The 57,671-nt window shown below is 40.1% G+C and carries 57 protein-coding genes (1 of these 57 running past the window's edge); 15 read left to right on the top strand and 42 right to left on the bottom strand.

Translation table 11 applies throughout. The features are described 5' to 3' along the window. The 5 genes from ACXJIN_RS05260 to ACXJIN_RS05240 form a co-directional block, all read left to right on the top strand. A protein-coding gene (locus ACXJIN_RS05260; protein WP_456400090.1) for a sigma-54-dependent transcriptional regulator crosses the window boundary here: on the top strand, positions 1–1,296 show its 3' portion. It extends 66 nt beyond the left edge of the window; 1,296 of the gene's 1,362 nt are visible here — the last part of the coding sequence; its start codon lies off the left edge, out of view; it ends in the stop codon at positions 1,294–1,296. 156 nt (positions 1,297–1,452) lie between these two features. Continuing rightward, positions 1,453–3,288 carry a molecular chaperone DnaK gene (dnaK, locus tag ACXJIN_RS05255; RefSeq protein WP_456400088.1) on the top strand — a complete coding sequence of 612 codons (1,836 nt, stop codon included), beginning with the start codon at positions 1,453–1,455 and terminating at the stop codon, positions 3,286–3,288. Between the two features lie 40 nt (positions 3,289–3,328). After that, on the top strand, positions 3,329–3,796 hold the full coding sequence (locus ACXJIN_RS05250; protein WP_456400086.1) for an Hsp20/alpha crystallin family protein: 468 nt from the start codon (positions 3,329–3,331) through the stop codon (positions 3,794–3,796). 61 nt (positions 3,797–3,857) lie between these two features. Further along, entirely contained in the window at positions 3,858–6,275 is a 2,418-nt protein-coding gene (locus tag ACXJIN_RS05245; RefSeq protein WP_456400239.1) for an ATP-dependent Clp protease ATP-binding subunit, read from the top strand. Continuing rightward, complete coding sequence (locus tag ACXJIN_RS05240; protein ID WP_456400084.1) at positions 6,272–6,592, top strand: DUF1844 domain-containing protein; 321 nt, start codon at positions 6,272–6,274, stop codon at positions 6,590–6,592. Before ACXJIN_RS05245 ends, ACXJIN_RS05240 begins: the two co-directional genes overlap by 4 nt. Before the next feature lie 45 nt (positions 6,593–6,637). Here the strand turns inward: ACXJIN_RS05240 and ACXJIN_RS05235 are convergent, their stop codons facing one another. From ACXJIN_RS05235 to ACXJIN_RS05080, 32 genes are all read right to left on the bottom strand, one after another. Further along, complete coding sequence (locus ACXJIN_RS05235) at positions 6,638–7,603, bottom strand: ABC transporter ATP-binding protein (RefSeq protein WP_456400082.1); 966 nt, start codon at positions 7,601–7,603, stop codon at positions 6,638–6,640. Between the two features lie 4 nt (positions 7,604–7,607). After that, positions 7,608–8,591 carry an ABC transporter ATP-binding protein gene (locus tag ACXJIN_RS05230; protein WP_456400080.1) on the bottom strand — a complete coding sequence of 328 codons (984 nt, stop codon included), beginning with the start codon at positions 8,589–8,591 and terminating at the stop codon, positions 7,608–7,610. A 6-nt stretch (positions 8,592–8,597) separates the two neighbouring features. Then, positions 8,598–9,458, bottom strand: a complete 861-nt coding sequence (locus ACXJIN_RS05225; protein ID WP_456400078.1) for an ABC transporter permease — start codon at positions 9,456–9,458, stop codon at positions 8,598–8,600. 9 nt (positions 9,459–9,467) lie between these two features. Further along, complete coding sequence (locus ACXJIN_RS05220) at positions 9,468–10,385, bottom strand: ABC transporter permease (RefSeq protein WP_456400076.1); 918 nt, start codon at positions 10,383–10,385, stop codon at positions 9,468–9,470. Between the two features lie 92 nt (positions 10,386–10,477). After that, complete coding sequence (locus tag ACXJIN_RS05215; protein ID WP_456400074.1) at positions 10,478–12,028, bottom strand: glutathione ABC transporter substrate-binding protein; 1,551 nt, start codon at positions 12,026–12,028, stop codon at positions 10,478–10,480. Positions 12,029–12,419: 391 nt separating this feature from the next. Further along, positions 12,420–13,145, bottom strand: coding sequence for an amino acid ABC transporter ATP-binding protein (locus ACXJIN_RS05210; protein ID WP_456400072.1), 726 nt, complete (start codon positions 13,143–13,145; stop codon positions 12,420–12,422). Further along, positions 13,142–13,879, bottom strand: coding sequence for an amino acid ABC transporter permease (locus tag ACXJIN_RS05205; protein ID WP_456400070.1), 738 nt, complete (start codon positions 13,877–13,879; stop codon positions 13,142–13,144). Before ACXJIN_RS05205 ends, ACXJIN_RS05210 begins: the two co-directional genes overlap by 4 nt. Positions 13,880–13,890: 11 nt before the next feature. After that, positions 13,891–14,673: a transporter substrate-binding domain-containing protein gene (locus tag ACXJIN_RS05200; RefSeq protein ID WP_456400068.1), complete on the bottom strand. Its 783-nt coding sequence runs from the start codon at positions 14,671–14,673 to the stop codon at positions 13,891–13,893. A 367-nt stretch (positions 14,674–15,040) separates the two neighbouring features. Next, entirely contained in the window at positions 15,041–16,078 is a 1,038-nt protein-coding gene (locus ACXJIN_RS05195; RefSeq protein ID WP_456400066.1) for a UDP-N-acetylglucosamine--N-acetylmuramyl-(pentapeptide) pyrophosphoryl-undecaprenol N-acetylglucosamine transferase, read from the bottom strand. Then, a complete protein-coding gene (locus ACXJIN_RS05190) occupies positions 16,056–17,147 on the bottom strand; it encodes an FtsW/RodA/SpoVE family cell cycle protein (protein WP_456400064.1) in 1,092 nt (363 codons plus the stop codon). The genes ACXJIN_RS05195 and ACXJIN_RS05190 overlap by 23 nt, the downstream gene beginning before the upstream one ends. Then, the gene (murD, locus tag ACXJIN_RS05185) at positions 17,128–18,411 is read right to left on the bottom strand and encodes a UDP-N-acetylmuramoyl-L-alanine--D-glutamate ligase (RefSeq protein WP_456400062.1); all 1,284 of its coding nucleotides are present in this window, start codon (positions 18,409–18,411) and stop codon (positions 17,128–17,130) included. Before murD ends, ACXJIN_RS05190 begins: the two co-directional genes overlap by 20 nt. Next, positions 18,396–19,340 carry a phospho-N-acetylmuramoyl-pentapeptide-transferase gene (gene mraY / locus ACXJIN_RS05180; protein ID WP_456400060.1) on the bottom strand — a complete coding sequence of 315 codons (945 nt, stop codon included), beginning with the start codon at positions 19,338–19,340 and terminating at the stop codon, positions 18,396–18,398. Before mraY ends, murD begins: the two co-directional genes overlap by 16 nt. After that, positions 19,337–20,560 (bottom strand): Mur ligase family protein, encoded by a 1,224-nt coding sequence (locus ACXJIN_RS05175; protein WP_456400058.1) that lies wholly within the window; start codon positions 20,558–20,560, stop codon positions 19,337–19,339. The genes mraY and ACXJIN_RS05175 overlap by 4 nt, the downstream gene beginning before the upstream one ends. Then, positions 20,547–21,989: a UDP-N-acetylmuramoyl-L-alanyl-D-glutamate--2,6-diaminopimelate ligase gene (locus ACXJIN_RS05170; RefSeq protein ID WP_456400056.1), complete on the bottom strand. Its 1,443-nt coding sequence runs from the start codon at positions 21,987–21,989 to the stop codon at positions 20,547–20,549. Before ACXJIN_RS05170 ends, ACXJIN_RS05175 begins: the two co-directional genes overlap by 14 nt. A gap of 20 nt (positions 21,990–22,009) precedes the next feature. Continuing rightward, positions 22,010–23,296, bottom strand: coding sequence for a phosphopyruvate hydratase (gene eno, locus ACXJIN_RS05165; protein ID WP_456400054.1), 1,287 nt, complete (start codon positions 23,294–23,296; stop codon positions 22,010–22,012). 86 nt (positions 23,297–23,382) lie between these two features. Next, the gene (locus tag ACXJIN_RS05160) at positions 23,383–23,877 is read right to left on the bottom strand and encodes an OsmC family protein (protein WP_456400052.1); all 495 of its coding nucleotides are present in this window, start codon (positions 23,875–23,877) and stop codon (positions 23,383–23,385) included. 60 nt (positions 23,878–23,937) lie between these two features. Continuing rightward, positions 23,938–24,222: an RnfABCDGE type electron transport complex subunit B gene (locus tag ACXJIN_RS05155; RefSeq protein WP_456400050.1), complete on the bottom strand. Its 285-nt coding sequence runs from the start codon at positions 24,220–24,222 to the stop codon at positions 23,938–23,940. Between the two features lie 5 nt (positions 24,223–24,227). Then, positions 24,228–24,818, bottom strand: coding sequence for an electron transport complex protein RnfA (locus tag ACXJIN_RS05150; RefSeq protein ID WP_456400048.1), 591 nt, complete (start codon positions 24,816–24,818; stop codon positions 24,228–24,230). Positions 24,819–24,823: 5 nt separating this feature from the next. Next, positions 24,824–25,453: an electron transport complex subunit RsxE gene (gene rsxE / locus ACXJIN_RS05145; protein ID WP_456400046.1), complete on the bottom strand. Its 630-nt coding sequence runs from the start codon at positions 25,451–25,453 to the stop codon at positions 24,824–24,826. Then, a complete protein-coding gene (locus ACXJIN_RS05140) occupies positions 25,453–26,169 on the bottom strand; it encodes an RnfABCDGE type electron transport complex subunit G (protein WP_456400044.1) in 717 nt (238 codons plus the stop codon). Before ACXJIN_RS05140 ends, rsxE begins: the two co-directional genes overlap by 1 nt. Further along, the gene (locus ACXJIN_RS05135; RefSeq protein WP_456400042.1) at positions 26,162–27,151 is read right to left on the bottom strand and encodes an RnfABCDGE type electron transport complex subunit D; all 990 of its coding nucleotides are present in this window, start codon (positions 27,149–27,151) and stop codon (positions 26,162–26,164) included. Before ACXJIN_RS05135 ends, ACXJIN_RS05140 begins: the two co-directional genes overlap by 8 nt. Positions 27,152–27,153: 2 nt before the next feature. Next, positions 27,154–28,458, bottom strand: coding sequence for an electron transport complex subunit RsxC (gene rsxC, locus ACXJIN_RS05130; protein ID WP_456400040.1), 1,305 nt, complete (start codon positions 28,456–28,458; stop codon positions 27,154–27,156). A 15-nt stretch (positions 28,459–28,473) separates the two neighbouring features. Continuing rightward, the gene (locus ACXJIN_RS05125) at positions 28,474–29,850 is read right to left on the bottom strand and encodes a glucose-6-phosphate isomerase (protein WP_456400038.1); all 1,377 of its coding nucleotides are present in this window, start codon (positions 29,848–29,850) and stop codon (positions 28,474–28,476) included. Positions 29,851–29,864: 14 nt separating this feature from the next. Further along, the gene (locus tag ACXJIN_RS05120) at positions 29,865–30,377 is read right to left on the bottom strand and encodes an adenine phosphoribosyltransferase (RefSeq protein WP_456400036.1); all 513 of its coding nucleotides are present in this window, start codon (positions 30,375–30,377) and stop codon (positions 29,865–29,867) included. 79 nt (positions 30,378–30,456) lie between these two features. Further along, a complete protein-coding gene (locus ACXJIN_RS05115) occupies positions 30,457–31,314 on the bottom strand; it encodes an ATP-binding cassette domain-containing protein (protein ID WP_456400034.1) in 858 nt (285 codons plus the stop codon). Further along, complete coding sequence (locus ACXJIN_RS05110; RefSeq protein WP_456400032.1) at positions 31,298–32,101, bottom strand: ATP-binding cassette domain-containing protein; 804 nt, start codon at positions 32,099–32,101, stop codon at positions 31,298–31,300. The genes ACXJIN_RS05115 and ACXJIN_RS05110 overlap by 17 nt, the downstream gene beginning before the upstream one ends. After that, on the bottom strand, positions 32,098–32,706 hold the full coding sequence (locus ACXJIN_RS05105; RefSeq protein WP_456400030.1) for a class I SAM-dependent methyltransferase: 609 nt from the start codon (positions 32,704–32,706) through the stop codon (positions 32,098–32,100). Before ACXJIN_RS05105 ends, ACXJIN_RS05110 begins: the two co-directional genes overlap by 4 nt. After that, positions 32,699–33,361 carry an endonuclease III domain-containing protein gene (locus tag ACXJIN_RS05100; RefSeq protein ID WP_456400028.1) on the bottom strand — a complete coding sequence of 221 codons (663 nt, stop codon included), beginning with the start codon at positions 33,359–33,361 and terminating at the stop codon, positions 32,699–32,701. Before ACXJIN_RS05100 ends, ACXJIN_RS05105 begins: the two co-directional genes overlap by 8 nt. Before the next feature lie 3 nt (positions 33,362–33,364). Then, positions 33,365–34,564, bottom strand: coding sequence for a hypothetical protein (locus ACXJIN_RS05095; protein ID WP_456400026.1), 1,200 nt, complete (start codon positions 34,562–34,564; stop codon positions 33,365–33,367). After that, positions 34,561–35,055 (bottom strand): hypothetical protein, encoded by a 495-nt coding sequence (locus ACXJIN_RS05090; protein WP_456400024.1) that lies wholly within the window; start codon positions 35,053–35,055, stop codon positions 34,561–34,563. Before ACXJIN_RS05090 ends, ACXJIN_RS05095 begins: the two co-directional genes overlap by 4 nt. 37 nt (positions 35,056–35,092) lie before the next feature. Next, a complete protein-coding gene (locus ACXJIN_RS05085) occupies positions 35,093–36,502 on the bottom strand; it encodes a hypothetical protein (RefSeq protein WP_456400022.1) in 1,410 nt (469 codons plus the stop codon). Continuing rightward, positions 36,444–39,926: an Ig-like domain-containing domain gene (locus ACXJIN_RS05080; protein ID WP_456400020.1), complete on the bottom strand. Its 3,483-nt coding sequence runs from the start codon at positions 39,924–39,926 to the stop codon at positions 36,444–36,446. Before ACXJIN_RS05080 ends, ACXJIN_RS05085 begins: the two co-directional genes overlap by 59 nt. Before the next feature lie 243 nt (positions 39,927–40,169). Here ACXJIN_RS05080 and ACXJIN_RS05075 point away from each other — a divergent pair, with 243 nt between their 5' ends. Continuing rightward, the gene (locus ACXJIN_RS05075) at positions 40,170–40,652 is read left to right on the top strand and encodes a hypothetical protein (RefSeq protein ID WP_456400018.1); all 483 of its coding nucleotides are present in this window, start codon (positions 40,170–40,172) and stop codon (positions 40,650–40,652) included. Between the two features lie 441 nt (positions 40,653–41,093). Here ACXJIN_RS05075 and ACXJIN_RS05070 read toward each other — a convergent pair whose 3' ends face one another. From ACXJIN_RS05070 to ACXJIN_RS05060, 3 genes are read right to left on the bottom strand one after another with little or no spacing between them, the layout of a single operon-like run. Then, positions 41,094–41,975 carry a DMT family transporter gene (locus ACXJIN_RS05070; protein ID WP_456400016.1) on the bottom strand — a complete coding sequence of 294 codons (882 nt, stop codon included), beginning with the start codon at positions 41,973–41,975 and terminating at the stop codon, positions 41,094–41,096. A 15-nt stretch (positions 41,976–41,990) separates the two neighbouring features. Continuing rightward, positions 41,991–42,896: an AEC family transporter gene (locus tag ACXJIN_RS05065; RefSeq protein ID WP_456400014.1), complete on the bottom strand. Its 906-nt coding sequence runs from the start codon at positions 42,894–42,896 to the stop codon at positions 41,991–41,993. Continuing rightward, positions 42,893–43,543: a cyclase family protein gene (locus ACXJIN_RS05060; protein ID WP_456400012.1), complete on the bottom strand. Its 651-nt coding sequence runs from the start codon at positions 43,541–43,543 to the stop codon at positions 42,893–42,895. The genes ACXJIN_RS05065 and ACXJIN_RS05060 overlap by 4 nt, the downstream gene beginning before the upstream one ends. A 219-nt stretch (positions 43,544–43,762) precedes the next feature. On the opposite strand from ACXJIN_RS05060, the gene hcp reads away from it, so the two are divergent. Continuing rightward, positions 43,763–45,436, top strand: coding sequence for a hydroxylamine reductase (hcp, locus tag ACXJIN_RS05055; RefSeq protein ID WP_456400010.1), 1,674 nt, complete (start codon positions 43,763–43,765; stop codon positions 45,434–45,436). Positions 45,437–45,475: 39 nt separating this feature from the next. Here the strand turns inward: hcp and ACXJIN_RS05050 are convergent, their stop codons facing one another. Beyond that, a complete protein-coding gene (locus ACXJIN_RS05050; RefSeq protein WP_456400008.1) occupies positions 45,476–46,177 on the bottom strand; it encodes a Crp/Fnr family transcriptional regulator in 702 nt (233 codons plus the stop codon). 264 nt (positions 46,178–46,441) lie between these two features. Here ACXJIN_RS05050 and ACXJIN_RS05045 point away from each other — a divergent pair, with 264 nt between their 5' ends. Beyond that, positions 46,442–46,891 carry a COG2426 family protein gene (locus tag ACXJIN_RS05045; RefSeq protein ID WP_456400006.1) on the top strand — a complete coding sequence of 150 codons (450 nt, stop codon included), beginning with the start codon at positions 46,442–46,444 and terminating at the stop codon, positions 46,889–46,891. Between the two features lie 54 nt (positions 46,892–46,945). On the opposite strand, the gene ACXJIN_RS05040 is transcribed toward ACXJIN_RS05045, so the two are convergent. From ACXJIN_RS05040 to ACXJIN_RS05015, 6 genes are read right to left on the bottom strand one after another with little or no spacing between them, the layout of a single operon-like run. After that, positions 46,946–47,458, bottom strand: a complete 513-nt coding sequence (locus tag ACXJIN_RS05040; protein WP_456400004.1) for a rubrerythrin family protein — start codon at positions 47,456–47,458, stop codon at positions 46,946–46,948. Further along, positions 47,455–47,979 (bottom strand): ferritin, encoded by a 525-nt coding sequence (locus tag ACXJIN_RS05035; RefSeq protein ID WP_456400002.1) that lies wholly within the window; start codon positions 47,977–47,979, stop codon positions 47,455–47,457. The genes ACXJIN_RS05040 and ACXJIN_RS05035 overlap by 4 nt, the downstream gene beginning before the upstream one ends. 5 nt (positions 47,980–47,984) lie before the next feature. Beyond that, on the bottom strand, positions 47,985–48,368 hold the full coding sequence (locus ACXJIN_RS05030; RefSeq protein ID WP_456400000.1) for a desulfoferrodoxin: 384 nt from the start codon (positions 48,366–48,368) through the stop codon (positions 47,985–47,987). 22 nt (positions 48,369–48,390) lie between these two features. After that, positions 48,391–49,050 carry a peroxiredoxin gene (locus ACXJIN_RS05025; protein WP_456399998.1) on the bottom strand — a complete coding sequence of 220 codons (660 nt, stop codon included), beginning with the start codon at positions 49,048–49,050 and terminating at the stop codon, positions 48,391–48,393. A gap of 23 nt (positions 49,051–49,073) precedes the next feature. Further along, on the bottom strand, positions 49,074–50,261 hold the full coding sequence (locus ACXJIN_RS05020) for an FprA family A-type flavoprotein (RefSeq protein ID WP_456400238.1): 1,188 nt from the start codon (positions 50,259–50,261) through the stop codon (positions 49,074–49,076). After that, positions 50,251–50,697 (bottom strand): Fur family transcriptional regulator, encoded by a 447-nt coding sequence (locus ACXJIN_RS05015; protein WP_456399996.1) that lies wholly within the window; start codon positions 50,695–50,697, stop codon positions 50,251–50,253. The genes ACXJIN_RS05020 and ACXJIN_RS05015 overlap by 11 nt, the downstream gene beginning before the upstream one ends. Positions 50,698–50,969: 272 nt before the next feature. Between ACXJIN_RS05015 and ACXJIN_RS05010 the strand changes: the two genes are divergently transcribed. From ACXJIN_RS05010 to ACXJIN_RS04980, 7 genes are all read left to right on the top strand, one after another. After that, positions 50,970–51,650 carry a class II glutamine amidotransferase gene (locus ACXJIN_RS05010; RefSeq protein ID WP_456399994.1) on the top strand — a complete coding sequence of 227 codons (681 nt, stop codon included), beginning with the start codon at positions 50,970–50,972 and terminating at the stop codon, positions 51,648–51,650. 3 nt (positions 51,651–51,653) lie between these two features. Continuing rightward, positions 51,654–51,893, top strand: a complete 240-nt coding sequence (locus tag ACXJIN_RS05005) for a putative signal transducing protein (protein WP_456399992.1) — start codon at positions 51,654–51,656, stop codon at positions 51,891–51,893. 5 nt (positions 51,894–51,898) lie between these two features. Then, entirely contained in the window at positions 51,899–53,002 is a 1,104-nt protein-coding gene (gcvT, locus tag ACXJIN_RS05000) for a glycine cleavage system aminomethyltransferase GcvT (protein ID WP_456399990.1), read from the top strand. Positions 53,003–53,028: 26 nt separating this feature from the next. Continuing rightward, the gene (gcvH, locus tag ACXJIN_RS04995) at positions 53,029–53,394 is read left to right on the top strand and encodes a glycine cleavage system protein GcvH (RefSeq protein WP_456399988.1); all 366 of its coding nucleotides are present in this window, start codon (positions 53,029–53,031) and stop codon (positions 53,392–53,394) included. Between the two features lie 69 nt (positions 53,395–53,463). Beyond that, on the top strand, positions 53,464–54,828 hold the full coding sequence (gene gcvPA / locus ACXJIN_RS04990) for an aminomethyl-transferring glycine dehydrogenase subunit GcvPA (protein WP_456399986.1): 1,365 nt from the start codon (positions 53,464–53,466) through the stop codon (positions 54,826–54,828). Between the two features lies 1 nt (position 54,829). Beyond that, entirely contained in the window at positions 54,830–56,263 is a 1,434-nt protein-coding gene (gcvPB, locus tag ACXJIN_RS04985) for an aminomethyl-transferring glycine dehydrogenase subunit GcvPB (RefSeq protein ID WP_456399984.1), read from the top strand. Further along, a partial coding sequence (locus ACXJIN_RS04980) for a MutS-related protein (RefSeq protein WP_456399982.1) occupies positions 56,260–57,671 on the top strand: 1,412 nt, incomplete at its 3' end. The genes gcvPB and ACXJIN_RS04980, both read left to right, overlap by 4 nt.

The following is a 57,671-nucleotide window of genomic DNA, read 5'->3' as shown; positions in this document are numbered from 1 at the left end:
AAAAAGTACAACGTACTGATTGCAAAGAATGGGATAGACGCTCTGGCACAAATGGAACATGGCGAAGTTGATTTGATCATCACAGATGTAAAAATGCCAAGGATGGACGGCATGACACTTCTAAAAAAAGTGAAGGAAAGATTTGATGTGCCGGTTATTTTGGTAACCGCATTTGGTAGCATAGAAAATGCCGTTGACGCGATAAAAATGGGAGCCTACGACTACATATCAAAGCCGGTGAATTTGAAAGACCTGGAAGTAAAGATCGAAAGGGCTTTGGAGTACTTCAGCATAAAGCGAGAAAATCTTGAACTTAAGACGCGTATTAAGAGCTTTTCAACAGCAGGCATAGTCACTGCAAATGAAAAGATGATGAAAATACTGAATAAAATACCGGAATACGCGCAAAAAGATTTGCCTGTCCTTATTCTTGGTGAAAGTGGTACCGGAAAGGAGCTGATCGCAAAAGAAATACATGCGCAAAGTCATAGGTACCTTGAACCATTCATCGCCGTCAACGTTTCAGCAATACCGGAAGATCTTTTCGAAAGTGAGTTCTTTGGATACGAAAAAGGAGCTTTTACAGGCGCAAACGGACAAAAAATTGGAAAATTCGAAGCGGCTAACCATGGAACACTTTTCTTAGATGAGATAGGAGATATGAGGCTCGATCATCAGGCAAAACTTTTAAGAGTGCTTCAAGACTCCAAAATAACAAGGTTGGGTAGTGTAAAAGAAATTCCTTTGGATTTCAGGCTCATATGTGCTACAAATAAACCTCTAAGCGAGATGATCAAAGATGGAACTTTCCGACAGGACCTATATTACAGAATAAACGTAATAAGAATTGAGATTCCACCTCTTAGAGAACGTCCCGAAGATGTGGAAGCTATAGCCAAGTATTATTTGAAGATGTATTCTGAAAAATTTTCTGAGAGGGAAAAAGTTTTATCTTCAAAAGCGTTGAACGTTTTGAAAAGTTATAGCTGGCCTGGAAATGTAAGGGAATTGGAAAACGTTATATTAAGGGCAATGATAAATTCTTCAGAAGATGAGATAAAGGTGCGTGATTTACCCGACGAAGTTATTGGAGAACAGGAATATATGGATTACCAGACATTCCTCGTAAAAAAGAAGGTCGAAAAAGAAAAGTTATACAGAGAACTCCAGAGAAAATTCGTAAAACAGTTACTCAGAAGAAGTAAAGGAAATGTGAGTAGAGCGGCAGAGTTGGCAAATATGGATAGAAGACTCCTTCAAAATATGATAAAAGAAACCAAAAATTGGCAATCTTAAATGTAGATTGCTTAACAATAATTATAAGAAAATATTTATATAAAAAATTATGAGTATTTATAGTGAATTACGAATTCATATGAATTGAAAAATGGGTATTGACATTGCCTCCTTTCATGTATATAATTGAGATGAAAAAAGATGGAGGTGACACGAATGGCAGAAAAGGAGTATGTGGTTGGAATAGATCTTGGAACAACCAATTCCGAAGTGGCAGTCGTAAAAGATGGAAAACCAGAAGTTATTCAAAACGCTGAAGGAAATAGGCTGACGCCGTCTATGGTGGCATTCACAAAAAGTGGTGAAATCTTGGTTGGAGAACCTGCAAAAAGACAGGCGATACTCAACGCAGAAAGAACCGTAAGATCGATAAAAAGACACATGGGTTCTGATTACAAAGTGAAAATAGACAACAAAGAGTACACTCCACAAGAGATAAGCGCTTTTGTATTGAGGAAACTTCGAAAAGACGCAGAAGCGGCTCTTGGAGGAAAAGTGAGAAGGGCGGTTATAACGGTTCCAGCTTACTTTGAAGATTCTCAACGTCAAGCGACAAAGGATGCTGGAAGGATAGCCGGTCTTGAAGTTATGAGAATAATAAATGAACCTACAGCGGCAGCTCTGGCTTACGGTGTTGACAAAAACAAGGAAGAAAACGTCATAGTTTGTGACCTTGGTGGCGGAACTTTTGATGTATCGTTGTTGGAAATAGGTGGAGGAATCATAGAAGTTAAAGCGACGAGTGGAAACAACCATCTTGGTGGGGATGACTTCGATCAAAGAATAATGGACTGGCTCATAGATACGTTCAAAAAAGACACAGGAATAGATCTTTCAAATGATAAGCAAGCTTTGCAGAGGTTAAAAGACGCGTCTGAAAGGGCAAAAATAGAGTTAACAACGAAGATGGAAACTCAAATAAGCTTACCCTATATAACTGCGGACGCAAATGGTCCAAAACACTTAGAAGCAACGTTGACGAGAGCAAAACTCGAAAGCCTCATTCAAGACATAGTTGAAAAGATGCGCGAGCCAATAGAAACCGTTTTAAATGATACAAAAATCTCACCAGACGATATTGCCGAAGTTTTGCTCGTCGGTGGTTCAACAAGAATGCCAATAATTCAAAGATTCTTAAAGGATATATTCCACAAAGAACCATCAAAAGCGGTTAACCCGGATGAAGCCGTTGCGATAGGGGCAGCCATAGAGGCATCTATACTCGCTGGAGAGACAAAGAGAGATGTCGTGCTCGTAGACGTAACTCCACTTTCATTGGGTGTTGAGGTAAAAGGCGGTCTATTCCATAAATTGATACCACGTAACACTACAATACCAACGAAGAAAAGTGAAATATTCACAACGGCTGAAGATGGGCAAACTGAAGTGGAAATAAACGTTTTGCAGGGAGAAAGAGAGCTGGCGGCAGATAACAAATCACTTGGAAAATTCACCCTAACAGGGATAGCGCCTGCTCCAAGAGGAGTGCCTCAAATAGAAGTGACATTTGATATAGATTCAGATGGAATAGTTCACGTTTCGGCGAAAGACAAAGCAACTGGGAAGAGTCAATCGATAGTCATAAGTGGGACTTCGAATCTCTCAGAAGATGAGATAAAGAGAATGGTAGAAGAGGCTAAGCGCTACGAAGAAGAAGACAAAAAACGCAAGCAACAGGTGGAGCTTAAAAACAACGCTGATGGTCTAGCCTATCAAGTTGAAAAACTCTTGAAAGAACAAGGAGACAAGATAGATCCATCTCTGAGAAGCGAAGTGGAGTCAATGGTCAAAGATCTAAAAGACGCGATAGAACACGATGACTATGCGAGAATGAAAGTACTCGTTGATGATCTAAATAAGAAGTCTCAAGAGATAGGTCAAAAGCTTTACCAGCAAGCTGCGTCCAACAACACAACAAGTTCGAGTTCCACAACATCAAACGACGATACGACAGACGACGGCACGGTGAACGCGGAATATCAAGGAAAATAATTTTTGAATGAAATAGATAAATTATCAGGGGGTGATTTGTATGGCGATTGAAAAGAGAAAAGAAAGAAATGAAAATGTGATGGACATTTACACTCCTTTCAAAGAAATGCAGAGAATGATTGACAGACTTTTTGAGGAATTTCCATATGAATGGCCAACTTTTTCAAGAAGCATGGATGAATTGATAGCTCCAATGGATATATTCGAAAGCGATAAGGGATACGAAATAGAGGCGGAAATTCCCGGCATGAACAAAGATGATATAGAAATCAGTGTAAATGACAATATTCTCACCATAAAAGGAGAAAAAACAGACGAGCGCAAGGAAGAAAAGAAAGGAGCAAGGATTCTCGAAAGAAGCTACGGCACTTTCGAAAGATCCTTTACGCTGCCTGACAACGCAGATCCTGAGAAGATCGAAGCAAAATACGAAAATGGAGTTTTGAAACTCGTTATACCAAAACGCCCTGAATCAAAATCTAAAAAGGTGAAGATAGAAGTTAAATGAAAGGATATAAAAGTGGTTTGAAAGGGGCTTTAAGCCCCTTTCATTTTGGAGGTGAATGATGATGTTTAACTTTGATGAATACACGGAAAAGGCATCTCAAATAATGATGGCAACACAGGATATATTGACAAGATACGGCCAGGACCAATTGAGATCTGAACATATATTGTTAGCCATTTTGGAAGATGAAGAAAACGTGGCAATAGATGTTTTGAAAGACTTAAAAGTAGACGTACCAAAATTGAAAGAAAAAACCGAAGAAGTTGTGCGTGAATACGGTGGATACAGCTCTAGTGGCGGTGCCATAAAACAAATGTACATAACACCAGATGCAAGGCACGTTTTGGAAGCGGCAAAAGCGGAAGCTTCTAGAATGGGGGACGAGAAGATAGGAACTGAGCATCTTCTTTTAGGTGCCGTAAAAACGCCGGATTCAATGGTTGCAAGGTTGCTTCAAAGATTTGGAATAGATGACGAAAAAGTTTACAATTCCGTGCTTAAAATAAGAAAAAGTGGCGCTTCAAAAGAAGGAGAAAATCTCGATGCCCTCGCGAAATTCACAACCGATCTGGTTGCGGAAGCCAGAGCCGGAAAGTTAGATCCCGTCATAGGAAGGGATAAAGAAATAGAAAGAACAATTGAAATACTTGGAAGAAAGAGAAAGAATAACCCAGTTTTAATAGGAGATCCGGGTGTGGGAAAGACGGCAATCGTTGAAGGTCTGGCCCAATTGATAGCCGATGGAAAAGTCCCAAATTACATGAGAGATAAGAAAATTCTATCTTTAGACATGGGAAGACTTTTAGCTGGAACTAAATTCAGAGGAGAATTTGAGGAAAGGTTAAAGGCTCTAATAGACGCTGTAAAAGCTTCAAATGGTGAAATAATATTGTTCATAGATGAACTTCACACAGTTGTAGGAGCTGGAAGCGTTGAAGGAAGTTTAGACGCTTCAAACATGATGAAACCCGCCTTGGCGCGAGGAGAGCTTAGGTGTATAGGAGCAACTACAGTTGAGGAATACAGAAAATACATAGAAAAAGATAAAGCCCTGGCAAGAAGATTCCAAACCGTTTACGTGAAAGAGCCATCTGAAGAGGAAAGTATAAACATCTTAAGGGGATTGAAAGAAAGATATGAAAAACACCACAATGTAAAAATAGAAGACGAAGCTTTAGTTGCGGCGGTAAAACTCTCTTCACATTACATCACGGATAGATTCTTGCCGGATAAGGCAATTGATTTAATAGACGAGGCTGCATCCAGAGTGAAATTTGAAAATTCTTTCGTTCCGGCAGAACTTGTAGAGCTTGAAAAAGAAATAAAAAATCTGGAGGAAGAGATAAACACCGCAGCTATGGACGGAGATTACGAAAGGGCTGCAATGAAAAAAGCCGAACTTGAACGAAAGAAAACCGAACTCAACGACGTAAAGAAAAAATGGGAAGAAAGAGAAAAGAACACACCCAAGGTCGTAAATGAAGACGTCATAGCCAAAGTGGTCGAAAGGTGGACACGCATTCCTGTTAGCAAGCTTTTGGAAGATGAAAGAAAGAAACTCATGGATCTTGAAAAACTAATTCATCAAAGAATAGTCGATCAAGAAGAAGCCGTTAACGTCATAGCCGCAACTATACGTCGGGCAAGAGCCGGATTAAAAGATCCAAATAGACCATTGGGATCGTTCATATTCGTTGGACCAACGGGAGTTGGAAAAACAGAATTGGCAAAAGCTCTGGCAGAAGTGCTTTTTGATAGTGAAAACGCGATGATAAGGATAGACATGTCGGAATATTCTGAAAAGCACAGTGTTTCCAGACTTATAGGAGCTCCCCCCGGCTACGTGGGATACGAAGAAGGAGGACAGTTAACTGAAGCCGTAAGAAGAAGACCTTACAGTGTGATACTTTTGGACGAAATAGAAAAAGCCCATCCGGAGATTTTCAACACCCTTCTTCAAGTCCTCGAGGATGGAAGACTAACAGATGGAAAGGGAAACACAGTCGATTTCAAAAACACAATAATAATCATGACTTCAAACGTTGGAAGCGATTACATATTGGACAAAGTTGAATCTGGAAGCAAAGCGTATGTGGATGAAATACTCATGAATCAGATAAGAAAGCATTTCAAACCAGAATTTCTTAACAGAATAGACTCAATCATAGCCTTTAAGCCTTTGAAAAAAGAGCATATGGAATTGATCGTTGACAAATTCATAAAGAAAGTAGAAGGAATGTTAGCTGAGAAAAATGTAAAAATCAAGATAACGCCTCAAGCGAGAAGTTTATTGGCCCAAAGGGGATACGATCCATCTTTGGGAGCTCGACCCTTGAGAAGATTGATAGAAAATGAAGTTGAAAACAAAATAGCCGATATGATAATTCAAGGTACCTTAAAAGATGGAGAGGAAGTTTTGGTAGACGTCAGGGATGGTAAAATAAACGTCGTGAAGATCCCGACGGAGGTGAAAGCATGAGCGAAGAAAATTCGCAACAACAAAAAGAAGATAAAGAAGCCAGCGAAAAAAATGAAGAAAAAAAGGTGTTAAATGCCAAGGAAACCGCGCTTTTTGCCTTTTCACTTTTGGAACAAAAAGCTTGGATTTCATTGGGATTGGTAAAAGATGCAGACGATGAATTTCACAAATCAAAAGATGACGCAAGATTTTTGATCGACTTGCTCGCAAGGATGATAGAATATTTGGATAAAAATGTAGACGAAAAGATTGTAGATGAATTGAAGAACCAACTTTCGACCCTTCAATTGAATTTCGTAAACCAATTTAAGAATTGAAAAAAGCCCCGAAAGGGGCTTTTTTAATTAAGACGGATTTTTCTTTTAATCTTCACCGTACAAAAAACATGCTACTTTGTGTCCTGGAGATACTTCTTTAAGTTGTGGTTTAAGTGTTTCACACTTTTTCTTCGCCAATGGGCAACGACTGTAAAAAGGGCATCCCTTTGGTGGATTTAAAAGAGAAGGAAGTTCTCCCACATCTTGTGGTATTCTTATCTTTTTTTTCGGATTAGGCACGGGAATAGATTGAAAAAGTAAGCGCGTGTAAGGGTGCAAAGGGTGTTTAAAAATTTCGTCTGTTGTAGAGATTTCTACAATGTTTCCCAAGTACATAACGGCAATTTGATCGCTTATAAATTTCACAACGGACAAATCATGAGATATAAAAAGATAGGTTAAAGAAAGTGAATTCTTCAAACTCCTTAAAAGATTCATTATCTGTGCTTGAACCGACACGTCCAAAGCGGAAGTCGGTTCATCAAGCACTATGAAATTGGGATGTGTGATTATCGCGCGTGCTACAGCAATCCTTTGGCGTTGACCTCCCGAAAACTCATGAGGATATCTTGTCATATGTTCTGGTTTTAATCCAACGCTTGCAAGTGTTTTCATGATCAATTCTTTTTCTTCATTTTTGTCTTTTGTGATCTTGAATATGCGCAATGGCCTTTTAAGCGTATCGTATATCGTCATTCTTGGATTTAACGAAGAATAAGGATCTTGAAAGATGATTTGAACGTTCCTTCTAAACGGCTTAAATTCATTTTCCTTCATGTGAGTTACATCTTTTCCTTCTATAACTATTTTTCCATCTGAAGGTTCTGTAAGTTTAACTATCATCCTCCCAGTTGTGGTTTTTCCACATCCAGATTCTCCAACCAGCCCAAGCGTTTTACCTTTGTTTATTTCAAAGGACACATTGTCAACCGCCGTTATTTCCGCTTTTTTTCCAGTTGCTCCTTTAAGGACTTTGAATTTTTTTGTAAGATTCTTAACTTCTACAAACATAATTTCAACCCCCATACGGATTAAAACAAGCCAATCTGTGCCCGGGATCATCTTTTATCTCTTCAAGCGTTGGTATTTCAGCATCACACTTACCTTTTATTGCTCTCTCACATCTTGGATGAAAACGGCATCCCTGCGGTGGATATATGAGATTTGGTACAACACCGGGTATAACGTTTAGCTTTTCCGCTTCTCCTTCCAGGGGTGGTATTGCTTTGAGTAAGCCTTTTGTGTAAGGATGCATTCCTCTTTCAAAAATCTGTTCTGCGCTCCCATATTCCACTATGTTGCCAGCGTACATTACGGCTATACTGTCACAATTTTGAGCAACCACTCCCAAATCATGTGTGATAAGTAAAACACTCATGTTATATTCTTCTTGCATTCTCTTCAAAAGTTTTAAAATTTGGGCTTGTACGGTAACGTCTAACGCCGTTGTTGGCTCATCGGCTATTAAAAGCGAGGGCTCGCATGAAAGAGCCATGGCTATCATAACCCGTTGCCTCATACCTCCTGAAAGCTCATGAGGATATTTCTTCAATACAAGCTTCGGATCAGGCATCTTAACTTTTTCAAGTGCTTCTATGCTTTTCAATCTGGCATCTTTTTTGGAAAATCCATGCGCTTTGAGAATATCAATCATCTGTTCTTCAATGGTAAAAACCGGATTTAAGGACGTCATAGGTTCTTGAAAGATCATGGCAATTTCATTTCCCCTTATTTTTCTCATTTCATCTTTTTTCAACTTTAAAAGATCTTTTCCTTTAAAGATGATTTCTCCTCCTAAAATTCTTCCTGGAGGCTGAGGAATTAATCCCATCACGGCATAAGCGGACACGGACTTTCCGGAACCGGTTTCTCCAACTACTCCAAGTGTTTCATTTTTTCTAAGATCGTAGCTCACATTTTCTATAGCTTTAACTTCTCCTTCTTCCGTATCAAAATGCACCTTCAGATTTTTGACGGAAAGTATGATTTCATCGCTCAATACGCATCACCTATCTTTCAATTTTGGATTCAAAGCGTCGTTTAAACCGTCTCCGAAATAGTTGAATCCCATCGTAACCAAGAAAACAGCAAGCCCTGGAAATATGCCAAGATACGGTGCAACCTGGATGTAAGTCATGGCTAAGCTCAAATCAGATCCCCACTCTGGCGTAGGAGGTTGAACGCCAAGACCTAAGAATCCCAAACCAGCTATGCTCAAAATTGCTGTGGCCATTCTTAATGTGGCTTGAATTATTATTGGTGCAATAGAATTTGGTAAAATGTACCTCATCAGAATGGACCATTTTCCTTCTCCTATCGAACGAGCCGCTTCGACGTATTCATTTGCCTTTACTGAAACGACTGTTCCCCTTGAAACGCGGGCAAATTGAGGAATGGAATAAACGGCTATCGCTATGGCAATGTTAACCATACCGGGCCCTAAAATGGCAATTATCGCTATCGCCAAAAGGATGGTTGGAAATGCCAAAAAGACATCGAACGTTCTCATTATTATCTCGTCCAATGCGCCTCCAAAGTAGCCGGCGATCGCTCCCAAGATCGTTCCTATGATAACGGACACCAAGACCGCAACGAATGATATTCCCAATGAAATTCTGGCACCGTATATAACCCTGCTTAACACATCCCTGCCGTATATATCCGTTCCAAAAGGGTGGGCCCACGTTGGCCCTTGCAAACTCACCGTGTAATCTTGAGCGGTTGGACTGTAAGGAGAAATCCATGGGGCAAATATTGCTATACCCACAAAGGCCAAAACGATGTAAGTTCCAAATAAAGCCATCTTATTCTTTCTTATTCTTCTCATAATGGTGAAAAACGATTCTGCCCTTCTTGTCTTTTCCATATTTTCACCTTACCTTCGTCTTATCCTGGGATCTAAAAACGCGTAAGTGATATCCACAAGCAAATTAACCAAAACGAACGTAAGGGCTATCAACATAATGCCAACCTGAACGACAGGATAGTCTCTGGCAAATATTGAATCGACGATAAACCTTCCCAAACCAGGCCATCCAAAAACACTTTCTGTTAAAACCGCTCCCCCAAGCATATATCCAAATTGCAGCCCAATAACGGTTACGACTGGAATGAGAGCGTTTTTAAGGGTGTACTTGTAAATGATTTTTCTTTGAGGAATGCCAAATGCGTCGGCAGTTCTTATAAAATCTTGATTCATAACTTGAAGCATGCTCGCTCTTGTCATTCTGGCAATGATCGCAGATGTTGCCATTCCCAATGTTATAGAGGGAAGTATTATGTGTTGAATTCCACCCTTTCCTGCGGCTGGTAACCAGCCTAATATGAGTGCGAATACTATTATTAACAATATACCAAGCCAAAAAACTGGCATAGAGATGCCAAAAAGCGAAAATCCCATTACCAGATTGTCAAGCCATGAATTGTGTTTAACAGCTGCTACAATGCCAAAGCCTAACCCTAAAAAAGCCGATATTACAATACTTACCAATGACAACTCAAGGGTGTTGAGAAATCTTGGATATATTTCTTTTAATACAGGGCGTTGGGTTTTTATGGATTTCAGACTTCCATCCATTACCCCTTTCATAAAAAGCACGTATTGAACGGGTAAAGACTTGTCTAAACCAAATTCAACCCTTATACTCTGTATTTCCTGATAAGTTGCGTCTTGTCCAGCCATAATACGAGCTGGATCGCCAGGGATGAGATGCATCATCAAAAAAGAGAGTATTGAAACACCTATGAATATAGGTATGAGTAAAAGCAATCTCCTGAGGATAAAATTGCTCAACAAATCACCTCCAACTTTTAAGGGAATTTTAAAGCGTGGGATGTAGAATTTTTCTACATCCCACAAAATGAAAATAACTTTACGTTACACGCTTATTTGGCAATCCAAGCGTTATTCGCCAAAACTATTTCCACGGGCAGTATTTGCACGCCGTGAACATCTTTTCTTGTGGCCACCGCCTGCTGGAGGTTATAAAGAAAGACCCAAGGAGCATCCTGAACTATTAGTTTCTGGGCTTTTGCGTAGTCTTCTTTCCTCTTTTCTGGATTACTTTCTTTCATTCCGGCAAGTATAAGCTTATCAACATCAGGATTGGAATAGTAAGTGTTATTATCACCGTAAGGTGGCCACTCTTTTGAGTAGAAAAGTGGTCTCAACACCCAATCTGCGTCTCCCGTAGAAGGAGCCCATCCAAGGAGAAATACCTGATATTTGGCGTCGGAAGGTTTAGGATTGGAAAAGAGATAACTTATATAACTTCCCCATTCCATTGCTCTAACAGATACATCAACGTTAACCTTTTTTAGCATCGCTTGAATTGCCACTGCCGTTTCATAATCGTTTAAATACCTACCACGTGGCGTGACGAGTTCGAATTTCAAAGGATGGTTTGCATCGTAGCCAGCTTCCTTAAGCAATTCCTTGGCTTTTTCAGGATTGTAAGGATAGCCACCCGTAGAAGAATATCCCCATGTCAAAGGAGAAAGAGGGGAATCAGAAGGAGTTGCCAAGCCCTGCATTATGACAGAACACAATTCTTTCTTGTTTATAGCATAGTTAAGAGCTTGCCTTATCCTCACATCGTCAAATGGTTTCTTTTTCAAGTTGAAACCCAGGTATATGACTCTCAAGCTTGGTTTTACCATTATGTTTACCCTTTTATCATTCTTGAGTTTTTTGACCATTATCGGAGGAACCCTTACTGTAAGCTCTGCTCCACCCGTTTCCACCTGGATAAGCCTTGTCATATCATTCGGTATGACTTTAAAGTTTATGCCATCAAGGTATGGTCTTCCGTTCCAATAATCTGGATTTGCCTTTAGCTTTATTATTTCTCCCTCTTTCCACTCTACCAGTTCAAATGGTCCGGTTCCAACTGGATGCCTTCCCAATTCCCCAGGATTGTCCCCGTATTTCTTTATCATAGCTGGATCAACAATTAAACCGGCGCCATGTGCCAAAGTGTGGAGAAATCCACCAAATGGGAAGTTTAAGTGAAAAGCTACCGTGTATTCATCGATGACATCAACACTTTTTATGTAAGGTTTGTAAAGGGAAGTTCTTCTCAACTTGTGTGTTAAAACATAATCGAAAAACGTCTTCACAGCTTGCGCATTAAAGGGAGTACCATCTTGAAATTTAACTCCCTTTCTTAGGTGGAAAGTGTAAACTGTACCATCCTTAGAAATATCCCAGCTCTCTGCAAGATCGGGAACGATCTTCATATCGGTTGTGAATTTGACCAAACCATCAAAAATGTGACGCGCCACTGTATACGACGGATTGTCCGTCGCATTAGCCGGAAAAAGTGTTTTGGCATCCGCACCGGTTAAGTAGTTAAAAATTCCACCGTAAACTCCAGCTGCCATACTCATAGAGAACACCGCAACGACCAAAACCAAAACCAATACATTTTTTCTCACAAAACTACCCCCTTTTTTCGAATTTGTCTCATTTCAAAGAGACGACGATTTAATTTTATTTTAACCATATTACTTTTAAAAAGTAATATATATTTACAAAATTTATAAATTTGAGTAGAATTATACCATCTTTATTGCATAAATTCAACCCTTCGAATTGACTCATGTTGTGCATAATACAAAGGGCGATTTTTTCGAAGGCTTTTGCCAGAATGGATTCACTCTTCTTTCAGCTGAAGAGCTCAAATATTTTGATAAGTACTTCTAGGGTGTGATTTAATCATTCTTCGGAATGCTTTGTAACATTGACGGGCGAATTGATTTGTATTGTGTATCCTACGATCTATTCAAGATGGCTTTTAAGCATGGCGAAGTTAAAAAGATAAAACTGCTAAAGCCTAGCCAAGAACTTAACAGCCTTTTCACTCTTAGGCCGCTTGAAGAATTCCTTCGGTTCAGTATTTTCCAATATAATTCCATCTGACATGAATACCACTCTATCGGCGGCATCACGGGCAAAACCAACTTCATGTGTTACCACTATCATCGTGGTTCCCATATTGGCAAGTTCTTTCATGACCTTTAAAACCTCAGAGGTCATTTCAGGATCAAGTGCTGATGTGGGCTCGTCAAAAAGTATCAAATCCGGCTGCATCGCTATCGCACGTGCAATGGCCACTCTTTGTTTTTGGCCTCCAGAAAGTTGCCCCGGATAACTGTTTATTTTATCTTTCAATCCAACGCGCGAAAGCACTTCCACGGCTTTTTTTCGCGCCTCACTTTTTTCCATCTTTTTCACCTTCACAAGGGGATACACAACGTTCTTTAACGCAGTCATGTGTGGAAAAAGATTGTAACTTTGCGAGACGAAAGCCATGCGTGATCTGGCTTTTCTTAAGATGGCGACATCGTTTTTCATTCTTATATCACCGAAGACTATCTCTCCACCGTCGGGAATCTCTAAAAAATTAAGCGTTCGTAAAAAGGTGGATTTCCCGGTTCCGGATGGTCCCATAAGAACCACAACTTCACCTTTTTCCACTTCCATTGATATTCCCCTCAACACCTCAATCTCCCCAAAACTTTTTCTTACACCTTTCGCCGAAATGACACTCATGGTATGGCGAGCCTCCTTTCCAATTTGGAACTTATCAAACTTAACGTGTAAGTAAGCGTGAAATATATGACAGCGATTGTAATGTAACTTTCGAAAGACGCCAATGCCATTGTGGCTACTTGCGTTCCACGCTGTGTTAATTCATTTATCGCTATAACCGATGCTAACGAACTATCTTTGACAAGGCTTATGAATTGTCCAGTCAGAGAAGGCAGGGCATTTCTGAATGCCTGGGGAAGGATAATGTCAAAAAATCTTTCCCTAGCTGAGAGACCCAACGCTTCAGCTGTTTCAAACTGTTCTTTGGGAATAGATTGTATTCCAGCTCTGATTATTTCTATCATGTACGCTCCTTCAAAGGTTGAAAGAGCTATGACCGCCGCCCAAAATCTGGGAAAATCGAACACCGTTCCCACTCCGTAGTAAACCAGTAAGATGACAACAAGCAATGGAATGTTTCGAAAAAACGTCACGTATACGCTTGCCAAATCGCGCAACGTTTCACTTTTTGAAACTTTCATTATTCCGCCTATAATTCCTATTACAAATGAAAATACCATACTCATCAAAGATATCTTCAAAGTCATGAGAAGTCCGAGATAGTACATTTTTAAATAATCCATTGGCACTACATTCCAATGGAATGGGTATTGTAAAGATAAGAGGTAATAGAATATTCCTCCGATCGCGACGATAAACGCCGCGATCGATATTTTTTTCAAGATCCTTCCCATACAATCTCACCTCATGAATTGGGTTTGTAGCTCGTGAACCATTTGTCGTACAGCTTTTTCCATTCTCCACTTGCCTTTTCGTAAGTAATGAAAGTGTTCACCCAATTAAGTAAATTGAATTCTCCCTGTTTCATGGCTATACCATAATTTTCCGTGGTGAGGGTTTCATTTATACTTGAAAGTTGAGCATATTTTTTCGACATGTAGCTAACGTAAGTGGAATCGGCAACGGCTATATCCGCTTTTCTTAAAGCCACCTGCAAAGCGGCTTCATCCATAGAAGCGAATTCCAAGATGCGGGCATTTTTGAAGAAAGCCTTTGCAGCATCATCACCTGTGGTTCCTATCTGAACGGCAACTGTGAGATTTTTCTGGTTAAATAATTCTTTCAAAGTTGGCATTTTTTTGTAGACGGTGGAATTGTAAAGAACTTCTTGTCCAACTGTGAAGTACGGTATGGAGAAATTTACCATAATTGCACGCTTGGGTGTGATAGTCATAGCGGAGATTATCATATCGAATTTCCCAGAAACTAACGAGGGCAATATGCCAGACCAACGCGTAGGAACTATCTGCAATTTCACGCCAAGCGCTTTGGCCATAAGTCTTGCAAAGTCAACATCGAAACCTATCCAGCTTCCACTGCTGTTCGTTCCTTCAAACGGCATGTAGCCAGCCGCATCCATTCCCACACGCAAATATCCTGATGATACGATTCTCTGCAAAGCATCCGCGCTTACCGTTAAGGCCAACAACGCTACAACTAACATGGTCACGATAAAAACTTTTTTCATACTTATCTCCTCCTTCAAATTTGAAATATGGTATAGAAAAAGGGCCACATCTCAATTCGATATGGCCCGGTGGATTAGCTTCTTTATTTAAAGCACACGTTCAAGCTTTCGCTCCTCCACCGGGCGAATACTTAACGTAATGCTTCTTATTAAATTTTTCGGAACTTAAAATACATTTTTTATAAATCATTCTTTTCCCTCTTCGAAATGTAATGAGTTGTGGATAGACTATCATAAAAAGATTCAAAAAGTCAAGTTAAAATTTTGTTTCAATGTTATTTTTTGAAATTTCTTTCCATCTGGAGATTCACAAATGTGAGGCTGGGATGCGCAGGTCGTGCAGAAAAACACGGCACGAGGAGAATCTTTAACTTATCGTTTCAACTATTTTCTTTGCTATGAATGAAGAAGGTGAAAGTTTGGGAGAAAATTCTGCCAACCTTTTTCTGTATTTTTCGTTAATTCCTGGCTCTAAAAGTAGCTTCAATAACTTCTCCATTTCATCAACATCACTTTTGTCTTCATCTACAATGAGAGCAGCCGAATTTTCCGCCAGATAGCGTGCGTTCTTCATTTGATGGGAATTCAAAGCCCCTTTCCATGGCACAAGAATGGCAGGCGTTTTAGAAGCCATTATTTCAGCCAGAGTGCTGGCACCAGCACGAGACACGATCACATTCACATTTCTCATGAAATAGGCCATGTTTTCTATGAAGCTGTAGTGCACGACATTTTTAGATTTTACAACGGATTTCCCCGTGTGAATGAAGGTAACGTCTTTAAACCGTTTTGAAAGTCCTTTTGTGATTTTATCCAAAAAATCAGACCCTTCACTGCCTCCAAAAATGAGCACAGTTTTTTCGCCAAACTCATCCTTAAATTTTTCATCTTTTGGAAGAAAGAATTCTTCTCTTACGGGTGTACCACTAACGATTGCATTTTTTAAAAATTTCTTTGATTGTTCAAAAGCACAAAAGGATATTTTCGCATATGAAGTGATCTTTCTATTGGCTATGCCAACATCTAAATTAGATTCGTGAAGAAAAATGGGTATTTTTAAGATATGGGCGGCGTATGCAACTATTCCTCCAACGTATCCACCAGTTGTGAATACAAAATCTGGGTGAATTTTCTTTAAAGTGAATAACGCCTTAACAAGGGCTTTTGAATTGTGATAAGCGTAATAGAGTTTATTTCTATCGCTGCCACTGCTTTTAAGCATGATGTAGTTGTAAGGAAATCTTTCGTTGTATATCTTCTTTTCGGCTCCCCTTCCACTTCCAATGAAGATGGCTCGAAGACTGCAGTGCTTTTCTAGCTCCTTTGCAACCGCCAAAGCTGGATATATGTGCCCGCCAGTTACGCCAGCCACAAAAACTCCATTAATCTCTTTTGGAATAGGCAATGTTAACGATCACCCCCATTCCACCTAATAGAGAAACCAGTGAGCTTCCTCCATAACTCACAAATGGAAGCGTAACACCAGTTACAGGAAATATTCCTAAAGAAACGCCTGCATTCAAAAGAATTTGAAAGGCTATTAACAGACCAAATCCTGTTATGTAGGTCTTTGCAAAGACATCATCTTCTATCTTTAAGGCAACGTGTATCAATTCCCGTATGAGCAAATAATACAAAAGCAATAGAACGGATATTCCAAGCAAACCGAATTCTTCCCCAAAAGTGGCAAAGATGAAATCGCTGAATTGAACGGGCATGTAAAATTTGTATATGCCACCAGCAGGTCCCGTTCCCGCTATTCCACCGTGGCTTATTGCCGAAAGCGCCATTGAAGCCTGATAATTGGTCTTTCCTGTGGATAAAAGCGTTAAAAACGATGAAAGCCTCGCTCTTTGGTAAGAATGCAAAAGACCTCCGGCATACGCTCCCCAAACTAAGAGACCTCCAAGTGCAAAAATTGATAAAATGTGGTAAAGCCTTGCGCCTGCGACGTAGAGTATTGAAAGTGTTAAAAGCAGGAGAAGGGATGTTGTGCTGAGATCAGGCTCTAAAAAAACAAGTACGTATATTGGGCTTAATTTGAGGAGTGGTTCCAGAATTCCACCAACAAACGTTCGAATGTGTTCCTTATCATTCCTATAAACGTACGAAGAAAGGTATATTATGAGAAAGATCTTGGCGAATTCTGAGCTTTGAAAAGAAAAAGGCCCCAGAGATATCCATCTGTGTGATCCCATAACACCGTGCGAAAAGAAAACGGCTATCAACGCTATCAACGTTAAAATATAATAAATTCCCGTGTAAGCTTCGTGTTTTTTGTAGTTAAAAAAAGAGGTGAAAATCATGAACAATATGCCAAGAAAAAGGGCCGATACCTGCCTCTTGAAATAAAAATCAGGTGGCGGAAATGGATATCTGTAGGCAGCTATGTAACTCGCACTGTAAAGTACTATTAAACCTATAACTATTACAGTTGACAGATAAATGAGAAGTTTAGCTACGTCTTTTTGCATGTAAAACTACCCTTTTAAACGTCTCTCCGCGCTCTTTGTAATTTTTGAACATATCAAAGGAAGTTGCGGCGGGGCTAAAAAGCACCACGTCTCCACTTTTTGCAACTTTTCTGGCTATTTCAACGGCTTCTTCGAGATCGTTGGCTGTTGTGTACGGAAAACCCTTCAATTTGTCTTCTATAGCTGGTATCATCTCCCCCATAAGCACAGCGAACTTTGCCCTTTCTTTTATCTCATTCGCTAAATTGGAATAATCTCTTTCCTTTGGTCTTCCGCTTATTATCACCACACAAGAATTAAAATTTCTGAGAGCCGTTATGGTAGAAGCTGACGTTGTCGATTTTGAATCGTTAACAAAGGTTACTCCGTCAATTGTGGTTACCACTTCCTGACGATGAGCAAGAGGGGAAAAAGTATTTATGCCATCCGCTATAACTTCGGGTGATACCTGTACCAGTGTTGCTATTATCGCGGCAAAAGCGGCGTTATAAAGATTATGAGACCCCTTAAGCTTAGATTCAGAAATGCTGAACTCATTTCCTTCTATCCAAAAACTCATACTTTCTTCATCCACAAAAACATCGCCGAAATCTTTTGAAATAGTGATTCCATCACTTTCTGGGATGAATTCACTATCCGCGTTGTAAATGAAAATATCAGAATTTGAAAGTTTCATTTTTGCGCTTACGTACTCCACCATGTCTTTGTGCCAATCCAAATGGTTAGGCGATACATTTAATACAGCGCCTATATCCGCATGAAAATCCTCTACGCCCATCAATTGAAAACTGCTCATTTCAAAAAGTGCCAAAGGCGAACCATCGTATTTTATAGAAGGAGTTCCTATGTTTCCGCCTGTAAAATGCGGAAGATTCGCGCTGTTAAGTATATGATCGAGTAACGAAACCGTTGTGGTCTTTCCATTTGAACCTGTTATCGCAATTACTTTAGGATCAAGCGTGCTCAAAGAATAACGCCAGGAAAATTCCATTTCTCCAAGAACAACCGCACCATTTTTCCGCGCTAAATTCAAAATATCGCTGTCAGGTCGTACCGAAGGGCTGTAAACAACCACATCAGCTCCAGCCGCTCGATGGGTGTTTCCTCCTTCTTCATATTCGACACCAAGACGTGAAAATTCATTTTTGTCTTCTTCAGAAAAACTGCCTTTTTCAGATACGAAAACTTCTCCAAGTTCTTTTTTAATGATGAAGTCTAAAATTCCCTTTAGGCTTATACCGTATCCTATCAATGAAAAACGCATAGCATCCCCACACTTCCGCCCATTATCATGACATTCAAAGCCAAAAAAGAAAGGGTGATTTTTATCTCACTTTTTCCTTTCATCTCGTAATGATGGTGTATTGGAGCCATTCTGAATACCTTTCTGTGGAACGATCTTATGCTCACTATCTGAATGGTATCACATACCAATTCTATAACAAATATTGGAAAAAACAATATCATCCAAAACTCATATCCATACAGTATTCCCAGAGTTGCTATGTATCCTCCAAGTGCGAGAGAACCAACGTCTCCCATGAAGATCTTGGCTGGTTTAAAATTAAAAAACAAAAAGGCCAAAACGGCGCCCATACTTGTCAGCGTTGTGGTCAATGGTAAACCATTGTAAATGGAAAAGATGGTCACTCCCACAGTACCTGTGAAATAAATTCCCCCTGCCAGCCCATCGAGACCGTCAGTTATGTTGGAAGCATTTGACATACCAGTTAAAAAAAGTATGGCAAATGCCGGATAAATCCATCCCATTTTCCAGTTTCCAAAAAACGGTATTACGGTGTAATCATGGGGAAAAATGCGTTGGGAAAAGAAGTATATAATCACGCTCGCCCCTATTTGTAAAAGGAGCTTTTGGTGTGTTTTCAAGCCTTCAGAGCTTTTCTTGAGGATTTTCATGACGCTGTCTACATACCCTATCACAAAAAACAGAAAGGTCGACAAAACAAGAAAGCTGTTTTTGTTACCGTGATCGAAGGCGATTGATACGATCAAAAAAACGCTGACAAAAACAAGGCCAGCCATTGTTGGAGTACCTTCCTTGTTCGTGTGCAAATCAGGCCCTTCTTTTCTCACGTGTTGCCCTATTTTTTTGCTACCTTGCCACTTTATGAAATACCAAATCAGTACAAAAGTTATCAAAAAAGATAAAGATGCTTCATAAACAAAATTCATAATGATCTCCTTATCTCTTCAACTACCTTTTCAAGCTGATACATTCTTGAACCCTTTACCACAATTACATCGCCATCTTTTAAAACTTTTAACAATTCATCAACACGATATTTTTGGCCAAAAGGATAAAAATCCCTTCCAAGTGTGAAAATGGCCTTCGGTGAGAAAGAATTCTTCAATTCCATGAGGCGCTCTTTCAATTCATTTTCTTCTTTTATCTCTTCCATAGGCGCGAGGATCCAGATAATGTTGTTTTTTTTCCAATTAAATGCGCTTTTTACCAAATTGCTTAAAGATTCAAAATTCGAATTATAAGTGTCATCAATTACCATATTTTTTCCAACACGAATCACATTCATTCTTCCATTGAGAAAGTTAAAATTCTCAAGAGATCTTAAGTCCCACTCCAAATTCAATTCATCCATCAAAGTAAGGGCGAATTCAAGATCCGATATCTGTCCTTCTCCCCAAATTCCATTTAAAGTGTAAAAATTCCCATTGACATTCACGATTGTTTTTGAACCTTGATATTTGAAAGAAGACACGTATTTTCTTTTCTTTACTCCATTCCCCTTTAAAGCGCTCTCTACACGTTTATCCATTCCATCGTAAATAACGAATTTTTTAGTGTAATCCGCTATGGAAAGCTTTTCAAAAAGAGGATCCATGTACTTCGAATGCGAACTCCCAATACAGGTTATTATTGAAATATCAGGTTTGAAAGCTCTAGCCAACTTTTTAATGTCTCCAGGAAATCTTGCTCCCATTTCTAAAACTACGTATTTCGGTTTTACGGAAGAATTCAAAATAGACAGCGAAATGCCAACATCTGTGTTCAAGTTCCCGGCGCTTTTGCAGACAGGATTTTTTCTTCCAAGTAAATGAGCGATTATTTCTTTTGTCGTTGTCTTGCCACAAGAACCTGTTACCGCTATTCTGAAAGATCCTTTCACTTTATCAAATGCCAATTCCATCATGGCTGTTCTTGGATCTTCGACTTTAACGTAGGGTAAGAATGTAATATCGCGCTGCGTAATGGCAAATCCGCCTTTGGTATAGACTTCATTTAAAAAAGCGTGTCCATCCATTTTAGATCCTTTTAAAGCGAAGAAAAGAGAGCCCTTAGAACACTCTTTAGAGTTAGAGCAGAAATTCGAAATTTTCGCGTCTTTTCCAATAAGAAGGCCTCTAACCTTTTCAGCCACATCAGAGAGTTTCAATTTTTCCCAGCTCCCTTAACACTTCAAACGCAACATTTTTGTCGTTGAACGGAATCTCATAGCCGTTAAATACTTGGGTTTTTTCGTGACCCTTTCCAGCTATCACGATTCGATCGCCTGATTTCCATTCTATAAACGCTTGTCTTATAGCTTCTTTTCTGTCTGGGATTATATGTAGTTTTTTAGGCCCAATGCCAGCTGCGACTTCTTTTATTATGGTAATAGGATCTTCACTTTTGGGGTTGTCGTTAGTCAGAAAGATAACATCAGCGTATTTTTGAGCTACCCTTCCCATCAACGGTCTCTTTCCTCTATCGGCTTCCCCGCCAGCTCCAAAAACGAGTATCACTCGACCACTGGCAAGCTTTTTAACGGTTTTAAGGGCAGCTTCAAGGGCTGCCGGCGTGTGGGCAAAATCAATGTAAAAATCGAACTCTCTTCCATGATATCTTTCCATTCTTCCTTCAACACCATTGAACTTCTTCACGGCACTTTTTATGGTATCCCAATCAATGCCAAAGGAATGAGCGGCCAAGATGGAAGCCACCATATTATATGCCATGAATCCACCGATTATTGGAGAAGAAAAATCGTATTCCTCTCCCCCTAAAAAAATTGAGAACCTTATGCCACTATCGTTTTCTTCTTTTACTTTAACACGCACGTCCCCATCTTTTCCAAAGACGACGACATCAAAACCTTTTTTTCTGGCATACTCCGCATATTGCTTTCCCCATTTCCCGGAATCTCCATTCACAAAGACAATCGCGTTTGGTTTTAAAAGATTGACAAGGTGAAGCTTAGCGGCAAAATAATTTTCAAAGCTTACATGGGTATCGAAATGATCTCTGGTTAAATTCAGAAAAGCGATTCTGTCAAAGCGCAAACCATCCAGCCTCTTCATTTCCAAGCCTTGAGATGAAGCTTCTATTGAAGCGTACGTAGCTCCTTCTTCAACAGCTTTTTTCAAAAGTTTAGCTGTGTAAAGGGGGGACTGTGTAGTATGGAAGGAAAATTCAGAAATGGATGGTATTGCATTGGCAACCGTTGAAGTCATCGCGCACTTTTGTCCGCTCTCTTCCACTATCCTCTTGAAAAGCGTGATAGCTGTAGTTTTTCCTTTAGTTCCTGTCACGGAAAAAAGTCTCAACTTTTCATGCGGTTTCCCGTAAAACTCGTAAGAAATTAAGGAAAGTGCCAGTCTTCCATCTTTAACAACGACATACGGTTTTGCAGTAGAAATTGCTCTTTCACAAACGTAAGCGGCGGCTGGCGTTGAAGAAGCCAAATTGTGAGAATCAAAACGGCTTCCTTTTATGCAAACAAAAAGAGAAGAGGAAGTACTTTCTCTCGAATCGTGAACTATTTCTTTTATTTCTGGGTTATAGGGCAAAGAACGGTCTGTTACCAGACCGTTCTTTGAAAGCATTTTAACTATCCGTGAAAAATTCACTTTCCTATAGAGTAGAAGGAATCGACGCCTCTGTAGATCGCTACGTCACCAAGTTTTTCTTCTATTCTAAGAAGTTGATTGTATTTGGCTATCCTTTCACTTCTGGAAAGTGAGCCAGTCTTTATCAAACCGGTATTCATGGCAACTGCGAGATCTGCTATGAACGTGTCTTCAGTTTCTCCAGATCTGTGGGAAACAACGCACGTGAATCCGTGAGTTTTTGCGTACTCGATGGTATCAAGTGTTTCCGTAACGCTTCCAATTTGGTTGAGTTTTATAAGAATGGAATTGGAAGCTTTGAGTTCTATACCCTTTTTAAGTCTGTTGATGTTCGTGACGTAGTTGTCGTCGCCAATTATTTGTATTTTGTTTCCGAGTTCTTTTGTAATTTTCACAAATCCATCCCAGTCTTCTTCGTAGAACGGATCTTCTATGGATATGATAGGATACTTATCAACGATCTTCTTGTAGAAGTCCAGAAGTTCGTCCGTGGTTATGTATTTGCCACCGAAGTGATATTTGCCTTTTTCCTCATCGTAAAAAGAATCCGGTGCACTGTCGATTGCAACGTAAATGTCTTTTCCTGGTTTGTAACCAGCTTTTTCTATTGCCTCTATTATTACTTCTATACCCTCTTCGTTAGAAGAAAGACGGGGGGCGAATCCACCTTCATCTCCTACTGATGTGACCATTCCCTTATCCTTTAAAATTCCCTTTAAAGCGTGAAAGGTTTCAGCGGCGTATCTCAGAGCTTCCTTAAACGTTGGAGCTCCCGCGGGAACTATCATGAATTCCTGGATATCGAGACCACTATCGGCGTGTTTCCCACCATTTATAACGTTCATCATCGGCGTAGGAATAACCCTTGCATTTGGTCCTCCAAGATATTCGTATAGCTCCATGTAAGTGGAATTTGCAGCGGCCCGTGCGACTGCCATTGAAACGCCCAAAATTGCATTCGCTCCTAAGTTACTTTTGTTTGGGGTTCCATCAAGATCTATCATTACCTTGTCAATATAAGCTTGATCAAAGGCGTTGAGACCTATAACCTTAGGTGCAATTATCTCATTTACGTTGGAAACGGCTTTCTGTACGCCTTTTCCTCCGTACCTTTCTCCTCCATCCCTTAATTCCAAAGCCTCATTTTTCCCGGTGGAAGCACCAGATGGAACTATGGCTCTCCCAAACGATCCGTCATCCAAAACTACTTCAACTTCCACTGTCGGATTTCCACGCGAATCTAAAACTTCTCTTGCTTTCACATCAATTATATCGACACGCATTTGTATTACCTCCCTTTCTCAAAGCATATTATCAAAATGTGTCCAAATTTTATGAAGTTCATCACAAGCGTTACCAAATCGACCTTTTAATCTACCGTTTTTATATCCACTTCTAAAATTTCTTCAACATTACCTTTTATCGCCTTACTTACCAAACAATACTTATGCGTTACGTCAACAAGCTTTTCAGTCTTTTCTTTTTCCCCATGCAAAACACTCAGTTTTATGTTTAATTTAACCTTATCAATCTTGAATCCTTTATCATTATCCATTCCAAGTATGGGCTTTGCCGTAACTTTGAGTTCTTTTATATGCACGCCTATTTTTTCGTTTATGGCCACCATTGTAGTTATTATGCAAACAGATAAAGCCGCCGCGAAAAGCTGCTCTGGCCAGGTTACCTTCGGTGGGGGATTTACAGGCGTAACGCTCAAAGGATTGTCCGCCTCTAATTCCAAATCGTGAAATTTTGTCTTCGTCTTGCCGTCACCAATCCAAACCGACTCAGCGGCCAGCAAATCAGCTAAAGTCTCAAAATTTATATTTTCCAAGTTTTTTTTCTCAGATTTATCTTTTTCCATATATTATCTCATCTCCACAGCTTTATAATATAGCAAATTCACATCTTTTTTTATATTATATCACGATTCCTCTTCCATGATCTTTTTTATTTTCTCGGCTACGCCACTCTTTTTGCCGGGCACACACTTATCGTAAGAAGCCCCTTTTTCGACTATTGCGTGAGCGTATGCGGAACATCCGGGATAGCCACACATTCCACAATTCGCGCCTGGCAAAACTTTTATGATCTTTTCAACACGAGGATCTTCTTTTACTTCAAATTTCTTCGCCAAATACGCTAAACCGAAGCCTGTTATGAATCCCATGACTCCCAACAACAAAATCGAATACACAAATATTGTCATTTCCATCACACCTTTATCATACCGGTAAATGCCATGAAGCTCATGGAAAGAATGAAAGCCATTATGAACGCAGCCGGCATTCCCTCAAATGCGGCCGGTAATTCTTCAACGTCCAACTTAACCCTCAAAGAAGAGAAAAGAATCAACGCCATTGAATATCCAAGTGAAGAACCAACAGAGTTGAATATAGTTTCCATGAGGGTGTAATTATTTTGCACATTTATCAAGGATAAGCCTAGAATGGCACAATTTGTGGTGATAAGTGGAAGGTATATCCCAAGTGCGCTGTAGAGAGCCGGATTTGTCTTCTTTATGAATATCTCTATTATTTGTACCAGCGCGGCTATTACGAGTATAAAAACCAATATCTGAAGAAATTCAATGTGCCACGAAATCAAAAGCAAATTCAAAAACCAGGTTACAATGCCTGCCACTACCATGACAAAAATGACACCCATGGACATTCCAACGGCGGTATCCATGCTTTTGGAAACTCCAAAGAAGGGGCACAGTCCCAAAAAGCGCGAGAGTAAAAAATTGTTTACAAGCATTGCGGCAAAAAGGATCGCAAACCATTTCGCAACTTCGGCTCCCATTCAAATCACCCCTTAATATTTTTCAGATTTCTCTTTCTAACATTTGCGATGTGTTTGAACAAAGCCAAATAGAGTCCTATTACCAGAAAAGCACCTGGTGGAAGCATCATTACGAACATGCCATAAGTTTTTGGCCATAGTCTTATTCCAAACAGTGTGCCAACGGAAAGCACTTCTCTTGTCATTCCAAGTAACAAAATGGCACCGACAAAGCCAAGTCCCATTCCCAATCCATCCAAGAAAGACTTCCATATACCATTCTTCGATGCGAAAGCCTCTGCACGTCCCATTATTATACAGTTAACGACTATAAGTGGAATGTAAAGGCCTAAATTGGTCCACAACTGGTACGTGTATCCGTGCATCAACAAATTTACGATCGTAACAAACGAAGCTATCACCGAAATGTAAGCCGGTATTCTCACTTCGTTTGGGATTAACTTTCTCAAAGCGGATATGAATATGTTGGAAAGAATGAGAACTCCCATTGTGGCCAGACCCATTCCCAACGCATTTTCGGCATTTGTAGAGGTTGCCAACGTTGGACAGAGGCCAAGCACCTGAGAAAAAGTGGGGTTTTGTTTTATGAAACCAGCCGTAAAGGCGGAGAGAGAGGAGGATTCATTCGTTTTCATCATCTTGCCTCCTTTTCAAGAAAAGTGTACATCGTATTTAGAGTACTCACAACAGCTCGCGGTGTTATAGTTGCGCCAGTCATGATATCACTTGTTACCACAATACCCTTTGATTTGTAATAGTTCAATTTCTCTTTGTATCCTTTTGGCAAAGGGTAAAGATTCGCATCTTTGTTAACTTTTATTCCATTTTCAAAACCACTGTTGGGGATAGAATAAAATCTTTTCCTTACTTTTGGTTCATTTATCCTTGCCCCAAGGCCTGGAGTTTCATTCGAGTAATCTATAACCCTTATGGCATTCTCGTAAAAACCGTTACCTCTTTTTTCAAACGCCGCCACGGTTACAACTTTTCCTCCAAAGCCTATACCATAACCCACCAAAACGTAAACGGGCTCCCCATTTTTAGCTTTAAAAACGTACGCCGGTGATAATACGTAACCTTTTGCCTTTTCATCTGAAAACAAAATTCCTGAAGGATTGGACTTCCATACCTTCGCTTTCAATTGAGCCATGGTCTTTGGAATTTCATTTTCGTTTATCAAAAGTTTCCCAGTATTTGGATCTGTTAAAACCGCTTTTATAGCCGTTAATTTTGCCTCCAAATCGGATTTGGCTATGGGTTGCTTTGTTACTATGTATACCGATGCCAATATCACGGCTATTGCCACCATTATAACCGTCAAAATTAAAGCTGTTTTGAAATATTTACCCATTTTTCTTCACCTCCCCAAAAACTTTGGGGCGGCTTATTTGATCTATGAAAGGCACCAATGCATTCATGAGAAGTATGGCAAAGTTTACGCCCTCTGGATAAGCACCTATATACCTTATCAAAACGGTTATAACGCCACATCCCACTCCAAATATCCACTTTCCCTTAGATGTTATTGGGCTTGTTACGGGATCTGTAGCCATAAACAACGCTCCCAACATGACGCCACCTATCAAAATAGCTGTGGTTGGATCCGGATAAGCTCCTGGATTTACGAACCAATAAATTGCGGATAAACCAAAAGTAGTTCCAATGTAAGCAACCGGTATTTCAAAAGAAACTATGCCTTTCCACCACAAGTACAAAAAGCCGGCTATCAGAGCAAGGGCACTCATTTCACCAGCAGAACCGGGAAGATTTCCGAAAAAGGCGTTTTGCATAAGATGAGGAAAAACAGAACTAGCCTTTGCCATTCCGTGCAATTTTATAACTCCTAAGGGAGTTGCCGTTGTTTGGATATTAAAAGCCGATTGTGTGAAGTGAAACCAATTCACTTTTGGCCACGTGGTCATGGCGGCGGGAAAAGAGATGTACATGAATATTCTTCCAACAAGCGCAGGATTAAAAGGATTGTTTCCTATTCCACCGTAAATCTCCTTTCCTATCACTATCGCTATGAAAACGCCTATTGCCATCATCCACCATGAAATGCCTGCCGGGACATTCATCGCGAGTAAAAGCCCCGTTACCGCGGCAGATCCATCTGGGACGAAATTTTTCTTCTTTCGCATATATCTCATCACGATGAATTCCAAAGCTTCTGCCAATACCATTGAACCAACTTCAATCAAAAGCATGTACCATCCCCACATCAAGACGGCTAAAATACCAGCGGGAGCCAAAGCTATGAGGACGTCCATCATTATCTTGCGCGTTGTAATCTTATCATGAATGTGAGGCGCTGGGCCCAAGGTAAACTTCATCTTCATCTCCTCCCTAAAGCCCTTACAACCGTTTTTGAAGTTTTGAAGGCTTTAACATGGTCTATGTTTGCCGGACACACGTAAGCACACGAGCCACATTCTATGCAATCCATAAGATGATGCTCTGCCATATCGTTGAATTTTTTCTTTTTGAACAATTTATAAAGTAAATAAGGCTCCAAATTCATCGGGCATGCGTTGACACATCTTCCGCATTTTATACAATTCATTTCAGTGCCTTTTTTCACAATATCGCTTGTCAACACTGTCACACCCGACGTGCCTTTCATTACTCCTATTTCCGCATCATCAATGGCAATTCCCATCATTGGTCCTCCCAATATCAACCTGTATGCCTCTTCTTTGAGACCGGCAAATTCCAATAGTTTTGATATCGGAGTTCCTATTCTAACAATGAGATTCTGTGGCTTTTCAACGCCTTCCCCCGTTACGCTTACACCTCTTTCAATAAGCGGTTCTCCATATTCAAGTGCTCTGTACATTGCACGGGCAGTCGAAACGTTTTGAACTACCACTCCAACATCCATTGGTAATCCTCCAGCTGGAACTTTTCTATGGGTAATTGCATAAATGAGATGTTTTTCAGAACCATGGGGGTACTTGGTGCGTAATTTTGCCACACGAATGTTGTACTTTGAAGCGACTTCTTTAATACTCTTTATGGCTTCTGGCTTGTTTTCTTCTATTCCTATGTAAATATTATCAACTTCTAACGCCTTTGAAAAGGCGAGAGCTCCTTTTACGATCTCTTCGGGATATTCCTGCATCATTCTATCATCGATCGTAAGGTATGGCTCACACTCTGCCCCGTTTATTATAAGTGTATCGACTTTTTTTGTTGGAGAAAGTTTAACGTGAGTTGGAAAAGTCGCTCCGCCCATACCGACTAACCCCGCTTCTAGTGCTCGTTTGATTATCTCTTCTTTTGTGAATTGATCGTAAGGTTTTACCGGTTCAAGCTTTTCCCAAATATCTTCACCGCTTCTTTCGATAACTATCACGTCTGCCGGTCTGGAAGTAACAGGGTGTTTTTTCTTCACTATCTCTAAAACTTTTCCCGTAACAGGTGAGTGCAGAGGCGCCGACACAAAGCCATCGGCTTGCGCTATCATTTGCCCTGTTTTGACTTCTTGTCCCACTTCAATGATAGGTTTAGGAGGCTTTCCCAAATTTTGTCCTAAAAAGAGAAAAACTCTTTGTGGAAGTTCGAACTTCTTTATTGGAGAATCTTTCCCAAGCTTTTTGGTGGGAGGATGCACACCACCCTTAAAAGTCCAAACCTGCAAGCAGATCATCTCCTTTTACATGACAAGATATTTTAAATTTTTCTTCAAATTTTCCACATGTTCTTTCTGCTCTTCAAAACCTTCCCTTTCCATAAGAGCGTAAGTGTTTATTTTCCCCAGCTCGACTCCAGGCTGGTCAAATGGATTTATACCGTAAAGAAAACCCGTTGCCATCACGGTAAGCTCGTAATAAAAGAAGAAGATTCCAACCTCTTTGGCGTCTATTTTTTCAAAAGAAATCGTCAAATTTGGTCTTCCTTTTTCCATAAGAGCCAAAGCGGTGGCTTCTTGTTCGGCATTTATTAGCTTTTTCATTTCTTGACCGCCCAAATAAGAAAGCGTTTTTTTATCCTCATGCAATTTTGGAATTGCCGTCTTTCTTCTAAATTCTTCCACTCTCAAGAAAGTTATTATCTTATCGTTCGGACCTTCCATGTAAAGCTGAACTTGAGAATGCTGATCGATTGTGCCTAAGGATTTTATCGGTGTTTGACCGGCATTCACGATTTCACCTGTAAGATCTTTTTCTTTGCCCAAAGATTCTGCCCAAAGTTGCCGATACCAATCAGCCATTGTGTAAAGGGCGTTAGAATAAGGCATCATTACCGAAATATTTTTTCCCCTTTTTGAATACAAATAGTGCAAGGCTGCGTTGAAAAGAACGGGATTTTTCAACGCGTCATCCTGTGAAAGAAAACTCTGTAACTCTTCTTTAGCGCCCTCGATCATCTCAGCTATGTTTATCCCAACCATAGCTGAACTTAACAATCCAACAGGTGTTAAAACGCTGAACCTACCGCCAACGTTTGGCGGAATCGAAAACGCAGGAATGTCTTCATCTATCGAGATCTTTCGTAACGTTCCTTCATTTGGATCTGTGGTAAAAACGAGATGTTTTTTTGGTTCTAAGCCCCGCGCCTCCAACAAGCCTCTCACAACCAAATAATTCGCCATTGTTTCGGCTGTTGAACCAGATTTACTAATAACGTTAAAAAGCGTTTGGCGTGGTTCTATAACATCTAATAGTTCTGCGATATGTTCCGGATCTACGTTGTCCATAACGAAGATCCTTGGATGTCCATTTCTCTCCTCGTCGCTCAAAGAATTCCACTCTGAATGAAGCAACGCACCTTTTATGGCTTGCACTCCTAGGGCCGAACCCCCTATGCCAACGACAACGAAATTCCTAAAGTGTTGATTTTTTTCGGCAAAGTCGACAATCTTTTTGCGTTCATCTTCCTGTTCGTCCAGTATCTTAGCAAAGCCTGGCATTCCCTGTCTAAAAGACTCTAAAAAATCGTGAAGTTTTCGTGAAATCTTCTTCACGTCTTCAATTGAAACGCCATTGGCTACATTGTCAGATATCGCGTTGGTGAAATCAAATTTCAGCAAGTTTATCACCCCTTTTAGTAGGTAAGAAGGCTTTTGATATTGTATCCTTTAAGCTTGTCGCGTGGATTCAAAAAGGACAATTCTCCCAGAAAAACCATTCCAGCCACATTTCCACCCAATTTTTCAACCAAATGCGCCATCGCCAATGCTGTGCCTCCTGTTGCAAGTATATCATCAACTATTACCACTTTATCCTGTGGATCTATTGCGTCTACATGTATTTCTATTTTCTCTTTTGCGTATTCTAAAAAATATTCTTCACTAACGGTAAAATAAGGCAACTTACCGGGCTTTCTTATCGGAACAAAAGAAATTCCAAGCTTGTAGGCTATCGGTGCGCCGAATATAAAACCCCGCGCCTCTGCTGCGACTATTATGTTAGGTTCAAACTCCTTGACGAATTCTGCCATTTCATCGATCGCGTAATTAAAGGCTTTTGAATCTTTTAGAAGAGGAGTTATATCCTTAAAAATAACCCCTTCTGTTGGAAAATCTGGAACGTCTCTTATGTAGGATTTTATATCCATTCTTTTATCAGCACTCCTTCTCGTAAATGAATTAATGAAAAATTCCTTTAATATCATAACACAAATTCATTTTTGCTTCTCAAAACCCATTTTCATCGTTAAGTGGTAAAAAATTCTTCAGCTTCGAAAATTCGTTTTTTAGCTTATCATTTGAAAAATTAAGCGACAAAAGAGTTTTTGCAATTTTGTAAATGTCAGGTAAAAGCAAGTTGTAATTTTCAATTTTTTCAAGCATGCTCACTTTTTTGAAGTCATTTTTCTCCAGATAAAAGGATATCTTTCCATCAGAAAGAACGATTATACGTTCTGAATTTTCTAAGGCAAATTCAACAGAATGGGTAACAACTATGATCGTTTTACCCACAGAATGAAATTTCTTTGTTAAGAGCGAAAAGCGTTTCACACTTACCGGATCTAAACCGCTAGTAGGCTCGTCAAATACGATGTACTTAGGATCGCAAGCGATAACGGAAGCAATCGCGACCTTTCTTTTTTCCCCTCCAGAAAGTGAAAATGGAGACTTGAAAAGCGTGCTTTTAGGTAATTCAACCATTTCGATTGATTTTAAAACTTTTTCTTCAATCTGCGACTCGTCAATTCCAAAGTTTTTCGGTCCAAAAGCTATCTCATTTAAAACATTTTCTTCGAAAAATTGATGCTCAGGATATTGAAATACCATTCCCACTTTTTTTCTTATCTCAAATGCCCTTTCACTTTTTTCATCTGTTGGAATTCCGTCCACAACAACTTTACCTTTTGTAGGTTTCATGACACCGTTCATGAGTTGAATAAGCGTGGATTTTCCTGAACCGGTTTTTCCAAGAATGGAGATGTATTCACCTTCTCTTATTTTCAGATTCACATCATTCAAGGCTTTTTTTTCGAAAGGCGTATCCTTCGAGTAAACGTAATCAACTCCATTAAATTCTATTGGCAAGTTTTCTTAACCTCTCTTCCAGTTCTTCTTCGCTCATAAAACGTTCTATGATTCCTTTTTTGTAAAGTTCAAATTGGAATTCAAGAAATTCAGAGGTTCCAAATTCTTCTTTAACTTCTTTTAATACATGAAGTGGGGTTCCATCGTACATTATTCTTCCATTTCTCAAATAAACAACCCTTTCAACATTCACTATTTCTTCAAGAATGTGAGTAGAAAAGAGAATGGTTTTTCCCTTCTTGTTAACCTCTTTCATTATATCAAGAATCGCTTTTCTTCCAATAGGATCTATCATCGAAGTTGGCTCATCCATAATTATGTACTTTGGCCGCATGGCCAATACGGAAGCCACACACAAAAGTTGTTTTTGACCTCCGGATAGATGAAATGGCTCTTGCTTTTTCTGTTCCTTTAAGCCAACAAAATTCAAAACTTCATCGACTCTCTTAACCATTTCTTGACGCGGAACGCCTATGTTTTCCATGCCAAATGCTACATCTTCTTCTACCGTGGTACCAACTATTTGACTTTCTGGATTTTGGAAGATCATTCCAACTTTTTTCCTGATTTCCCAAACGTTTTCGTCCTTGTCCGTTCTCATGTCATCCACACAGACACAGCCATCATCTGGAACAAGTAAAGCATTCATCATCTTAAAAAGGGAGGTTTTTCCCGAACCATTCAATCCTAAAAAAGCCACAAATTCGCCTTCTTTTACGCTTAAACTAACGTCTTCAAGTACAGGTTCATCTTCATAGGAAAAACGGAGATTTTTTATTTCTATCATTCTTCTCGCCTCGATGAGTAAAGGCGTATGCCGCCATTTTTCGCCAAAGTTGAAACGTTACCAAAAACGGCTTTCATTTCCCTTTCGATCGTTTTTCCAGCCTTGTTGTGAAAGCCCACACACACGAGCGAACCGTTTTTATTCAGATGAGACTTTGAATCTTCTATCATTTTGGTCCAAACTTTTTTTCCAGCCGCTATGGGAGGATTGAAAATCACGAAATCGAATTTTTTCCCTTCCCAAATCTCAAAGCCATCTCCAGCCTTCACTTCGGCAACTACATTGTTGTTTTTCGCGTTCATCTTTGCGTATTGTACGGCCCTTTGGTTGATATCACTCATGTAAAGGTGTATATCTGGAAATCGTACTTTTAAAGATATGCCTATGAGTCCGTACCCACAGCCTAAATCCAATACATCTCCGTACAGCGTTTGAATATTTTTAACAAGCTCCATCGAAGCCCTATCGGCTCTTCCAAAAGAAAAAACGCCACTCACGCTTATGAATTTAAGTTTTTCACCGTTCAAATTCACTTTGAATTCTTTTTCCACGATTTTGCTCGTGGGCTGTTGAGTAAAATAATGTTCATTATTATGTTTATTCATGAAATTCACTTCCAAACTCGCATACTTTTCTAAGTGGGCAACCACTACACATTGGTTTAGAACGACAGTGAGCCTTTGAATGTTGAACTATAAGCGCATGAAATTCTCCCATTTCTTTGGCATCCTTGAGCGCGTTAACTACCTTTTCTTTTTCAAACATTTTCATAGCCTCTTGAGAGAACAATCTGGAAAAAAATCTTTTCGTGTAAGCGTCTAAAATAAAAACGGGACGGTTGAATATGTAAAGAAGCAAAGAATCAGCAGTTTCCTTTCCTATGCCGTTAACCTTCAACAGAAGCTTTCTCAACGTTTCGGTGTCGTACTTATTCATTTGCTCAAAATCAAAAGAAAACTCACTGAAAAAATGTAGAAAATTTCTTAAACGTTCTGCTTTCAGCCGAGGAAATCCAGAAGGCTTTATGGCAGCTGCCAATTTTTCATTAGAAGTCACGTACATCCTATATGGTTCCAAGAGTCCTATTTTTTCAAGATTCTTTATGGAGATTTTCACGTTTCTCCACATCGTGTTTTGAACTAATATGGCCCCTACGGCCACTTCAAATGGAGTGTAAGCGGGCCACCATCCCTGTGGCCCATAAGCGTCAAAAAGTGTTTCAAAGATGTATTGTATTTCGGATGAAGTCATCTTTTGCATACTTCACCTTTTTAACGAAGTCGAGGAATTTTTAGGAGGAGAAAATGAAGAGATTTTTTTCTCACTTATTATCTTTCCATCAATGGCTATCGCCAGAACGTGAATGCCAGGAAGAGGATTCCACAATGCGAACATTCTTGGTGGCTCTCCCGTTACATCAACTGGTACACCGTCTACGTAAGCTTTCACTTTCAAATTTTTTTCAACGCTTCCAACGAAAAATGGAAGCTCTACACACGTTGACTTTTTATCAATTTCAACTTTTATTTCACCTGGAAAAAGGGCGGTACTTGTTGAATTGCTTGAAAGCAAAACAATTGGCCTTACAATTTCCTTCTTCATCCCTAACATATCGTACACCGTGCACGTGGCGTACACAACTTTGTTTGTTAAAGTGTTGGCCAAAAAATGAAAGGTGTAAATATTACCTTTCGATGGAAAATAAGCCAATTCCGTGCTCTTTCCCATCTTCAATTCAACCTTTTTTATTCCATTCGGAGAATAAGCGTAAACGCTAAATGTCGCACTTTTACCGCTTTGAATACTCTGAGGAAAAAACATAAATTGAGCGTAAGGAGGCGTCTTTCTCTCGTTAACCACATTCACTTTGAATTCTTTTGTTGTAACCAACCCTTGATTGTTAACAGCCGTCAAAGAAATCGTGTGAATTCCTTGGGTAGAAAAAGACCATTCCAAAACTTCGTCGTCGGAGATGGGAACGTTTTCCCCATCCACTTCTAAGGAAAGGTTCTTCATCCCACTTTGGAGATCGTAAGCTCTTACGCTTAAAGGAAATTCCACTCCCTTTGCCACTGTAGTTGGAAGTTTAACTTTCACAACAGGAGGAGTGGAGTCCGCCACAAAAAAATTGTCGGTCTTAGTTGCTATGTTACCCGCCTTATCTTGAGCTAAAACGGTTATGTTGTAAGATCCATACACTCCCAGCCAACTCGCAACAAAAAGATCACTCCCCTCTTTTGTTACGGGAAGAGGGGAATGATTCAGCTCAAACGCGACTTCTTCCAAACCACTGCCTGTATCAAGGATATTTGCCTTAAAGTAGATCATACGCTGCGAAAGCAAAGTCGCTGACTTTGTAAACTCCGAAATAATAGGTTTTGTGTTGTCCTTCACCAACACACACGAAGAAAGCAACACTACTACAGCCGCAACTGTCAACAAAAGAAGAACGCTTTTCCTCAAAATGCTAATCCCGCTCCTACTCTCCATTCACTTATTCCATTTACAATCAAATGTGGTTGATAGTACATCTTACCCTGAAATTCACCAAAAAGCGAAAAAGCTTTTAAAAAGACATCCACTCCAACGCGGTAGTAAAGCGTTGAAAGATCCACAGCTCCAAATTGCCATGTTGAAATATTGTAGGTCGTATTTATTCCCACTCCGGCATACGGTCTTATTTCTCCCGTCGGAAGAGAAACAAATAACGTTGGAGATAGATTCCATGTTTTAATATTGCCTATCTTCCCAACATCGAAAGTATTCCCCAAATTTCCTTCAACGTTTAATTCGAATCCTAACGTTCCAATTGACTTTACGGTTACTCCAACCATGTACTCCGGAGTTCCGCTTGAAGAGAGCACTCCAGCGTTAACATCAAATGCCCCAATTGCAAATGCTTCCAAAACCAGTGCAAAGCTCAACAAGAACAACAGCAAAAACGTTTTTTTCATATTATCTCAATCGCCTTTAACGATCTGCACCTCCTCATCAATAGAATGTCAGTAAGAGCGATATCAACATCGCCGTGAAAATTCCTATAACCGCCCACCACGAAAGCGGAAGATCCAGCATTGGCTTGCTCACTTCTAAAGTTCCTTCCCACGTTGTCGAAAGCTTGTTTACCGGATCAACCGCCACAACTTTTATGGTGTGCTTTCCATAGCTGTCAATCGAAATCACATTAGAATCGTTCTTCTTTCCATCAACCATTATCTCCACATTCGGAGAAACCCTGTTACACGCCGCGATTGAAACCACCTTAAGGGTATAACTGGAAGGAATTTTCCAACTTTCAATTGAAAGAAAACTCTTCTTTAAAAAATCGTGAACTTTGCCTTTGTTGTCAACTAAGCTGATCGATTTAAAAGAAGGCGTTTCCAAATCTAAGCATACTTTCTTTTCTATTTTCGAATTGAAAACATTTCCAACCTTGTCTTCAACTTTTACCGGTACTTCCAAAAGGCTTGTTCCACTCTTTTGAGCTTCATAAAAAGTGTGATCAAAGGTGGCTTCCCATTCGCCATTTTTCAATGAAGCTTTCGCTTCACCCACCCAAACCTTCTCTATTGAAATTCCACTGGTACTTTTAACGTTCAACGAAACTTTGAATTTTCCACTCTTTTTCCCAATCACGTTTGGCGAAATCCCCGCGTTTATTACAGGCTGTGAACATGTTAAAACGGTCAAAGTGGCACTTTTGGCTATTTTTTCTCCAGTTACCAACGTGATCTCGCTTTTAAAGGTGTATTCTCCGCTTTTCATGCCATTGGTTTTCAAGTTGTACTCCATCACTTGAGGATATTCATCAAATGGAGATAGCTCTTTCTCTATTAAAGTGGTGGCATTTTCGTAAAGCGCGAAGCTTTCTTTTCCAATTACCGGATTGACAACTGTGTATACTTTAACATCGGATGCTTGAGAAGAACACGCTGTGTTCGGAATTACAAAAATTGAAATGGGAGCATTTTCATCAAAATGAACCTTTCTTGAAAGCACGAGTACGGTCGCAACGGAAGTATCCCAAGGATCCTCTTTCGTGATTGCCTGAATCGTGAGATAGGTATACATTCCATTCAACGTTGGTTTTATCTTTAAGGTTTCACCCTTTATGGGTATTACCTTGTTATTCTCGAGTATGGCTGAATAAATCACATCTTTTTCATCTGACAAAAAAGACAACTTGACATTTCCATTGTTATCTGGAACCACAATGGCCGGTGTCACTTCAAATACAGGACCAACTCCGGTAGAATGCGTAAACCAGGGCTGCGCCCACGCCGTTAAAGCCAGCGTGAGCGTCAGCAAAACAACAGCCGTTATCTTTGCTTTCATACTCATCTTAGAAAGGCCATTCCGTGTAATTGTTTCCAATGCTATTTCCCGCATTGTCGGTAACATTTTCTATCTCCACCTTGTACACTTCGTTGTTTTTCACCTTTTCGTTGTTTTCAAACTCGTAAACGTATATTTTATCTCCAGCTGCTTTTGTCGTGGCGCTTACGAGCTTTTCCTTTCCATCTTGGGAGATCAAGATCACTTTTGCATCACCTTTTACACTCTCAGTTAAAGTGATAACCAAAGGCTCTCCCTTGTTAGCCACCACGCTCTTTACGTATGGAGGCACCGTATCAACGTATATGTTCTTCTCTTCCGCTTGTGAGATATTTCCAGCCATATCTTCGGAATTCAAAACTATTTCAACATTTTTCCCGTTAATGTTGTTGAAGAGATGGCGCAAGCTTTCCGTGTACTTTCCGTTCTTTCCAAAGATCTTGGTGTAAAGAATCTGACCATTATCTAATTTTACTACCAAAAAGGCGTATTTCAAATATTTATCGTTGACAGAGATGTTAACATTGGCCTTCGAAATTGCATCGACGACTTTCGGAGCTTGTAACTTTATCTCTGGAGCAGTGTTATCAACGATAACCGCGAACCTTCTCTTAAAGGTCAAAGTTTCCTTGTTCACGGGATTGGTCGAAATAATTTCCACGAAATGCGTTCCGGAGATCACGCTTCCATTTTTAATCGCCTCTTTTTCACAATCCATGTACATTTTGGTAATTGGTTTTACTCCTCCATCCGTGGTTGCGGTGTAATACATCTCCGGTCTTTCTTTGAAGAAGTAAATGCCATCGTTTTGCACTTCAACCTTTTTCTCACCATTTTCAAGATAAAGCGCAACGTTTGGGGAACTCACATCGACAAAAGTGGTCGTGGAATAGTTTGACTTATTTCCAAACACATCAACGGCTATTACATTTATCCTAAAAGGAGAACTCTTGGAATACGCGGGCGTCTTAAGTGTCGCCGTGTACACGCCGCTTTTTCCTATTTCTTTCATGATGGTGTTATTCACGGCAACGTACTTTATTATTCCAATTCCTTTATCTTCGACGGAAGCTATTATTTTCAGATTCTGATTTGGTCCAACAACACGGGTGAAATTCACAGTAGAAATAAGTGGCTTCCCGTTATCGAATTTCAAATTGTAAGTTTTGTCCACAGAGGTGCTCTTTTTGTTGAACGGATTTGTCGCCGTAATCTTCACTTCGTAAGCCCCACCTTTTGTAATTATCGTTGCATCTTGCGAAAGCAAAAGACCGTTGCATGTGGTTTTTATCGTTGGAGAAACGCCAGAATCGGTCCTGGCGGAAACCTGTATAAAGAATGGCACATCTTTCGACCAATATATTCCATCTTTGTAGTGGTTGTTCGGAAAGAGCGAAAGATTTATGTGAGGCGCCGTCGCGTCTATGTAAACGTTCTTAGACACTGGGCATTCATTTCCAAGCACATCGTAAGCCACGATCTTTATCGGCCACTCACCACTTTCTTTCCATGATGGCGTCGTTAAGGTAACTTCGTATTCGTCTCCGCTTGTCCGTTTTGCTATCTTTCCATTTACCAAAATTTCCTTTAAGCCTATACCATCGTCTCTCGCTTTAAACTTAACGATCATTTTCTGATTTGGCCCCTTCGTTGCCGGAAGCGTGACATCTTCGATCGTTGGTGGAACGTTATCGAATTGGATAACGTAAGAACGAGTGGCGCGCGCACTTAGTCCGTTAATGGGATTTAAACTTGATATATCAAGCGAGTTCTTTCCAATTTTTGAAAGCTGGATTTCAATTGATTGATAATCTGAAGCCGCAACAGAATTGAATTTTTTCTCACCATTCACTTTAACCGTGACAAGTGGTGAAATTCCCGACTGTGTTTTGGAATTCACATCAACTAACATAGGAGCGTTTTTATTCCAATAAACACCCTTATACAACAAACCATGAGGTTTTATCGTAATAACAGGCTTATGACCATCAACGAATATTTTGAAATGTTCCATAACGCTTGTGGAATTACCAAGCATATCTGATAATTTTATCTTCACGGGGTAATTGTTTTTGCCTTCCTTTAGTTGCGCTATGGAAAAAGTCCTTACATTCCCATTGCCAATCGCCTTAATCGGATACACGCCTATGTTCTTGACTCCAACGCCCGTTCCATCCGTGGCTGTTATAGTTACCGTCAAAGTTGAAGTTGGAGGAATCACTTTGTAATTTTCACTGTTCTTCTCAGCATAGGGATAGAATTTCACATTTTCAACACTTGGGGCTTTGTCATCAATTTTGAAAACGAATTTTAACGACGTAGAGGCTTCAAATTTGTTGATTGGATCTCTAACGGTCGCAGTGAATGAATAGGTGCCTGGCGTTGAAATCACGCTTTCAAAATAAGTATCGCTTTTCTTTATTCCCTTAATTCCGTTAACTTCAAAGTCGATATTGCAGCATTTTTGGCTCGCCGCCGAAGCCTCTACGCTTATATGCAACGGCGTGGCGGTCTTCCACAAAACAAGCTCATTCTTACCTTTTTCAACGTAACCGGCATCATCTTTTACCGTTAAAGTTGGCATCGAAGCGTCGACAAATATTTCTTGGTTTTCCCGGTTCACATTTCCGGCGTTATCACGAGCCACTATGTGAACTATCCATCTTCCAGTTTTCTTTGGAGTTATCAAGTCTAAAACGTAGGTATTGGCGTTTATTCTTCTCGCTTTTTTACCGTTTATCTCAACAACATCTATTCCGCTTAAAGTGGAAAGTGCCGTAACCTTAAAGTTCACCTTTTCGTCAGCTGGCAAGCAACTTTCCATTTTAGAAACTTTTAACAGCGGTTTTGCGTTGTCTAATACGTATCTAACACTTTCAGGAGGAAATGGGTTCCCAGTTACATCCTTCACTCCCACTGAGAAGATATAAGGACCATTTTTCATCTTAGAAGTGTCAACAGTAAAAGTCTTTTCCCAGATGCCAAGTAAGGAAGTCGGCGTTGAGTTAATCCATTCTTTTTCTTTCATAGAGTTCAAATAAAAATCGATTTCACCGACGTTAAATCCACCGTATACCTTTACGTCAAAGCTTGCCATTCCCTTGAACGTGCCTTTTTTAACCTTCATCTTAGGTGTCATAACAATTACAGGGTTTGCATAGGCAGAAACTTGGATGGTTATTTTCTTTTCTTCCTTCAATCCGCTTTTGTTGATGACGCTTACATTCAGTGTAGTTGATAAAGAAGTTGTGTTGTTAGAAGCCGGCAGTTCTGGAGCATAGAAGGTAAAAACAGCTGGTACACTCTTCGCGACACAAGACGTCCCATTGAATGTTGCGATCACTTCCGAAACATTCGAGTCCGAATCTACCAAAACTTTGAATGGAGCCTGTGGAGGAAGTGTTTTCGGGTTGATCCTCACGCTCAGTTGGCCAAACGAAAGCATTCCCACAACAGCGATCAACAAGAAGACAAACACGAGTTTCTTCACTTCTTACTCCCCCTCTCGAATATGTTGAAACGCGCGTATTTTGAACGTTCGACAGCAGACAACCGACTTCAAAAAAACTTCATCATTTATCCATCGGTAATATTTATTATACCACCCCTTTATCATTTTTTAATCATCAATTCTTGTTCTTCTTTTTTTAGAAGAAAATTTAATATTTTTTTGTTAAAAAGATAATTTTATGATATAATTTTTTTACATTCATATAAATGGGAGAGGATTATCTTGAAAAAAATGTTAGTAATGGCGGTTTTCACGATGATAACGAGTGCGTTGGTATTCGGATGGGGCATTGAGTTAGGTGCTGGAGGAAATGTGATGGGCGCTTTTCCCATTCCGGCTGTAGAAGGTAGTGTGATCATCCCAATAAGCGGCCCACTCTCTTTGACCGGGCAAATTACCGCCCTTTTGGCAGTCGGAGAAACCGCTGATACACCTGCTTATATGGTGTTAGGAGGAGGAAGGTACACCTTTGGTATGAAAGGCGTGAAATTTTTCATCGGGGCGGATGCGGGAATGTTGACGAAATTTTTTACCTTTCCAAACAGCCTTATCTTTGGAGCGAATGCTGGAATGAATTTCGGCATGTTTTACGTTAAAGGGGCGATGAGAATGGTAAGGTTTACTTCCACGGGTGAAACAACAGCACCACAATCCAAACTTATTCCTCTGGGAGAAATTACGGGAGGACTTTGCCTGGAATTTTAATTTTTAACCGTTTTTAATCGCATGAAGTCAAAGATTTTTCACTTTGACTTCTCGACTTCATTGTAAAGAAGTATTTCAACTTGTGTATGAAGATCACGAAATCAATTAGAAAGCCCAGAGGAAAGATGAACCCTCCTCGCCAACTTTGTTGGCCCTCTCCTCCCAGTTTTGGGAGGAGAATCAGCAGAGTTGTTTTCCAAATTAACAAGTCTATTCCCGTTCACAAGAGAATTGATGGTAAAGCTTATTCCATTCAATAAATCCGCCACCAGTTGCAAGAGATGTGGCGGTGAAGCCATTTCATTTTATAAGTTTTCCCCCACAGGTGGGAGAAGTGCGGTGAAGCCGACAAAGGGAGAAAGAATAATTTCAATGGATTAAGGTTGAATGATCTGCAATGAAGAGAACCTTTGTTTTGTATCTTGATTACTTTCTCAATCTTTACACACAACGTGAGGAAGTATGATCATTTTTTGAAGTCTTGGGCCAATAAGCCACTACCAACGCTATCGCCATTAAGAGTCCACCAAGAACTTTTAGAAGTGTGAATTCTTCTTTTAAGATGAAAAACGAAAGCAAAGAAGCCAACCACGGTTTAACAAAAAAAGCCATTGAACTGAGGCTAGCTCCGATAGTTTTTACGCCTTGAAAAAATAACATGTATGCCACACCTGTTACGACTACTCCAAGGTAGAGAACGTAAAAAAAATCTTTTTGTGGAATGAATATTGGTTCTCGGATTGTAAGAAGAATTATGAAAACCGGAATTAAACCGAAAATAAAAGCGAACGAATTCAGAGTTGCACTCGAGGTTTTCTTTGAAATTTTTCTTCCCAAGACCGTGTAAAGCGCGAAAAGAACGGTAGAAATGAGGATATATATGGAGTAAACGCTTGTAAAAAAATGCTCTGGCTTGTAAGAAACGAGGACAACTCCAAAAAAGCCAAGAATCATTCCAAAGTAAATCCTCAAATTAAACCTTTCTCCATAAATCAGCCTTGAAAACAGTAGGACAAAAAGTGGATTTGAACTGAAAATTATCGCCACTTCCGCCGCACTAATATGGCTGAGCCCAAGGTAAAAGAAGCTCACGCCGATTCCAACCGTCACGCTGCCAAGCCATAACATGTTTGCCCAATCAAGTTTTGTTAGACTTTTCAAACTCCTAAAATTCACAAATGGCAAAAGTGTCGCCGCGCCAAAAAGCATTCTGAAAAACCACAAAACCAATGGTGGCATGCCAGACATTGTGATTTTAGAAAAAACTTCCAACGTTGAGAAAATGGCTATGGCAGAATAGGTGTAAAGATATCCCTTGAGCATTTTGCGATCATTCCTTTACACTCCAACAAATAAAAGTATCAAAGAGCTTATCACGACCGTTACGGTTACCATGCCACCGGCGATTTCAGGATCCAACTTTCTTTCTATCGAATAGACCAATGAAAGCAAAGGAGTTGGCATTACCGAGCTGATGAGCACAATAATTGAAGCGATATGATCGGTGGGAGCGAGAAGCGTCGAAAGGTACCAAAGAAGTATCCCAACTGCCAATCCGATCGCGTATTTCACGGCAACAGCCGTGAAAATGTACTTCACATCCTTGGTCATTCTTTTAAAATTCAAATAAATCCCTATTGTTAACATGGATAAAAAGGCATTAGCCGAACTTATCGGTGAGATCATTGAAAAAACGCCAGAAGGAATTTTAATGGAAGAAAAGTTTATGAATAAAGCTGCCGAAAACGCTATGAGCGGCGGAAAAGTTACCAGTTTTTTTACAACCGTTTTTAAACTGAAACCGTCGGAGGAGTATTTCAGAGCCACAGAATATCCCAGAGTGTATATTATCAAAGCATTTCCTATGTCAAACATGGCCATGTAGGTTAATCCCTTATTTGACCACATCAGTTGAGCAAAAGGGTAGGCGAAAATTGCCAGATTCAACCCGCACAATGTCAACGAAAGTGAGCCTTTCGTCTTATTTGGCACTTTAAACTTTGAAAAAACGATCAAAGCGAAAATCAAGATACTGAACGCGGCGGCGGAGCCAAAAAAGGTCAAAAACAGAAGCGAAGGCTTAAGTTTGACGCTCGTAATAGCGTTCACTATTACAAGGGGAAGGGTAACGTATATTATCAAACGAGAAAGGATGGCACCATCCTTCTCGCTAAAAAAATCTATCTTTTTTAAAAAATAACCCAGAGCTATGATTAAAAAATACGAAATTATTTTGTAAGTCATACAAAAGCCACGATCCTTGCCGGTGAACCACCGGCATTTACTTTCAAGGCACCAACAAAAATCCAAAAAACATCATCTGTTGGTAGCTTTTCCAAATTGGTCAAATTTTCCAAATGAATTCCGCCATTTTTGAAGATTTCATGATTCGAAGAAAAATTCTCATCATCAGATGGATCGATCCCAGGAGCGTCTGTTCCAAAAACTTTAACCTTTTTTTCTAAAAGGTATTCTATCGCATCGAAACCAAAACCGGCGTAATTTGAAAAGTACCTGCTTTTATCGTTCCAAAACTTATCGTGTCCCGTCCTCAACAACACCGCGTCAAAGTCGGGTACACTGTATTTTTCTTCCCATCTAATTAAGTACTTCCTGTCCAAAACAAAATTATCTTTTTTCCGGGATACATCCACAACAACCGTCTTAAAAAAAAGCTCTTCAGCGCTCAGATCGATAACGCTCCCTTTGAAACCAAAATGTTTTGGCGCTCCCATATGAGTGCCGCTATGAGTACCAATGCAAAGCCTTTCAACACTGTAATTTTCATGATTGAAAATAGAAATTTCAGTTTTTGGATCTTCGGGCCAAATAGGCATGTCCGCCGATATTTCATGAGAAAGATCGATAATTTTAGAAAAATTAAGTTCCATCTCCGTCCTCCTTGACGTGTCCACTTTGAGATTTTAGCACAATTTTTCGTCTTATTCAGGTTATTCAAACTCCATTTGGACATTACGAAAATTTTCTTGGAAAAGCGGTGGAAAAGTTACCGAAGGATGTAAATCAAGAAGTGATTATTGTCACAGAAATTGATTTCAAAATCTGTATAATGAATACAAAGAATCATACAGAAAAAGGAGGAAGACGTTATGTACTGTTATCAGTGCCAAGAAACTTTAAACAACAAAGCGTGTACAAAAGTAGGAGTCTGCGGAAAAACAGACGAAGTTTCTTCACTTCAAGATCTCTTGATCTACTTACTGAAGGGTATATCTTTTTGGGCAACAAATGCGAGAAAATTGAACGTAAAAGACGAAGAGGCGGACATTTTCGTGGCAAAGGGTCTTTTTTCCACAATAACAAACGTCAATTTTGATCCAGATAGATTTGTTGAATGGATAAATGAAGCGTTCGAAAAAAGAGAAATTGTGAGAAAGAAATTCTTAGACGCTTACAAGAAAAAATTCTCAAAGGAGTACGACGAGAAAGTCCCCGATTGTGCCCAATGGAAAAGTTCAGGAGAAAAGAGTGAGCTTTTGGAAAAGGCCAAAACAGTTGGAATAATGTCAGACCCAACTCTCGATGAAACACTTAGGTCCTTAAGAGAATTCGAGGTTATAAGTTTAAAAGGTATGGCCGCATACTTGGAACACGCTTACATTTTGGGTTTCAAAAACGAAGAACTATTTTCTTTTTTAGAAGAAGCCCTTTACGCTACAGCGGATGACAAAAACGGCGTGGATGAAATGTTTGACTACGTTATGAAAACTGGAAAAATGGGCTTAAAAGCAATGGAACTCCTTGATATGGCAAATACAAGCACTTACGGTAATCCAGAACCTACAATGGTGAACATAGGTGTAAAAGAAGGACCTGCAATTTTAATGAGTGGGCACGATTTAAAAGATTTCGAAGAACTCCTTGAACAGGCAAAAGAAGCTGGTGTGAACGTGTACACCCATGGTGAAATGTTACCGGCAAATGCGTATCCTTTTTTCAAGAAGTTTCCCAACCTTGTTGGAAATTACGGAAATGCGTGGTGGAAACAAAACGAGGAGTTTGAAAAGTTCAATGGTCCGATAATCATGAATACAAACTGCTTAACCCCCCCAAAAAGCAGTTACATTGATAGGCTATTTACCACAGGACTCGTTGGATGGCCCGGAGTTAAACATATTCCAGATAGGGCAAATGGAAAGCCAAAAGATTTTTCACCGGTTATAAAGATGGCCTTGGAAATAGGAAAAACACCCCAGCAGCTTGAAAGTGGAACTATACCAATAGGATTCGCGCACGAAACAGTTACGAAAACTCTGGACAAATTGGAAAAGTTGGTTAAGAGCGGAAAGATAAAAAGATTTTTCGTTATGTCTGGATGCGATGGAAGAATGAAATCAAGAGAATATTACACACAATTGGCTTTGAAAATACCAAAAGATGCGGTCATACTCACATCAGGATGCGCAAAGTACAGATACAACAAATTGAATCTTGGGGAAATAGACGGTATTCCAAGAGTTTTAGACGCCGGACAATGCAATGATTCTTACAGTTGGCTTGTAATAGCTTCCAAATTGACAGAATTGTTTGGCGTAAAAAGTGTTAACGATTTGCCAATTTCCTTTGATATCGCCTGGTACGAACAAAAGGCTGTTATCATTCTCAATGCCCTTTTATCGTTGGGCGTGAAGAAGATAAGACTTGGTCCAACATTGCCGGCTTTTGTGTCACCAAACGTTCTGAAGGTTCTCGTGGATAAATTTGAGCTAAAACAAATTGATAGCGTTGAAAAAGATCTTGAAGCGATGCTCAATGGAAATTAAACAAAAAAGGAAGGCTTTTAAGCCTTCCTTTTTTGTTGTTCAACTTTGATACATCATACTTTTTAAACTTTCCAAGTCTTTAACGACTACCTCGTTCTTTTTAACATCAATCAAGCCCAACTTGCTCAGATAAGTAAGGATTCTCTCGAAATTTTCTCTGGAGATATTTATCATGTTTGCGAGTTCTTTCCTTTTAACATTCAAAATAACCCTGTTCTCGTTTTTTCCGTTAGACTTTCTTCTCAGGAAATCGAGAATTAGAAATACAACTTTTCCAATAGAGTTGTCCATGGTAAGATTTTCCATTTTTTTAGATAGAAAACTTAAACGGTGAGCCATGGTTTTAACAAAATCAACGGCGACTTTATTATCCAAAGCTATGAGCTTTTCCAACTCGCGTTTGGGAATAACAATTAAAAATGTATCTTCCATAGTTTCAGCCGTGGCGGGATAATTACCATCTTCGAAAAGTAGTGACTCTGCAAACACTTCTCCTCTTTCCATAATTTTTATTATGAATTCCCTGCCAGAAGGAGACATCTTCAATATTTTAACTTTTCCCTTTTTTACAATGTAAATTCGTTCTCCCTTTTCTATTTCGGTGAAAATTATAGATTTCTTTTCATAAAATTCTACCTTCGATATCTTAGAAATTTCACCAAGAGAATATTCGCTGAAGTTTTCCCAATATTCAACCCTTCTCAAGAAATTTAGAATTTTTCTATCATCGAATTCTATCAAGCCAATTCCCTCTTTTCACAATTCAAAAAATCGTACCTTGCGACAAATAAAGCAGGGATGCCTTCTCCCTAACTTTGCTTTAAAACAAAGCCAATTTGAAAGCATCCCAAGCATCCCCTATTTGATATACTACCAAATTTGAGCTTTCAATGCAAATGATTTTGAAACGCGCAAAAAATGGTTTTCTTTTCATGTATAATTGCGTGTAATAAATTGGGCTTTTGATTTCTATAACATCAAATCGCACTCAGGTGGGAGAGAAAAATGAATCCATTGATTCAAGTGATTCTTTTGGCAATGGCACCAATTTCGGAATTAAGGGGAGCGATTCCTTTGGGAATCATGGTGTACCATTTAAATCCCATTCTTGTCACCATAGTATCCATGATTTTCAACTTGATTCCGGCAATATTTGTAATACTTTTTTTCGATGCGATAATGCCTTGGATAAAGAAGAAGTTTCCAAAATTGGGGAATTTAATTGAAAAATTTTCACAAAAACGCCAACAAAAACATCGTCAAAAAATAGAAAGATACGGTTTATGGGCCATAATGGCATTCGTTGCCATACCATTTCCTTTAACGGGAGCGTGGACGGGTTCACTGTTAAGCGTTCTTTTTGAAATGCCACGTTTAAAATCCATGCTGGCAATAAGTGGTGGAATTGTGATATCAGGTTGCATAGTACTTTCAATCACATTGGCAAGCCTTTAAAACAACAAAGCCGCTTTTGATAAGCGGCTTTGTTGTTAGAAAACAAGATTCAACTCAAGCGGAAAATTCAACGAACTTTTCTTTTGGTGCTCCACAAACGGGGCATTTGTCTGGCAAGTCTCCACCTTCGTGCGTGTAACCGCACACGGGACAAATGAAAACTTTTTCCGCGGCGTAATCTTTACCTTTTTCAACCAATTCCTTTGCCTTCATGTACATCTTTTGATGAATCTTTTCAGCTTCCAACGCGTAATGCGTGGTGCGCACGGCTTCCTTTTCACCTTGAAAATCAGCGGTGTTGTTGTAAACTGGGTACATTTCCTCTATCTCAAAGCTTTCTCCATCTATTCCCGCCTGAACGTTGTCGGCAGTATCGCCAACAAGCCCCAACGCTTTCAAATGATTTTTCGCGTGCACGTATTCCGCGTAAGCAATGGCCTTAAACAGATTGGCAAGATTCTTCATTCCTTTTTTCTCAGCCTCTTCGGCAAAGATGGTGTACTTCATATGAGCTTGGGATTCACCGGCAAAAGCCGCCTTTAAAAATTCCTCTGTCATCTTTTTCATGCTTGTTCCTCCCCTTGCGTAGTGGTCGTTGCTGGACGTTGTCCAAGTTCCCTATCAAGCATGTAAAGGCCATTCGGAGAATCTTTGACGAAATTTATCTTGTCGACGATCTCGGATGTATTGGCCTCCTCTTCAACCTGCTCGTTGATAAACCACTGTAAAAGCGCCAATGTGGCGTGATCTTTTTCTTCCATGGCAAGATTTGCCAGATCGTTTATCAAAGAGGTTATGTATTGTTCATGCTTGTACGCGTCCTCAAAAACTTCCAACATGGAATTCCATTCCTTTTGAGGTTCCTTTATGGCTTTTAAAACCACTCTGGCTCCTCTTTCGTTCATATAAGCGTAAAATTTCATTGCATGGCTTATCTCTTCTTGGTATTGGATTTCCATCCATGTGGCGGCTCCTTTTAATTTTTGCGATTCAAGATAAGATGCCATTGCCAAATAAAGATACGCGGAATAGAATTCTTCATTTATCTGCTTGTTTATGGCTTCCGCCATTTTTTCACTCAGTTTCATTCAAATCACCCTTTCCACAATCCGTGTAAAGAGCAATATTCCCTCGCTTCTAATTTCGTATCATCTGAAACTTTCAAATCGAAAATGGCTTCTGGGGCGTCACCTGGTTTCAAGAACTGCCTGTAAGATTTTCCATCCACTATAAGCTCTATCCATTCTATATAATGCTTTTCATCCATTGGATGTGGCACGCTTCCAACTTTGACTTTTACCTTGTCTCCCATCTTTTCTATAACGGGTACGTGCTTTTCAACGGCCGAATCTGCCGTCTTCTCTTCGTACAATTTCATAGGCTTGCCGCAGCACACGAGCTCGCCTGATCCTTCGTGTAAGACTTCTACAATATTTCCACAAACTTCACATTTGTAAATCTGTTTCTTTTCAGTCATGTTTAAACCCTCCTTGTTGAAGTTATGCTTTTTTATGGCAAAGCCACCAGTCAAAACACTTTATTTCTCCTCTTGCTTCGGCTTCTTCCCTTTCTTTGACTTCTTCAAATGAAGAAGCTGGTCCAATGATAACATCGTCTTTTACGATTTCGTTGTTTGGCCAATTTGCCGGTATCGCAACTCCTTCTTTGTCTGCCAATTGTAGGCCCTTAACCATTCTGAGTATTTCGTCCATATTTCTTCCAAGTTCTTGTGGATAATAGAGCATGGCTCTTATCACACTGTCCGGATCGACAACAAAAACTGCTCGAACCGTATTCGTTCCTTTTGCAGGATGGATTATTCCCAATTCGTTGGCAACATTTCCCGTATCGTCCGCTATGATTGGAAATTCTATATCGTAATCAAGGTTTTCCTTTATCCATTCAACCCATTTGATGTGAGAAAACACCTGGTCAATGCTTAAACCTATGAGACCACAATTCAATTTTTTGAACTCTTCATATCTCTTTTGAAACGCCACGAATTCCGTTGTACACACCGGTGTGAAATCTGCTGGATGGCTGAAAAGAATGAACCATTTTCCCTTGAACTCGTCTGGCAATTTCAACTTGCCATGCGTCGTTTGAACCTCCAATTCTGGAAATTTATCACCTATTAAGGGTATTTTTCTTTCTTCCATACTTCATCACTCCTTCTTTATTTTCATTTAACGTATTCACATTTTTCATGCTTTTTAAGGATTTCTTCCGCTAAATTGTCCAAAGATTTGAAATCTTCGGCTTTTGGATGGCCTTTGATCAGAATTGGTTCAAGCATTTCCACCTTAAGATTAGACGTTAACGCCTTTGCCTGGTTCACAGCTTGACCTGCCCATCCGTAGGAACCTATGAAAGTTCCAAATTTCACCTTAGGCCTTATGGCATTTATGAACGACAAAACGTAAGCCGCTACCGGATGGAGCCCAACCAACACCGTTGGAGACGCAACAACTATCGTGGCGGCGTCCACCAAGGACATGGCCACATCTCCGATATCCGCGGTTATAACGTTGTAAGGTCTAACTTCCACACCCTTTTGCATTAGTGCGCTTGTAAGACGATCAACTATCTTTTGCGTACTGCCATGCATGGAAACATACGGAATGACAACTTTGTTCTTAACATCTTCCGAAACCCATTCTTTGTACGCGTTCAAGATCAATTCCGGCTTATCGTAAACCTGACCATGAGTTGGCGCTATGAAATCAATATCATAATTTTCTATTTTCTTCAAATTGCTCCTTATTGGCATTCTAAAAGGCATCATGATCTCAGCGTAATAACGCTTTGCATCTTCAACAGCTTTGGCCTCATTTTTGACGAACAGATCGCTTGAAGCGATGTGTGAGCCAAAGAAATCGCCGGTGAACATGATCTTGTCTTCCACCAAATAAGTAGACATCGTCTCTGGCCAATGCACCCATGGGGTAAAAATGAATTTAAGCGTTTTGTTTCCTAAGGACAGCGTATCGCCATCTTTGATCGTTATGAATTTTTTGTCATCTATGAGAAGCAGATCTTTTTCGAATCCCTTGCATTTTTCATTGGTAACAACTTTTGCCATCGGAAACGCTTCCAAAACCTTTGGAATCGCTCCTGAATGGTCTTGTTCCGCGTGATTCGATACTATGTAGTCTATACGCTTTACGTTTAACTCTTTTAAATTTTCAAAAAGTTCCTCTTCTTTTTCGGGATCTACCGTGTCAATCAGTGCCGTTTTCTCACTTCCAAATACAACGTAAGAGTTGTAGCTGGTTCCATCTGGAAGTGGAATAATCTCATCAAAAAGGGTTCTATCCCAATCAATGGCACCCACGGCGTAGACATCTTTTTTTATCTTTCTAACGGCCATTTCTTTCACGCTCCTTTTTTTCCTCTTTCTTTCGGCATTCTGGGCATATTCCTAAAAATTCCAGATGATAGCCCAAAACATCGTAGCCTGTTATTTTTTCAACCATATTAGTAGTTTCCCTGATAGCTTGACTCACTTCGGAAACCATTGAAAACGGCACATCATCTATGCGCCCACATTTTACACATCTTATATGAAAGTGTGGTTGGATGTTGGCATCGAATCTTTTCTGTACCTTTTGAGGGCCTAACTTCCTTATTAGCCCATGCTCCGCCAATTCTTCCAAATTTCTGTAAATGGTGCTTATGCTTACATTGGGAAGTTTTTTCTTGACCCTTATGTAAAGCTCGTCCGCCGATAAATGTTCCTTTGAGTTTCTCAATTCTTCAAGAATAACCCTTCTTTGATTGGTCATTCTCCACTTTTTCTGTAACATCTTCTTTGCCTCTTTTACAGTTTTTATTAATGATAATCATTTGCATTATAGTACTAATTTTTAAAAAAGTCAAGTTCAAAAATTCAAAAATCAATTTAAAAGTAAATGATGAAAATTGGAAAGCAAGAAATCACGACATCTTTAAGTATTTCTCATAAACAGGAATGGGTGGCGGCGTGAATTGTCAAAATATGCTACAAAACTTAAAGAATTCTTTAAGTTTTTGATCTCGCGCGATCGTTTTTTGTGATATTATTTTGGTGGTGATAACAATGTGTAGAATGGTGTCGTTGGCTTCACCAAAAATTACAAAAATTGAACCTTATTTTAAGGTCGTTGTGGAACAGGCGTTACATGGGAAACACTCTCCGCACGGCGATGGATGGGGGATGGCGCTTTATTCGAAAAAAGGACTTACATTGAAAAAAAGCGCCCAACCCATATGGAAAGTGAAAGACATTCTGGAAGAAGCGAACATCGCTCTAATTCACGCTAGAAAAACCACCAGTGGAGACGTAAAGGCTTCGTTTTCCCATCCCTTGCTTTCCTCTTGCAATGGAAAAGATTGGTCCTTTGCGCACAACGGCGCGATAAATAATTTTTCACATCCTTTGAAAATTGACACGCAATTCTATTTTGAAAAATTTCTCTTTCATTTAAAAGCATTCAACAACGTTGTTCAAGCCATGAAATCAACTTTCGGTGAAATAGAAAAAAATTACGAATACACATCTTTAAACGCTTTTATCTCAAATGGAGAAGAGCTGTACGCGTTCAGAAAGGTTAAAGAAGACGATGATGATTATCATTCCATCTTTTACAAATTGGAAAATGATATCGTGATTTTTTCGACGGAAAAATTCGGAAATAATTGGAAAGCCCTGAAAAACGGTGAATACGCGTACGCCAAAGTGGATGAGAAAGAAATTCGTTTTGAAGTGAGAGGATGGTGAGAGATGGACAAAGACGATGAAAATCTAGTCGTGCTTGAGTTTTACGAAAGTGGAATAAAGGCTGAAATAGCAAAAGGCTTCTTGGAAGAAAATGGGATTTTCGTTCAAATGCGAGATTCAACAGTTCCATACGGCGGAAGCGCCTATTTTGGTCAAGAAAGCCCCAAAGAGCTGTTAGTTTTGAAAGAAGATTTGCAAAAAGCAAAAAAATTGCTTGAAGAAATTGAAAAAAAGGAGGAATAGCTGAGATGGCTTTAAAAAAGACTCCTCTTAACGCAGAGCACAAAAGAATGGGAGCAAAAATGGTGGATTTTGGCGGTTGGGAAATGCCCGTGCAATACACCTCCATTCTGGAAGAGCATAAAGCGGTAAGGGAAAGAGTGGGAATATTTGATGTTTCCCACATGGGAGAAATTTTGGTAGAAGGGAAAGACGCGATACCATTTGTCGATCATCTGATCGTGAACTCGGTTTCCAAACTCAAAAATGGGCAGATTTGCTACAGCCCCATGTGCTACGAAAACGCAACCATCGTGGATGATCTTTTGGCTTACAGATTTTCGGAAACAAAGATTTTCCTCGTTGTAAACGCTTCGAACACTGACAAGGACTTTGACTGGATAAAGAAACAAAGCAAAGGGTACGACGTTGAAGTTACCAATCTCTCAGATCAATACGCGCAAATCGCGTTTCAGGGACCAAAAGCGGAAGAAATATTAAGCCAGATTTCCGGCGTAAACCTTTCTGAAATAGAATTTTACCATTTCACCACGGGAAGGGTAAATGGCATTGAATGCATCGTTTCAAGAACGGGTTACACCGGTGAAGACGGTTTTGAACTTTACTTCAACCCGGAAGCCGCTGAAGCCATGTGGAGAAAATTGTTAGAAATAGGAAAACCGTACGATATCAAAGCGTGTGGATTGGGCGCGAGAGACACCCTCAGATTCGAAGCTTGCTACATGCTCTATGGAAACGACATAGATGACACGACCACACCGTTGGAAGCCGGATTGAAATGGACGATAGATTTCGACAAGGATTTCACCGGAAAAGACGTGTTGTTGAAGCAAAAAGAAGAAGGCTTAACCCGCAGGTTAAGGGGATTGGAAATTTCCAAAGGAATAGCCCGCCATGGATACAAGGTGTTTTCGGCGGATGGAAAAGAGATAGGTTATATAACAAGCGGCACGAAATCCCCAACGTTGGGTAAATCTTTGGCATTGGCGTATTTGGCGAAGGGATACACAAAGCTTGGAACGGAAGTTTTCGTGGAAATACACGGAAAACACGTGAGCGCAAATGTGATAAAAACGCCTTTCTATAGAGGCAGTGTAAAATCTGGAAAATAAATTACATGAAGAGGAGGATTTAAGAGATGAAAAAATACACAGAATCTCACGAATGGGTCGAATTGGATGGAAAAATAGCAACGGTGGGAATTTCAGATCACGCTCAAAACGAACTTGGAGACATAGTTTACGTTGAATTGCCAGAAGTTGGAAAAGAAGTAAAAGCTGGCGAAACGCTTTGCTCGGTTGAATCCGTGAAATCCGCGAGCGATGTTTACGCACCAGTGAGCGGAAAAGTCGTTGAAGTGAACGAAGAACTCGAAAACGCTCCAGAAACGATAAACAAATCCGCCGAAAAAGATGGATGGATAGCAAAGATAGAAGTTTCCGATCCTTCCGAAATGGACAAATTGTTGAGCGAAGACGAATACAAAAAGAAAATAGCTGAATAATTTTCAAATTGCCAAAAGGGCGGTTCTTAGAATCGCCCTTAAATCATATCGAGAAAAGAGGGATAAGTCATGAACTCTTACATTCCTCACACAGAAGACGAAGTCGAGGAAATGTTAAAAGCGATAGGAGTCAAAAGCGTAAACGAACTTTTCTCTCCCCTTCCTCAAGACAGACGCGTTAAAAATATGGGATTAGACGATCCCAAAGATGAATACAGCGTCTTTTTGAAGTTAAAAGAATTGGCTTCAAAAAACGCGGACGCGCAGCGTTACACTTATTTTATGGGCGGTGGCATATACAATCACGTGATCCCTTCCGCCGTTCACCAAATAGTTTCGCGAGGCGATTTCTACACGGCTTACACGCCTTATCAAGCGGAAGTTTCCCAGGGTTCACTCCAAATGATGTTCGAATTTCAAACGATGATGTGCGAGCTAACCGGAATGGGAATTTCCAACGCTTCCATGTACGATGGCGCATCGGCAACCGCCGAAGCCGCTTTGATGGCCGCAAGATTTACAAAAAAAGACAAGATACTCGTTGCCGATTCACTTCATCCTGAATACCTTCAAACCATAAACACTTACGTAAGCGGACCTCAGTTGAAAATAGAAACCGTTCAACACGACGAAAGCGGTATGCTTTCAATTGAGGACTTGAAAGCGAAAATAGACGATGAAACTGCGGGCGTTATAGTTCAATATCCGAATTTCTTCGGCGTTATCGAGGATCTAAAGGCAATAAGAGAAGCGTCAAAAAACATACTCATGATCGTTGTGGTTAACCCCATTTCTTTGGGAGTATTGGAAGCTCCCGGAAACTTTGGAGCGGACATCGTCACGGGAGATGGGCAGCCGCTTGGAATTCCAATGAACTTTGGAGGTCCTTCCTTCGGAATATTCGCAATAAGGGACGATAAAAGATTGGTCAGAACGATGCCGGGAAGGATAATAGGAGAAACGGTGGATGTGGATGGAAAACGCGGCTACGTTATGACGCTTCAAGCAAGAGAGCAGCATATACGCCGCGCAAAGGCCACATCAAACATCTGTTCAAACCACGCCTTGGGAACGCTTTACGCCGCGACGTATCTTTCGCTGGTAGGGCCTGAAGGATTAAGAGAAATAGGCGAAAACAACATTTCGAAATCTCATTATCTTTTGGAGCGTCTCGAAAAAACCGGACACTTCAAAAGGAAATTCAGCGGGGAATTCTTCAACGAATTCGTCGTGGAAACGGATCTCAACATATTCAGACTCAAGAGAAAGCTCCTCAAAAACAACATAATAGGGCCTTTAGATCTTGGAATGTTCGGTGGAACAAAGAGCAAACTGAAAAAGCTCCTTTCCAAAAATGATCTGCTTTTCTGTACCACGGAAGCGAATACCGCCGAAGACATAGAGCGCTTGCTTTCCGTTGTGGAGGCGATGTGAGATGGAATTGATATTCGAAATATCCAAAAAAGGCAGAAGGGGATTCATTCCTCCAAAGATGGATGTAAAGCCGTACAAGATTAACTCCAAATTCGCCAGAAAAAACGCGCCAAAGCTCCCTGAAGTTACAGAAGGGGACGTTGTAAGGCACTACACGAACCTTTCCAGGCTGAATTACGCGGTAGATACGGGATTCTATCCGTTGGGCTCTTGTACGATGAAATACAATCCCAAATTGAACGAACGGGTTGCAAGTTTTCCCGGATTTTCTGAGATACATCCGTATCAGGATCCAAAGACCATTCAAGGCGCGCTCGAACTCATGTACGAACTTGAAGAAGCTCTCAAAAAAATAACGGGCATGGATGCGATGACGCTCCAACCCGCTGCCGGCGCGCACGGCGAATACACCGGAATAGCCATAATAAGGCAATACCATAGAAGCAGAAGGGACTTTAAAAGGGACGAAATCATAGTCCCAGATTCCGCTCACGGAACAAACCCGGCCTCTTCTGCGATGAACGGCTTCAAAGTGATAGAGATAAAGTCAGACGATCGTGGAATGGTCGACGTCAACGAACTGAAAAAAGTGGTCGGTCCTCATACGGCGGGCATGATGCTTACCAATCCAAACACGTTGGGTATATTTGAAGAAAACATTCTGGAAATAGCCAAGACCGTTCACGATGCCGGCGGCTTGATGTATTACGATGGCGCGAACCTTAACGCCATAATGGGACAGGTTAGACCTGGAGATATGGGATTTGACGTTGTCCATCTCAATCTCCACAAAACCTTCTCAACGCCTCACGGCATGGGCGGACCAGGCTCTGGGCCGGTTGGAGTTAAAGAATTCCTTAAAGATTTCCTGCCGGTTCCAAGGGTTGTTAAGAAAAAAGACAAGTACGCACTTGATTATTCAAGCAAAAAAACCATCGGCAGGGTGAGAAGCTTCTACGGAAACTTCACAGTTTTGGTCAAAGCCTACGCTTACATCCTTACGATGGGCGAAGAAGGAATAAAACGCGCGAGCGAAATGGCGGTGCTCAACGCCAATTACTTAAGAGTGGCCATTTCCAAGCTCCTTGAAGTTCCTCACAACAGCATATGCATGCACGAATTCGTGGCAAGTACGACGCCACTTCAAGACAAGGGAATAAAGGCGTTGGACGTTGTGAAACGCATGCTTGACTATGGAATTCATCCACCGACGGTTTACTTCCCACTCATCGTCCATGAAGACATCATGGTAGAGCCTACGGAAACGGAATCGAAAGATACGCTCGATAGGTTCATAGAAATAGTAAAAGAAATAGTGGAAGAAGCCAAAAAAGACCCAGAAAAACTTAAAACCGCACCGCACACGACGCCGGTTAGGCGCTTAGACGACACACGCGCCGCAAGATATCCCGTTTTGAGGTGGAAACCAGAATGATAAGAAAAACGCCGGAGCAATCCGCTCCGGCATTTTTCGATGAACAAACCAAAAAATTCACCTCATTCGAAAAAATTATAAATTCCTTCAAACCCCTAAGCATCTTCGCCAAAAAGGATTTTCTCCATCTTCAACCCCTAAACGAAGAGGAATTGAAAACGAATTATGACTTCTTGAAAAAAGTTGAAAAATGTGAAAAATCCAGAAACAGAATAGAGCACATTTTAAGCGACTTTCACGAAATTTCGGCAAGCTTGCAAAGCCTGGAAAGAGGCACATCCACAAGCGTGGACATCTTTGAGATAAAAAGGTTTATTCATCATCATAAAATTTTGAAAGAGTTGACCGATAACTGCCTTGAAGGGTATTTCGCTTCACTGCAAGATATATGGGAAATACTTGACCCACAAAACAGCGCCTCCTACGCCTTCGCCCCTTTCAACGAAACTATAGAAAAACTGACAAAAAAGTGCGTAAAACTTCAATCGAAAATTGGCGCTCTTTACAAAGTGCAAGCGGAAAAGGTCGAAAAAGCATTTGGGATAAAAGTAAAAGATAGGAAATTCATCTTGAAAAGAAGAAAATCCAAAGAAATACTCTCTTCAGATTTGGTAATGGTGGAAAGAGAGGGAATACAAAGTTACACGTTCGTTCTGAGGCCCACAGATGAAATACTGTCGCTTGAAAGGGAATTATCTGATTGCGAAAGCGCGCTGAAAATCGCTCAGGATAAAGAGGTAAAGCGCCTTTGCGATACGCTTTCACAGCATGTAGAGCGTTTAAAAGAAGAAAAGCGTAAGATATCCGAATTCGATCTGTCGCTTGCAAAGCTTCGCGGGTTGAAATGGGGATGGATCTATCCTGAATTCGATTCGAAAATGAACATACGCTTCGCATTTCATCCTGAAATAAAACACAGCGTTGAAGAAATGGGATACACTTACACGCCCTTAAACGGTGTATTTGAAAAAGGTTTAACGATGATCTTCGGCCCGAACATGGGAGGCAAAACGACGACGCTCAAAACCATTGGCTTGCTTTGCGCGTTGGCATCTTATGGGTTCTTAGTGCCCGCGAAATCCGTTATTTTACCACACATAAAATGGATAAGGTATATAGGATCGGACGAAGGAAACAACGGCCTTTCGAAATTCGCAAAACAGATGGATTCCATGGCAAAAACGATTTCCTTTCCTCAAAACGGACTTATCTTGATAGATGAATTCGGTGCCGGCACGAACCCATACGAAGGCGAAGCGCTGGCAACTGCTCTGGCCAAAGAACTTAATCGAAGGAACGATTTTTCGATAATGGTTACTCACTACAGAAAAACGATAGAAGATGTGAAGTGCAAAAAGTACACGATGGGGCGTATAAATTTTGAAAATGAAATCACGTCAGAAAACGT

This window comes from Mesoaciditoga sp., from assembly GCF_054006115.1.
Note: the sequence above shows the minus strand (reverse complement) of the source record. Positions and strands in the feature narration are given on the sequence as shown.

Bases quoted from the DNA above. Each gene is read 5' to 3' on its own strand.
- gcvH (WP_456399988.1), top strand. From the start codon at position 53,029: ATGAAAAAATACACAGAATCTCACGAATGGGTCGAATTGGATGGAAAA.
- ACXJIN_RS05155 (WP_456400050.1), bottom strand. From the start codon at position 24,222: ATGACAATATTTGTGTATTCGATTTTGTTGTTGGGAGTCATGGGATTC.
- ACXJIN_RS05160 (WP_456400052.1), bottom strand. From the start codon at position 23,877: ATGGAAAAAGATAAATCTGAGAAAAAAAACTTGGAAAATATAAATTTT.
- ACXJIN_RS05110 (WP_456400032.1), bottom strand. From the start codon at position 32,101: ATGATAGAAATAAAAAATCTCCGTTTTTCCTATGAAGATGAACCTGTA.
- ACXJIN_RS05235 (WP_456400082.1), bottom strand. From the start codon at position 7,603: ATGTTTGTAGAAGTTAAGAATCTTACAAAAAAATTCAAAGTCCTTAAA.
- ACXJIN_RS05090 (WP_456400024.1), bottom strand. From the start codon at position 35,055: ATGAAAAAAACGTTTTTGCTGTTGTTCTTGTTGAGCTTTGCACTGGTT.
- ACXJIN_RS05020 (WP_456400238.1), bottom strand. From the start codon at position 50,261: ATGGCCGTTAGAAAGATAAAAAAAGATGTCTACGCCGTGGGTGCCATT.
- ACXJIN_RS05225 (WP_456400078.1), bottom strand. From the start codon at position 9,458: ATGGAAAAGACAAGAAGGGCAGAATCGTTTTTCACCATTATGAGAAGA.
- murD (WP_456400062.1), bottom strand. From the start codon at position 18,411: ATGCGTTTTTCATTGATAGGATACGGTATAAGCCTAAAGGGAATTTTA.
- ACXJIN_RS05085 (WP_456400022.1), bottom strand. From the start codon at position 36,502: ATGTTACCGACAATGCGGGAAATAGCATTGGAAACAATTACACGGAAT.
- eno (WP_456400054.1), bottom strand. From the start codon at position 23,296: ATGCGTGTCGATATAATTGATGTGAAAGCAAGAGAAGTTTTAGATTCG.
- rsxE (WP_456400046.1), bottom strand. From the start codon at position 25,453: ATGAAAACGAATGAATCCTCCTCTCTCTCCGCCTTTACGGCTGGTTTC.
- ACXJIN_RS05060 (WP_456400012.1), bottom strand. From the start codon at position 43,543: ATGGAACTTAATTTTTCTAAAATTATCGATCTTTCTCATGAAATATCG.
- ACXJIN_RS05040 (WP_456400004.1), bottom strand. From the start codon at position 47,458: ATGAAAAAGATGACAGAGGAATTTTTAAAGGCGGCTTTTGCCGGTGAA.
- mraY (WP_456400060.1), bottom strand. From the start codon at position 19,340: ATGAATTTTGTTTATGAAGCATCTTTATCTTTTTTGATAACTTTTGTA.
- ACXJIN_RS05205 (WP_456400070.1), bottom strand. From the start codon at position 13,879: ATGGGAAGGATCTTGAAAAAAATATCGATCGCGGCGTTTATCGTCGCG.
- gcvPA (WP_456399986.1), top strand. From the start codon at position 53,464: ATGAACTCTTACATTCCTCACACAGAAGACGAAGTCGAGGAAATGTTA.
- ACXJIN_RS05045 (WP_456400006.1), top strand. From the start codon at position 46,442: ATGAATCCATTGATTCAAGTGATTCTTTTGGCAATGGCACCAATTTCG.
- ACXJIN_RS05010 (WP_456399994.1), top strand. From the start codon at position 50,970: ATGTGTAGAATGGTGTCGTTGGCTTCACCAAAAATTACAAAAATTGAA.
- ACXJIN_RS05200 (WP_456400068.1), bottom strand. From the start codon at position 14,673: ATGAAAAAAGTTTTTATCGTGACCATGTTAGTTGTAGCGTTGTTGGCC.
- hcp (WP_456400010.1), top strand. From the start codon at position 43,763: ATGTACTGTTATCAGTGCCAAGAAACTTTAAACAACAAAGCGTGTACA.
- ACXJIN_RS05210 (WP_456400072.1), bottom strand. From the start codon at position 13,145: ATGAGTGTCATTTCGGCGAAAGGTGTAAGAAAAAGTTTTGGGGAGATT.
- ACXJIN_RS05245 (WP_456400239.1), top strand. From the start codon at position 3,858: ATGTTTAACTTTGATGAATACACGGAAAAGGCATCTCAAATAATGATG.
- ACXJIN_RS05015 (WP_456399996.1), bottom strand. From the start codon at position 50,697: ATGTTACAGAAAAAGTGGAGAATGACCAATCAAAGAAGGGTTATTCTT.
- ACXJIN_RS05150 (WP_456400048.1), bottom strand. From the start codon at position 24,818: ATGGGAGCCGAAGTTGCGAAATGGTTTGCGATCCTTTTTGCCGCAATG.
- ACXJIN_RS05070 (WP_456400016.1), bottom strand. From the start codon at position 41,975: ATGCTCAAGGGATATCTTTACACCTATTCTGCCATAGCCATTTTCTCA.
- gcvT (WP_456399990.1), top strand. From the start codon at position 51,899: ATGGCTTTAAAAAAGACTCCTCTTAACGCAGAGCACAAAAGAATGGGA.
- ACXJIN_RS05105 (WP_456400030.1), bottom strand. From the start codon at position 32,706: ATGAATAAACATAATAATGAACATTATTTTACTCAACAGCCCACGAGC.
- ACXJIN_RS05250 (WP_456400086.1), top strand. From the start codon at position 3,329: ATGGCGATTGAAAAGAGAAAAGAAAGAAATGAAAATGTGATGGACATT.
- ACXJIN_RS05240 (WP_456400084.1), top strand. From the start codon at position 6,272: ATGAGCGAAGAAAATTCGCAACAACAAAAAGAAGATAAAGAAGCCAGC.
- ACXJIN_RS05135 (WP_456400042.1), bottom strand. From the start codon at position 27,151: ATGAAGTTTACCTTGGGCCCAGCGCCTCACATTCATGATAAGATTACA.
- ACXJIN_RS05140 (WP_456400044.1), bottom strand. From the start codon at position 26,169: ATGGGTAAATATTTCAAAACAGCTTTAATTTTGACGGTTATAATGGTG.
- dnaK (WP_456400088.1), top strand. From the start codon at position 1,453: ATGGCAGAAAAGGAGTATGTGGTTGGAATAGATCTTGGAACAACCAAT.
- gcvPB (WP_456399984.1), top strand. From the start codon at position 54,830: ATGGAATTGATATTCGAAATATCCAAAAAAGGCAGAAGGGGATTCATT.
- ACXJIN_RS05170 (WP_456400056.1), bottom strand. From the start codon at position 21,989: ATGCTTTCAAAGAACGGTCTGGTAACAGACCGTTCTTTGCCCTATAAC.
- ACXJIN_RS05025 (WP_456399998.1), bottom strand. From the start codon at position 49,050: ATGGAAGAAAGAAAAATACCCTTAATAGGTGATAAATTTCCAGAATTG.
- ACXJIN_RS05100 (WP_456400028.1), bottom strand. From the start codon at position 33,361: ATGCAAAAGATGACTTCATCCGAAATACAATACATCTTTGAAACACTT.
- ACXJIN_RS05190 (WP_456400064.1), bottom strand. From the start codon at position 17,147: ATGCAAAAAGACGTAGCTAAACTTCTCATTTATCTGTCAACTGTAATA.
- ACXJIN_RS05035 (WP_456400002.1), bottom strand. From the start codon at position 47,979: ATGAAACTGAGTGAAAAAATGGCGGAAGCCATAAACAAGCAGATAAAT.
- ACXJIN_RS05030 (WP_456400000.1), bottom strand. From the start codon at position 48,368: ATGACTGAAAAGAAACAGATTTACAAATGTGAAGTTTGTGGAAATATT.
- ACXJIN_RS05120 (WP_456400036.1), bottom strand. From the start codon at position 30,377: ATGGATATAAAATCCTACATAAGAGACGTTCCAGATTTTCCAACAGAA.
- ACXJIN_RS05005 (WP_456399992.1), top strand. From the start codon at position 51,654: ATGGACAAAGACGATGAAAATCTAGTCGTGCTTGAGTTTTACGAAAGT.
- ACXJIN_RS05065 (WP_456400014.1), bottom strand. From the start codon at position 42,896: ATGACTTACAAAATAATTTCGTATTTTTTAATCATAGCTCTGGGTTAT.